We start from the raw sequence: 55757 nt of genomic DNA on the forward strand, positions 1-55757 counted from the left end.
AACTCTCGACCTCAACCTTGGCAAGGTTGCGCTCTACCAACTGAGCTACTCCCGCGTCATCAACAACAGGCCAGCATTATAGAGGGATTACAGAGGCTGTCAATGGGATTTTACCCCTGCACTTCAAGTCCGCTCCTGACAGCGCAAGCATGCCGACAGAACCGATTGAGACCGCCAGCTCCGGCAAAGGCATTCCGGGCCAAGCGGGTTTGAAAAATGTCGAGGGCAAGGCGCAGCGACGCAGGCAGTACGTCAGTACGACAAGGAGTTGCAACGCTGCCATCGGCATTTTCTCAGGCCCGCGCCTGCGGCCCGCCATTCATGCCCTTGACTACGACTACCCGGCTCAATGCAGATTGCCCGCCTTTTCCTTGATCAAAGGCCACGCCAGGCGCAGATAATAAAACATCGACCACACCGTCAGCACGCAGGCGATCCACATCAGCTTTTCGCCCCAGACATGGGTGTCGATCGCGCCAAAGATCACCTCGTGGTACAGCAGCAGTGGAATCGCCGTCATCTGCGCCGCCGTCTTGATCTTGCCGATCGAACTGACGGCCACCGATTTCGACGCGCCGATCTGCGCCATCCATTCGCGCAGGGCCGAAATCGTGATCTCGCGGCCGATAATGATAAACGCCAGCACGGCATTGACGCGGTCGAGCTGCACCAGCACCAGCAGGGCGCCGGCCACCATCAGCTTGTCGGCCACCGGATCGAGAAACGCGCCAAAGGCGGAGGTCTGGTTCCAGCGGCGGGCCAGGAAGCCGTCGAACCAGTCGGTCACGGCCGCAACAATAAAGACCAGTGTGGCAACCAGGTTCTGGTCGCCATGCAGCAGCATCGACGGCGGCAGGTAGAACACGCCGACGACCAGCGGGATCAGGGCCACGCGCAGCCACGTCAGGAGAATGGGAATATTAAAAGGCATAGGGAAGCAATCGGCCGACGGGTAAATTAAACAAAGCGCCACTAGTCTACATGGCACGCGGGTATTAGCCTAGTCCGGTTACGGCGCTGCCGCACCAGGCCGCAAATACTAGTGCAGCTGCTTGTAGATCTCTTCCGCCAGCTGGGTCGAAATCCCCTCCACCGACATCAGGTCTTCCACGCTGGCGTCGACCACGCCGCGCAGGCCGCCAAAGCGCGACAGCAGTTTCTGGCGGCGCTTGGCGCCGATGCCTTCGATCTCTTCCAGCCTCGACGTCTGGCGCGTCTTGGCACGCTTGGCGCGCATGCCGGTGATGGCAAAGCGGTGCGCCTCGTCGCGGATCTGCGCGATCAGCATCAGCGCCGCCGATTCCTTGCCCAACTCCTGCGCCGGACGGCCATCGACGAACAGCAGCGTTTCCAGGCCCACGCGCCTGCCCTCGCCTTTCGCCACGCCGACGATCAGGCTGATATCGAGACCGAGCTCGGCAAACACCTGGCGCGCCATTTCGATCTGCCCCTTGCCGCCGTCGATCAGCACCACGTCCGGCATCACGCCGTCGCCATTGGCCACCTTTTCATAGCGGCGCATCAGCACCTGCCGCATCGCCGCATAATCGTCGCCGGGCGTGATGTCGTTGATGTTGTAGCGGCGGTATTCGCCGTTCTGCATCGCATGGTGATGGAATACCACGCACGAGGCCTGCGTCGCTTCGCCCTGGGTATGGCTGATGTCGAAACATTCGACGCGAATGGTGTCGAGGTCTTCCGCTTCGAGGCGCAGCGCGTCGGCCAGCGCGCGCGTGCGCGACTGCTGCGAGCCCTGCTCGGACAGCAGGCGCGCCAGCGAAATCTCGGCGCCCTTCTGGGCCAGCTCCAGCCACTGGCGGCGCTGCCCCTGCGGCTGGAAGATCAGGTTGATGCGGTGGCCGCACTGTTCCATCAGCGCCACCATCAGCGCCGGCTGGTCGAATTCGACATTCAGGATCAGGGTGCCGGGAATGAATTTTTCCGTGTAGTGCTGGGCCAGGAAAGCAGCCAGCACTTCGACCTCGATCGGTTCCTCGGCGATTGCCGCCGCATCGCTGAGCTGGCTCGGGAAATAGGCGCGGTCGCCCAGGTGGCGCCCGCCGCGCACCATTGCCAGGTTGACGCAGGCGCGGCCGCCCTGCACCAGCACGGCGATGATGTCGACATCGGCGTCGCCCGTGGTTTCCATGCTCTGCTGGTGCAGCACGCGCGACAGCGAGGCGATCTGGTTGCGCACCACCACCGCCTGCTCGAATTTCAGGTCGGCCGCATAGGCGTGCATTTTCTTTTCCAGGTCGGCCATCACTTCGCTTTGCCGGCCGCGCAGGAAGCGCGCCGCGTTCTCGACATCGTGCTTGTAGTCTTCCTTGCTGATCAGGTTCACGCACGGCGCGCTGCAGCGGCCGATCTGGTGCAGCAGGCAAGGCCGCGTGCGGTTGGCGTACACGCTGTCTTCGCAGGTGCGGATCAGGAACACCTTCTGCAGGATCTGCATCGATTCCTTGACCGCCCACGAGCTGGGAAACGGCCCGAAATACTGGTTCTTCTTGTCCACCGAGCCACGGTAATACACCATGCGCGGCGCGTCGCCACCGGTGATCTTCAGGTAGGGATAGGACTTGTCGTCGCGAAACAGGATGTTGTAGCGCGGCTGCAGCGCCTTGATCAGGTTGTTTTCCAGGATCAGCGCTTCCGCTTCGCTGTGCGTGACGGTGGTTTCCAGGCGCGCGATGCGTTCGACCATCATGGCGATGCGCGGGCTGGCCAGGTTTTTCTGGAAATAGCTCGACACGCGCTTTTTCAGGTCGCGCGCCTTGCCCACGTACAGCACCTTGTCATTTGCGTCGAAGTAGCGATATACGCCAGGCAGGTTCGGCAGTTTGGCCACGGTCGCCAGCACTTGCGCGCGCGGATCGGGTGCGGGGACGACGGTGTTCAGATCGGGTATTGCTTCGGTCATTGCTGGCTCGGTTATTCGCTAGCTGGCGATTGTTCCACAATCACGAAAGCGACGGCGTACTCTTCCTCATCGCTGATGGTCACCTGCGCACTGAGGCGATGCTGTTCCATGAACTGCGCCAGCACGCCGCTGCAGACGATCATCGGCTTGCCGCTCGGATGATTGAGCATCTGTGCGGCAGGCCAGGTCATCGGCATGCGCAGTCCCAGGCCGATCGCCTTTGAGAAAGCCTCCTTGGCCGCAAAACGGGTGGCCAGGAAGCGCACGCCGCGCACGGCGTTCTTGGCGCTGCGGGCGCGGAACTTTTCCAGCTCCTGCGGCCCCAGGATCTTTTGCGCAAACCGCTCGCCATGGCGCGCAAGCGCCGCTTCGATGCGCGGGATCTTGCAGATATCGGTGCCGATGCCGTAAATCATCATTTGCCTGCCCGATGACCGACGCGCGTGGCGACCATGATGGCCTTCATTTCGCGCACCGCGTTTTCCCAGCCGACAAATACGGCATGGGCGACGATGGCGTGGCCGATATTGAGTTCGGCAATATCGGGAATCGCGGCGATCGCCTGCACATTGGTGTAATGCAAGCCGTGGCCCGCATTGACCTTCAAGCCACGGCTGGCGCCAAACAGCACGCCGGCCTTGATTCGCTCCAGTTCGGCCAGCTGTTCGGCGCCTTCGGTATCGGCATAGCGGCCCGTGTGCAGTTCGATCACCGGCGCCCCCATCTCGGCAGCGGCGGAGATCTGCTGCTCGTCCGCATCGATGAACAGGCTGACGCGGATGCCCTCGCCCTGCAGTTGTTTCACGGCTGCCGACACTTCCTTGTAGTAGCGCACCACGTCGAGGCCGCCTTCGGTGGTCACTTCGGTGCGTTTTTCCGGCACCAGGCAGACATCGGAAGGCTTGATGCGGCAGGCAAAGTCGATCATTTCCGCGGTGACCGCCGCTTCCAGGTTCATGCGCGTGAGCAGCTGCGGCGCGATGGCGATCACGTCGGCATCCTTGATATGGCGGCGGTCTTCACGCAAATGCAGAGTGATGCAATCGGCGCCGGCCTGTTCGGCCAGCAGGGCCGCGCGGATCGGGTCAGGATACTGGGTGCCGCGCGCATTGCGCAAGGTGGCCACATGGTCGATATTGACGCCCAGGTCGATGACGGGGCCGGCTGGCTGCAAAAAGCTCATGGTAATTTTCCGTAATAACTGTATAGGTTGAACATTACAACTGCATCAAATCGATCAGCATCTGGCGCGTGTTCAGGGTCGCGCCGCCGAGCTGGTGGGCCAGCAGGAAACGCATCAGCAGCTTGCTTTGCGCCTGCGTCGCCACGTCGCCATAGTCTTCGCATTCCATGTCGAGCAGGGTCTTGCCGGTAATGCGCGGCCAGGCGTCGCCGGCCTGCGCCGGACGCGGTCCGCGCTCGGGGTCGACCACATACACCTGCCCTGCCTGCACCGCCTGGCGCGTGCCGGTGCAGCGCGCGAGATCGGCCGCCACGCCCGTTTCCTTCAGCAGCGCGCGCTCGAACTTGCGCAGCACGATGGGCGCCGGCTCATTGTGCGCCAGTTGATTCAAGGTGGCAACGTAGTGGTCGAACAGCACGGGATGGGGATCGTCGCGCGCCAGCAATCTGACCAGCAGCTCGTTCAGGTAGAAGCCGCACAGCAAGGCGGTCTTTTCCAGCGGCAGCATGCCGCCCACCCATTCGGCGCCCGTCAGGATGCGCAGTTCGGACTTGCCGGTCCAGCCCGCCTGCAGGGGCTGGAAAGTCTGCAGCACGCCGCGCAGCTGCGAATGGGGCCGCTTGGCGCCCTTGGCGACAAGCGCGATGCGGCCATAGTCGCGCGTCAGCACGTCGATGATCAGGCTGGTTTCCTTGTGGGGATAGCTGTGCAGCACGAAGGCTGGCTGGCCCGTAACGCGGCCATCGCGCCCGGGCGGGCGGCTGGCGGTGCGCCGCGGCGCGGGCGGGGATGGCACGGCGGCGCTTTGCACCGCGGGTGCCGGGACGACGCTGGCAGCAGGCGCGCCGCCGGGCAGCGCTGGCGTGACGATGCTCATGCGTGTGGCGTCATCCGCTGGCGTGGGCTTACTCGTAGCCGTAGGCGCGCAGGCCGGCTTCGTTGTCGGCCCAGCCCGATTTGACCTTGACCCAGATTTCCAGGTACACGGGGCCGCCGAACAGTTTTTCCATGTCCAGGCGGGCCTGGGTCGACACTTCTTTCAGGCGCGCGCCCTTGTTGCCGATGATCATGGATTTATGCGTATCGCGCTCGACCAAAATGGCGGCAAACACGCGGCGCAAGTCGCCTTCCTGCTCGAATTTTTCGATCAGCACGGTGCTGGTGTACGGCAGTTCGTCGCCGACAAAGCGGAACAGTTTTTCGCGCACGATTTCCGAGGCGAGGAATTTCTCGCTGCGGTCGGTGATGTCGTCCGGTCCGAAGATCGGCTGGTTTTCCGGCAAGAAACGCTTGATCTCGTTCTGCAGGCCTTCGAGCTGGAAATGCAGCTTGGCCGAAACCGGCACGATGGCGGCGAAATCGCGCATGGCCGCCACTTTCTGCGCGAACGGCAGCAGCACGGCCTTGTCCTTGACGCGGTCCGACTTGTTGATCACCAGGATGCACGGCACTTCTTTCGGCAGCAAATCCATCACCTGCTGGTCGGCCGGGCCGAACGTACCCGCCTCGATCACGTACAGGATCACGTCCGACGAAATCAGCGTGTTGGTGACGGTCTTGTTGAGCGTCTTGTTCAGCGCGTTCGAGTGGCGCGTCTGGAAGCCGGGCGTGTCGACATAGATGAACTGCGCGTCGGGCACGGTCTGGATGCCGGTGATGCGATGGCGCGTGGTTTGCGCCTTGCGCGAAGTGATGCTGACCTTCGCGCCGATCAGCACGTTCATCAGGGTCGATTTGCCCACGTTCGGGCGGCCCACGATGGCGATATAGCCGCAGCGGAAGGTGTCGGGCATTTTGGTGGCTGTCATGCGAGTGTCGATTTCTGTTGAGTGTGAGCGGCAACGGCGGCGTCGTCGCTCTGGATGGTGGCAATGCCGGCCAGCTTGAGCTGGGCGGCGCGCGGTTTGGGCTTGCGGCTGGCGGCAGGCGACTTCAGCAGTGCCTGCTCTGCCACTTCCAGCGCCAGTTTGGCGGCGGCTTGCTCACCGGCGCGGCGGCTTCCGCCACGACCGTAGACCTGGATATTCAATTTGGGCACCAGGCATTCGATCTCGAATTCCTGGCTGTGGGCGGCGCCGTGCGTGGCCACCACATTGTATTGTGGCAGCGAGATTTTTTTGCTTTGCAAGAATTCCTGCAGCAGGGTCTTGGCATCCTTGCCCAGCGTTTGCGGATCGACCGAATCGAGGATGGGAATATAAAAGGCGCGGATCACGTCGCGCGCCGCATCAAAGCCCGTGTCGAGGAAGATCGCGCCCAGCAACGCTTCGAGCGTGTCGGCCAGGATCGACGGACGGCGGAAACCGCCCGACTTCAGTTCGCCTTCGCCCAGGCGCAGGAACTGCGACAGCTCCAGCTTCTGTGCGATTTCATACAGCGACTGCTGCTTGACCAGGTTGGCGCGCAGGCGCGACAGGTCGCCCTCGTCGATCGCATTGAAGCGTTCGTACAGGATGGACGCCACCACGCAGTTCAAAATGGAGTCGCCCAGAAATTCCAGCCGCTCATTATGCAAACTGCTGTGGCTACGATGCGTCAAGGCTTGCTGCAACAGGCCAGCATCCTGGAACGTATAGCCTAGACGGGTTTGCAATAGCTGAAGATTCATTGTTGGTTCTGTGTCATCTGATTGAGTCGGCATGCCGGCGCGGGTGTCGGGCGCGCGGCATGCAGGGGTGGTTCCTCGCGGAACGACAGCGGCTTAGTGGATGCCGCCTACGCGTTTCAAGTTACTGAAATTCATCCATACCAGGAAAGCCTTGCCGACGATATTTTCGTTCGGCACGAAACCCCAGTAGCGGCTGTCCGCGCTGTTGTCGCGGTTGTCGCCCATCATGAAATAATTTCCTGCCGGCACCACACAAGTGAAACCGTCTTCGTTGTAGTCGCACGCATCCTTGTGCGGGAAATCGTTGACCTGGCCCAGGTTCAGGGTCGGCGCCGGGTCGTCATTGAGGATGCGGTGGCTCACGCCCGTCAGGTTTTCTTCCAGCTGCTTGTGGTACACGGTGCTTTCGTCGTCGAGATAATCGTCGAGCGGCGTATAGTCGACCGGCTTGCCGTTGACGGTCAGGCGCTTGTTGTCATAGGTGATTTTATCACCGGGCACGCCGATCACGCGCTTGATGTAATCCTGGCTCATGTCCTTCGGATATTTGAACACCATCACGTCGCCGCGCTGCGGGTCATTGACCTCGATGATGCGCTTGTTGACGATTGGCAAACGAATGCCGTAGGTGAACTTGTTTACCAGAATCAGGTCGCCCACCAGCAAGGTCGGCACCATCGAGCTCGATGGGATCTTGAACGGCTCGTACAGGAACGAGCGCAGGCAGAACACCAGCGCGATGACGGGGAAGAAGCTGCCCGAATACTCGACCCAGGTCGGCTGGCGCAGCAGCGCCGCTTCGATCGTGGCGCGGCTGCCGCCATGCTCGGCCTTGATGCCTTCGGTGGCCAGCTTGGCCTGGCGCGCATCGAATTCGGCCAGCGCGCGGTCGGCCGCCTTGCGGCGCTGTTTCGACAGGTAGAACACGTCGAGGCACCAGATAAAGCCCGTGATCACCATCAGCACGAACAGGATCAGCGCGAAATTTCCTAAAATCACTTGCAGGTTCATGTATTAACCGTCCACTTGTAAGATTGCCAGGAAGGCTTCTTGTGGAATCTCCACGGAACCCACTTGTTTCATGCGCTTCTTGCCCGCCTTTTGCTTTTCCAGCAGCTTTTTCTTGCGGCTGATATCGCCGCCATAGCACTTGGCCAGCACGTTCTTGCGCAGCGCTTTCACGTTTTCACGCGAAATGATGTTGGCGCCGATGGTGGCCTGGATCGCCACGTCGAACATCTGGCGCGGGATCAGTTCGCGCATCTTGGCGGCCACCTGGCGGCCACGGTACTGGCTGTTCGAACGGTGCACGATGATGGCCAGCGCATCGACTTTTTCGCTGTTGATCAGCATGTCGACCTTGACCACGTCGGCCGCGCGGTATTCCTTGAACTCGTAATCCATCGAGGCGTAGCCGCGCGACGTCGATTTCAGGCGGTCGAAGAAGTCCAGCACGATCTCGGCCATCGGCATTTCATAGATCAGCTTGACCTGGCGGCCGTGGTAGCTCATGTCCATCTGGATGCCGCGCTTGGCGATGCACAGGGTGATCACCGAGCCGACATATTCCTGCGGCATGTACAGGTTGACCGTGACGATCGGCTCGCGCACTTCCTCGATGCGCGACGGATCGGGCATCTTCGACGGATTGTCGACGTTGATCAGGCTGCCGTCGCGCTGCACCACTTCGTACACCACGGTTGGCGCCGTGGTGATCAGGTCCATGTCGAATTCGCGCTCCAGGCGTTCCTGCACGATTTCCATGTGCAGCAGGCCCAGGAAGCCGCAGCGGAAGCCGAAGCCCAGCGCCTGCGACACTTCCGGCTCGTACATCAGCGCGGCGTCATTGAGTTTCAGTTTTTCCAGCGAGTCGCGCAGCGCATCGTACTGGTTCGCCTCGACCGGGAACAGGCCGGCAAACACCTGCGGCTGCACTTCCTTGAAACCGGGCAAAGGCTCGCTGGCAGGACGGCTGGCCAGGGTGACGGTATCGCCCACCTTGGCGGCCTTCAGTTCCTTGATGCCGGCGATAACGAAGCCCACCTGCCCGGCGGACAGCTGCGGCAGCGATTGCGAACGGGGCGAGAACACGCCGATGTCTTCCACCAGCTGCACGGAATCGGTGGCCATCAGGCGGATCTTGTCTTTCGGTTTCAGGGTGCCGTTGACCACGCGCACCAGCATCACCACGCCGACATAGGCGTCGTACCAGGAATCGACGATCAGCGCCTGCAGCGGTGCGTCCGGGTCGCCCTTCGGTGGCGGCACCTTGACGATCAATTGCTCCAGCACGTCGAGCACGCCGAAACCGGTCTTGGCCGAGCAATGCACGGCGTCGCCGGCGTCGATGCCGATCACGTCTTCGATCTCGGCAATGGCGTTCGGCGGATCGGCATTCGGCAAGTCGATCTTGTTCAGGACCGGCACCACTTCCACGCCCAGGTCCAGCGCCGTGTAGCAGTTGGCGACCGTTTGCGCTTCCACGCCTTGCGAGGCGTCGACTACCAGCAGCGCGCCTTCGCAGGCGGACAGCGAGCGCGATACTTCATAGCTGAAGTCGACGTGGCCCGGTGTATCGATCAGGTTCAGGTTGTAGATCTGGCCGTCGCGCGCCTTGTAGTGCAGGGCCGCCGTTTGTGCCTTGATGGTAATGCCGCGTTCGCGCTCCAGATCCATGGAATCGAGCACCTGCGCCTCCATCTCGCGGTCGGACAAGCCGCCGCATAACTGAATGATGCGGTCCGCCAGGGTTGATTTACCGTGGTCAATATGGGCGATGATGGAGAAGTTGCGTATGTTGTTCATTAACTAATATATGTGCGAGTGACGACACTGCTTAAACAGGAATCAGGGGATCATGTCCGGGCCAGACAGGGCCAAACCCGGCACCCCGCTCATGATGAAAAAAGCGCTCCGAGCAGGACATCTGCATGCCCAGGCGAGCGCTTTTGAAGCGACAGAAGCTGCTGCCTCGGACAGTAGCTTTTTCGACCTCCCCATTTTACCGGATTTCAGGGTAGAAAGCCCGTCTTTCAGAGGATGGCGCCGGGGCGGCGATGTAATTTCGCCTGTTTCCGGCGCGGCAATGGTGCAATGCAGGGCCAATCTTGTTTTTAAATTAAGCCAGTTGCGCCCGGACTGCCGCCGCGTCAAGAAAATAGTGGCACAGCTCGGGCTGCGCCAGGTCGCCGAACAGCACCGGCACCAGCTCGTCGAAGCGCGCCAGCAGCGTGGGATCGGCAGATTCATCGATATCGATCACCTCGACCGTAAACGGTTTTTCAGGGGTGTGCAGCAGCTGCAGGGCGTCGAACATGTCCTGGCAAAGGTGGCAATAACTGCGGGAATAGAGGGTAAAGTGCATGTTTGGACAAACCCAACCGCAAAAGCCGGGGTCGGACCCTCAGGGTCCGACCCCGGTGTTCGGCGGGGTGCGGGTTAAAAATTATTTGGCAGATGGGCGCAGCGACACGAACTGCGTCGTCTCGCCACGGCGCACCAGCACGGCCGAGGTTTTCTTCGGATCGAGCTTGGCCACCAGCCCATTGAACTGCTTGGCGTCGCGCACGGCAACGTTATTCAGTTGCAGGATCACGTCGCCAGGCTGCAGGCCGGCCAGCGCCGCCACGCCGTCGGCGTCATCGACCAGCACGCCGGCCTCGATCTTCAGTTCCTGCTTTTTGGCGGCCGGCACGTCGCTGACCTTCAGGCCCAGCGCATTGCTGGCCTGCGCTTCCGGCTGCCTTGCAGGCGCCTTGCCGGCGCTCTTGTCGCCTTCCAGTTCGACCACGGTGACCGGCACTTCCTGCTGCGCACCCTTGCGCCAGACGGTAATGCTGGCCTTGCCGTTGACGGCCGAGCCGCCCACCAGGCGCGGCAGGTCGGAGGAGCGCTCGATCTGCGCGCCATTGAATTTCAGGATGATGTCGCCCGGCTTGATGCCCGCCTTGTCGGCCGGACCGCCCGGCTCCACCATCGACACCTGCGCGCCCTTGGCGTTCGGCAAGCCCAGCGACTCGGCCACTTCCTTGCTCACTTCGCCGATCTGCACGCCGATGCGGCCCCGCACGACTTTGCCGGACTTTTTCAGCTGCTCGCCGACGCGCATGGCCTCGTCGATGGGCACGGCAAACGAAATGCCGTTATAGGCGCCGGACAGCGTGGCGATTTGCGAGTTGATGCCGATCACTTCGCCGCGCAGGTTGATCAAAGGCCCGCCCGAGTTGCCGGGATTGACGGCCACGTCGCTCTGGATCAGCGGCAGGTAGTCGCCCGTATCGCGCGACTTGGCCGAGATAATGCCGGCCGTGACCGTGTTTTCCAGGTTGAATGGCGAGCCGATGGCGATCACCCATTCGCCGACGCGGATCTTTTCCGAGTCGCCGATGGTCACGCGCGGCAGGCTCGTGCCTTCGATCTTCAGCAGCGCCACGTCGGTGCGCGCATCGGCGCCGATCACCTTGGCCTTGAATTCGCGCTTGTCGGTCAGCGTTACATACACTTCGTCGGCGCCGTCGACCACGTGCGCATTGCTCAGCACATAGCCATCGGCGGAAATGATAAAGCCGGAGCCGACGCCGCGCTGCACTTCCTGCTCCTGCGGCGCACGGCGGCTGCGCGGCGCCTGCTGGCGCGGCGTGGGCATGGCGCCGCCAAAGAAGCGGCGCAGGAATTCCTGCATTTCCTGCTCGTCGGCGCCGCCGGCCGTGCCGCCATCCATCTTCAGGCGTTCGGTAGTGCGGATATTCACCACGGCCGGACCGACGGCATCGACCAGGTCGGCAAAATCAGGCAGCTGCACCGAACGCACGGCCGGCACGGCGGCCTGGGCCGGCGCGAGGCCCAGCATGGCGGGCGCAAAGAAGACACCGGCGGTTCCCAGACATAAAGCGGAAAGCGTCTTCGCTGAAAACGTTTTGCTGGGTGCACAAATATTTTTTTTCATGGAGTTATCTTTTCGAATGTTGAGTCGGATCAAGCTGCTGCCAGCACGCCCTCTGGCCATGACACCTGCGTGAGATCGGATGCGTTCTGCAACGCGTGTGGCAGGAAGGCCGCGCGTGGCAAACCATGCAACAATATATCGCATAAGCAAGATATCGCTTGCTGATAGTGTCAATCGTGCACCAGTCGGGTGTCAAGAGGGAGCGGCCACCGTTAAGCCAGCTGTAAGGCGGCGGAGCGCCATGCCTTGCTGTGCCGGGCCGGCATTACGGCTGCGGTAGCGGTCCGGCCGCCAGCGGCTCGGCCGCGCCGGGCGTGGCAACCGGCGCCAGCGCCACCGGCCGCAAATCGTCGGCCGTGATCGGCGCCTCGGCCGCCAGGCGGCTGGCCAGGGCGGCGCCAAAGCCGGCGCTCAGCGCACCGGCGCCCTGCCCGGCGCGCAGCACCTCGCCGATCAGCCCATAGGCGCGCCAGGCTTGCCGTCCGGTATCCGTATCGAGCGCGGCAAACGCCAGTTCTAGTTCGGCGGCCGGCAGTTCACCGTCGGCCAAAGCCGAAATATGCTCGTGCAATCCTGGAAATGTGTCCATCATGGGTCCTGCAAGTCAAGAAGGTCGGCGCGCCCTGGCGCCAGGTATTACCTATTGCCACAATGCATGGTCGTGGCATTACCAGCGTTTGTCAATCGGCATGTCCAGCAAGGGCTTGAGCTTTTCCGCAATCACTTCGCGCGCACGAAAGATGCGGCTGCGCACAGTGCCTATCGGACACGCCATGATTTCCGAGATTTCTTCATAGCTCAGCCCTTCGATTTCCCGCAGCACGATGGCGGTGCGCAATTCGATCGGCAGCACATCCATGGCGGCATTGACGGTGGCGGCGATCTGTTTGCTGGCCAGTACGGACTCGGGCGTATTGTTGTCGCGCAGCCGGTTGCCGTCATCAAAGGACTCCGCCTGCCCGGCGTCGGTGTCGCTGGACGTCGGCGTACGCCGGCCCTGCGTAAGCAGATAATTCTTGGCCGTATTGATGCCGATGCGGTACAGCCAGGTATAAAAGGCGGCATCGCCGCGGAAATGCCGCAACGCCCGGTATGCCTTGATAAAGGTTTCTTGCACCACATCCTCGGCCTCCGCAGGGTCATGCACGAGCCGCGACACCAGCCGCATCAGGCGCCGCTGGTACTTCGATACCAGCACGTCGAATGCCCGCCTGTCGCCAGCCTGGACCCGCTCGACCAGTAATTGATCACCTTCGCGTTCAGTACTCACGCCGAATGTCCCTGGTAGCATGCAGTGCGGGCACCCGTATGGATATAGAGTTGGCCCGCTGCAAGAAGTTCAGTGTTCGCCGCACTTTTTATGACTCCCCTCCCCGCGCCGCGATGGCGTGGCACGCCACGGCCAGTTCGCGAAATGCAGCGCTGCCGAAGCGTCCGCGCTGCACCAGCACCGCGCTGACCCGCCCCTGCCCGTCCGCCAGCCGCAGCACCAGCAGCGAAGGCCACAGCGTGGAGCCGGGCAGCAGGCGCAGCGGTGCCGTGGGCAGCGGCAGCTCGGCGGGCCGCGCTACACCGCGCCGCTCTCCACCCGCTTCTGCACGCTTTTCTGTATGTTCCGCCAGCCGAATCTGTCCGACCGGTGAAATATCAAGCGTGAGCGGCTTTCTGCGGCAGGACAGCAAGGCGAGCAAAAACACGCCGCCCGACGCACTGGCCAGCGCCGCAGGCCAGCCCAGCGCATGGCCGCCCGCCAGGGGAAATGCCGCCAGCACGGCGCACAGGCCATAGCCAGCTTGCAGCAAACGCAAACCGACAGGCGTGCAGAGGACAGCCGATATCGCAATCGACATGGCACAACTCAATAGGGATAACATCAGGCGCGCCGGCACCATGCCGGGCAAATTCAGGCGCCAACGAGCGTTGGCGCCGAATCAGCGCTCACTACGGTTAGACCGCAGCGAGCGCTTGAAAGTTCCTGCTTATTTCGCTTTACCGAAAATCAGCGTGCCATTCGTGCCGCCGAAGCCGAACGAATTCTTCACTGCATAATCGATCTTCATGTCACGCGCCGTATTGGCACAGAAGTCGAGATCGCAAGCCGGATCCTGGTTGAAGATGTTGATGGTCGGCGGCGACACCTGATGGTGCAGCGCCAGTACCGTAAACACCGCTTCCAGACCGCCCGCGCCGCCCAGCAAATGGCCTGTCATCGATTTGGTCGAATTCACTACCAGGTTCTTTGCATGGTCGCCGAAGGTGCGCTTGATGCCCATCACTTCAGCCACGTCGCCTTGCGGGGTCGACGTGCCGTGCGCGTTCAGGTATTGAATCTGATCCGGATTCAGGCCAGCGTTGTTGAGCGCCGCGATTACCGATTTGCTGCCGCCGCTACCATCTTCCAGCGGCGAGGTCATGTGATAAGCATCTGCGCTCATCCCGAAACCATGCACTTCGGCATAGATCTTGGCGCCGCGGGCGACCGCGTGCTCGTAATCTTCCAGCACCATCACGCCAGCACCCTCGCCCAACACGAAGCCGTCGCGGTCGGTATCCCACGGACGCGACGCCGTTGCCGGATCGTCGTTGCGGGTCGACAGAGCGCGTGCCGAGGCGAAACCGCCCAGTCCCAGCGGCGAGACAGTCGATTCGGCACCGCCTGCAATCATGACGTCGGCGTCGCCGTATTCGATCATGCGTGCTGCTGCGCCGATGCTGTGCAAGCCGGTGGTACACGCCGTGACAATCGCCAGGTTCGGGCCCTTCAGACCATATTTGATCGAAAGGTTGCCAGAGATCATGTTAATGATCGAGGCAGGCACGAAAAATGGCGAGATGCGGCGCGGACCGCGCTTCTCGTACTCGGACTTGGTCTCTTCGATCAGCGGCAGGCCACCGATACCCGAACCGATGATCACGCCGATACGCTCGGCGTTTTCCTCGGTCACTTCCAGACCGGAATCCTGCATCGCCTGGATGCCCGCAGCCATGCCGTAATGGATAAAGGTATCCATGTGGCGGGCTTCCTTACCGGAGATATACTCTTCGATATTGAAGCCTTTGACTTCACCGGCAAAATGCGTGGTGAATGGCTGTGCATCGAACTTGGTAATCGTGGCTATGCCCGATTTGCCTTCGATGATGGCGCCCCACGCATCGGCAATAGTATTGCCGACAGGTGAAACGCAGCCCAGGCCGGTGACAACAACGCGACGGTTTTTAGAACGGCTCAAGCGATTCTCCTGAAGTCGGTCAGACAGGCTTAGGCCTTGACGTTGGCGGTGGCGTAGTCGATCGCCTGTTTCACGGTGGTGATTTTTTCAGCTTGTTCGTCAGGGATTTCCATTTCGAATTCGTCTTCCAGGGCCATCACCAGTTCCACGGTGTCCAGGGAATCGGCGCCGAGATCGTCGACGAAAGAGGATTCGATTTTGATGTCTGCTTCTGCAACGCCCAGTTGCTCAGCGACGATTTTCTTAACGCGTTGTTCGATATCCGACATGTTATGGCTCCAAAGTGTGTGTTACGGAAAGTGCGCGCATTTTATCAGGTTTGCGCGTCCGAATACTAATTTCGGTGTCTGCTGCTAATTCGACCGAAGCTGCTGCTAAAAGATGCGATTATAGCCAAAAACCAGTTGCACATCGTGCCACAAACCGGTGTTTCGTCCAGTGTACGCATCAATTCATGTACATGCCGCCATTCACATGCAGGGTGGTGCCCGTGATATAGGCCGCTTGCGGCGACGCCAGGAACGCCACGGCGGCAGCCACGTCTTCCGGCTTGCCCAGGCGCGACAGCGGGATTTGCGTCAGCAATGCCGCGTGCTGCTCTTCGCTCAATGCCTTGGTCATGTCGGTATCGATAAAACCGGGAGCGATGCAGTTGACCGTGATGTTGCGGCTGCCGATTTCACGCGCCAGCGCGCGGCTCATGCCTTCCACGCCGGCCTTGGCCGCCGCGTAATTCATCTGGCCCGGATTGCCCGACGATGCCACCACCGAGGTGATGTTAATGATACGCCCAGCCTTGGCTTTCATCATGCCGCGCAGTACCGCGCGCGACAGGCGGCCGACGGCCGACAGATTGGTGGTGATGACGTTGTCCCACTCTTCGTCCTTCATGCGCATGGCCAGCTGGTCCTGCGTGATGCCCGCATTGTTGACCAGGATCGACAGGCTGCCGTAGGTTTTCTGCACTTCGTCGACTACCGCGGCGCAGCGCGCCGCATCGGTCACGTTCAGGACCACGCCCTTGCCCGTCACGCCTTCGGCGGCCAGGTAATCGGTGATCGCCTGCGCGCCGGCATCCGAGGTGGCGGTGCCGACCACGGTGGCGCCCTGTTTGCCCAGTTCGGTGGCAATGGCGCGGCCGATGCCGCGCGAAGCGCCCGTGACCAGCACGACTTGATTGGTTAAATTCATGAATATCCTTCAATATGGCTGCCGGCGGCAAGACATGCGTGCCAGCGGCTGGTTTACTTGAGCTGCGTCAAAATGCGTTCGAGCGAGGCCTGGTCGACGATGGCGTCGCCCACCAGCACCGGATCGATGCGCTTGGCCAGACCCATCAGGACCTTGCCCGGACCGCATTCGATTACCTGGGTGATGCCGTCGGCCGCGACCTTCTGCATGGTCTCGACCCAGCGCACCGGGCTGGCCGCCTGGCGCACCAGCGCATCTTTAATACCGGCCACGTCATTGACAATCGCGACATCGACGTTATTGATCAGCGCGATCTGCGGCGCATTGAATTGCAGCTCGGCCATGTAGTCGCGCAGGCGGTCCGACGCCGGTTTCAGCAGCGACGAGTGGAATGGCGCCGATACCGGCAGCTTCATGGCGCGCTTGGCGCCTTTTGCCTTGGCCAGTTCGCAGGCGCGCTCGACCGCAGCCGTATGGCCGGCGATCACCACTTGTGCCGGCGCATTGAAGTTGACGGGTTCGACCACCAGGGCCGGGTTTTCCGCCGCGGCTTCCGCACAGGCGGCGCGCACGTCGTCATCCGACAGGCCCAGCACCACTGCCATGGTGCCCTGCCCGACCGGCACGGCTTCCTGCATCGCCTGCGCGCGGAAACGCACCAGCGGCACGGCGTCCTTGAAATCGATCACGCCGGCGGCGACCAGCGCCGAGTATTCACCGAGGCTGTGACCGGCCACCACGCTCGGCAGCGGGCCGCCGGCCGCCAGCCAGGCGCGGTAAAACGCTACCGCCGCCGTCAGCATCACGGGCTGGGTATTGGTGGTCAGGTCCAGCTCTTCCTTCGGACCTTCGGCAATCAGCTTGCCCAGGTCGAATTGCAGCGCATCGGACGCTTCGGCCACGGTTTGCGCCACCACCGGATTGCCGGCGAAACCATCGAGCATCGCGATCGCTTGCGAGCCCTGGCCTGGAAAAACAAATGCAAATTGTGTCATGTCGACTCCGTTTTTTATAGTGTTGCAGCTTACATTCTGGCCAGCACGGCGCCCCAGGTAAAGCCGCCGCCCACGCCTTCCATCATGACATTGTCGCCCTTCTTGACGCGGCCGTCGCGCACGGCGATGTCGAGCGCCAGCGGGATCGAGGCGGCCGAGGTGTTGCCGTGCTGGTCGACGGTAACGACCATCTTTTCCAGCGGCAAGCCGAGTTTTTTGGCGGTGCTGTTCATGATGCGGATATTGGCCTGGTGCGGAATCAGCCAGTCGATCTGGTCGGACGTCATGCTGGCGTGGGCCAAAGCTTCATGCGCGACTTTTTCCAGCACCGAGACGGCCAGCTTGAACACGGCCGGACCATCCATGTACAAAAAGGCGCTGCCGTCGAGCGCGCCGCCAGCCAGGCTGCCGGGTACGCTGAGGATGTTCGAGTGGCGGCCGTCGGCATGCAGTTTGGTGGCCAGGATGCCGGGTTCTTCGGACGCCGTCATGACGATGGCGCCGGCGCCGTCGCCGAACAGCACGCAGGTGCCGCGGTCGTCGAAATTCAAAATACGCGAAAACACTTCGGCGCCGATCACCAGCACGTTCTTGTGCATGCCCGACTGGATGAAGCTGTCGGCGGTGGCGACCGCGTAGACGAAGCCGCTGCAGACGGCCTGCACGTCGACCGCGGCGCAGTTGTTGGTGATGCCCAGCTTGTTCTGCACGATGCAGGCGGTGCTGGGGAAGCTGCCGAAGAAGTCGGGGGTCGAGCTGGCGACGATGATCAGGTCCAGGTCGTTGCCGTCGAGACCGGCCATCTCCAGCGCCTTTTTGGCCGCTTCGACACCCAGGTCCGAGGAATTTTGCGTCGGAGCCGCATAATGGCGCGCCGAGATGCCGCTGCGCGAGACGATCCACTCATCCGAGGTCTCGATGCCCTTGGCAGCGAGCTGGTCAGTCAGATCCTGGTTGGTGACGCGCTTCTCCGGCAGATAGCTGCCGGTACCGATAATCTTGCTGTAGATCTTGCTTGCGATAGTCATGCTTACCCATCCACTAAATGGTAGAGCTTGTTGATGTAGGTTCTTCCGCCACTGGCGTGCGCGGCATCAGCTCGGCGATCATGCTGGCCAGGTGGGCCTGCACGTCGTTCTTTGCCGCATCATAGGCGCGGCGCAAGGCCCATTCGAACGAATAGGCGTCGGCGCCGCCATGGCTTTTGATTACCAGGCCGCGCAGGCCCAGCAGGCTGGCGCCGTTGTAGCGCGAAGGGTTCAAACGGTTCGTGATGGCTTTCAATGCGCCACGCGCGATCAGCGCACCGAGCATGGTGACCGGATTGCGCTTGAATTCGGAAGTGAGGACGTCCTTCACGAAGCGCGCCAGGCCTTCGATGGCCTTCAGCGTGACGTTGCCGACAAAGCCGTCGCAGACCACGATATCGGTGGTGCCCTTGAAGATGTCATTGCCTTCGACGTTGCCATGGAAGTTCAGCGCGCCACGCTCGTGGTCGGCCTGCAGCAGCTTGGCGGTCAGCTTCACCACCTCGTTGCCCTTGATATCTTCCGTACCGACGTTGAGCAGGCCGATGGTGGGGCGCGCTATGTTTTCCATGGCGGACACCAGCACCGACCCCATGATGGCGAACTGGTGCAAATGATGCGGTTCGCAATCGACGTTGGCGCCCAGGTCCAGCATGTAGGTCGGACCGTTTTTCTGATTCGGCAGGATGCTGCAGATGGCCGGACGGTCGACGCCCGACATGGTTTTCAGGACATAGCGCGAGACAGCCATCAAGGCGCCGGTATTGCCGGCGGAGACGCAGGCTTGCGCCGCGCCGCTCTTGACCTGTTCAATGGCCACGCGCATCGACGAATCCTTCTTGCGGCGCAGGGCCACTTCGAGCGGATCGTCCATGGTAACTTGTTCGGAGGCATGCAAGATCGACAGGCGCGGATGCGTGTCGGCTTTGTGCTTTTTCAGCTCGGCGCGGATCACGTCTTCCAATCCCACCAGGATCAGTTCAGCGTCAGGCTCGTGTTCGATGAAGGAAATTGCTGCAGGAATAGTGACTGAGGGACCGTGATCTCCGCCCATGCAGTCGATAGAAATTTTGATTGTCATTTGGTTTGATTCAGTACCGCTGCGGGCTTGCGGCAAGATGTGAATCGGACTGTAGCTGCAGGGATGCTCGCACCTGGTCAGCGTGATTCAAAATGACGGTGCGCAAGATGAATTGCAGCCGATAAAAAAGAAGAAGCGGCGCCACGCCGAAAAACCAACGCAACACCGCTTTCATCTTACCCAACAAAACGTCGATTACTCGTCGTTTTTGGTCTTCAACACTTTACGGCCACGATAGAAGCCGTTAGGGCTGATATGGTGACGCATGTGTGTTTCGCCGGTAACTGGCTCGACGCTCAATTGCGGCGCGACCAGGAAGTCGTGCGAACGGTGCATGCCGCGCTTGGAAGGGGTTTTCTTGTTCTGTTGAACTGCCATGATGACTCCTAATACATAAGTTCTAAAATTTTAGCACAATCGATTGGCAAATACATGCTAATCGAGTATCCCAGCGGCAAAGACCATCCGAAAACAGCCGGTACCGACATCGTTTATTTCATGCTACGTTTCACTACACATTGCCATACTCGATTACTACACGCGTTTGACACGTTCTTCTAAGCGAAAATCCCGCAAACCTGATGCGCCGAACGCTCGCCATGGTTGTTGAGACCTCCTGTAACTGCTACTGCTTATTCTGGCTTCAAGTCTTTCAGTGCCGCAAACGGCGACTTCTTTTCAGTCTTGAGAGCATCGAGCTGCGCCGTATCGGGGCAGACGTCATGTTTGGGTACCTGCGGCAGGGCCAGCAAGGCTTCATCTTCGATCAGGGCCGCGGCATCCATGCTGCGGCTGCCGACGATCACGTCGATCGACTCATCGTCGATGATTTCTTCGATCTCGTCCGCATGCTCGTCATCCTTGCCAAGCATTAACACTGTCGAAGAATCGATATCGTAAGCAAACGGAGCCAGGCAGCGCTGGCATACCAGCTGAACGGTGCCGTTGACCGACAAGGTCAGCTGCGGGTAGCCCAGCTTGCTGGTGCTGCCGGCGATCTTCCAGGCGATATCGCCGGAATCATCTGCACAGTCCTTGGTCAACCGGGTCATTTCAGCGACAGGAGTGACACCCTCGCGGCTCCCGCTGATACGACAAAAATCAAAGGCGTCGATCACAAAAGCATTCATTGGCAGAAAATTTCCCCGGAAAACCAGCGATCATAACAGGGTTTTCAAGCAGGAGTCAAAGCCTGTTGCATTTTTTTGATGTCAGGCAGGCCATTTCAGAGGCGGACATGGCGGCAATTGCCAGCAGCATTGCCCTGCAACGCTGCGACAGACTACACTGGCGGCCTTGCCAGCCGCTTTCCAGACTCGAATGATACCAACTTCCGCCCCATTGCGCTTGATTCTTGCATCGAGTTCCGCCTATCGCAAGGAACTTCTGTCACGCTTGCGCCTGCCGTTCGAGGTCGCCGTGCCCGACCTCGATGAAAGCCCGCTGCCCGGTGAAAGTCCCAGCGCCACTGCGCTGCGCCTGGCCCAGGCCAAGGCGCAGGCGGTGCTCGACCGCTTTCCCGGCAGCCTGGTGATCGGCTCCGACCAGGTCGCCACACTCGATGGCGCGCAGATCGGCAAGCCGGGCAACCACGACAATGCCCTGCGCCAGCTGCAGACCATGCGCGGGCGCGAAGTGATCTTTCATACGGCGCTGTGCCTGCTGGACGGCCGCCAGGCGCTCGCCACGGCCGAAGTCGAGGATATCCAGACCCTGGTCACCGTGCGCGACCTGCCGGACGCCGAGCTCGATGCCTATCTGCGCATCGAACAGCCGTACGACTGCGCCGGCAGCGCCAAGAACGAAGGACTGGGCATTGCCATTCTCGACAGCATCAACACGAGCGACCCCACCGCCCTGACCGGCCTGCCGCTGATCGCCCTGACCGGCATGCTGCGCCGCGCGGGCGTGGCGTTTTTTACCATTTAACAAGAATTTTCCATGACCGGCACCCTTTACCTGATCCCCAACCACCTCGGCCTGTCCGACGGCCCGGCCGATGCGCTGGCCCACATCATTCCCGAGCAGGTGCGGCAGATGACCTCGCAGCTCGATTATTTCGTGGCCGAAAACGCCAAGACGGCGCGCGCCTTCCTGAAGCTGATAGCCGCGAAGCATCCTCTGGCCAAACCCTTGCAGGAAATCACGATTTCCGAACTGAACGTCAATACGCCGGCGCAGGCGCTGGCCGGCCTGCTGGCGCCGCTGCTGGCCGGACGCGATGCGGGCCTGGTGTCGGAAGCGGGCGTGCCGGCGGTGGCCGACCCGGGCGCCGACCTGGTGCGCCTGGCGCATCAGCATGGCGTCAAGGTGCGCCCGCTGGTGGGGCCGTCGTCGCTCCTGCTGGCCGTGATGGCAAGCGGCCTGAACGGCCAGAGCTTTGCCTTCAACGGCTACCTGCCCACCGATGCCGCGCTGCGCAGCAAGCGCATCAAGGAACTGGAAAGCCGCTCGCGCAACGAAAAGCAGACCCAGCTGTTTATTGAAACGCCGTACCGCAACGCCGCCATGCTCGAAGCGCTGGTGGCGCAATGCCAGCCATCGACCCTGATCTGCGTGGCGACCGACCTCAGCCTGGAGACGGAAAGCATCCAGACCCACAATGGCGGGCAATGGAAGAAGCTGCTGGCGGCCGGCAAGGCACCGGACTTCCACAAGAAGCCGACCGTATTCCTGCTGCTGGGCCAATAGATTTAATGCACCGTCCTGGAGATGCCGTGCACGTAATCGTTGACCCAGGCATAGGCGGCCACCTGGATCGCCGTCAGCTCGCTTTCCGACAGGTGCAGCTGTTCCAGCATGGCCATGGTGGCCGGGCCGCCGTCGGCCTGTTCGACCTGCTCGACCAGCGCCAGCATGCTGCCCAGCTCGCCATGGCGGAACAGCAGCGCGTCGCTGACCTTGCTGTTCACGCGGATGCTGCTGATGACTTCACTCATCTGCATGGAGAACAGCGTGTCCATCAGCGACATGATGCCCACCGTAAAACCGATGTCCGCATATTGATGCTGGCCCGGGCGCAGTTTTTCCGTCATCAGTTCGAGCAGCTTGCCGCGCGTGGTGGCCAGTTGCAGCAGCGGCGAGGTGAACTGTGCCGATGTCCCCGGCTTGACATATAGCAAGATCTGCAGCCAGCGCTGCAACTGGCGCCGCCCCAGCAGCAACAAGGCCTGGCCCAGGGTATCGACGCGCACGCCGCCGCTGACGGCCGGCGTATTAACCAGGCGCAACAGGTTCAGGCTGATCATGGCATCATGCTTGATGCAGCGCTCCAGTTCGCGGTTGTCGGCATTGCCCTGTATCAGTTCGAGCAGGTGCAGGATGGCCAGCTCGGAGGCCGACATGCGCTTGCCGCTCAGAATCACGGGCCGCGCAAAATAATAGCCCTGAAAAAAATCAAAGCCGAGCGCCAGGCACTGCTCGAACTGCTGCACCGTCTCGACTTTTTCGGCCAGCAGTTTTTTGCGCGACACCGCCAGCACCCGCGCCAGCCGCGGCAATTCATCGGGCGCCAGCTGGGCGATATCGACCTTGATCACATCGACCAGCGGCAGCAGCTGCTGCACGTCGGCCGTATCGAGCACCACGTCGTCGAGCGCAAAGCGAAAGCCGGCGTGGCGCAGCTCGCTGATCCGCGCCAGCAGGGCCGGCGTGGGACGCACAGTTTCCAGGATTTCCAGCACCACGCGGTGATGCGGCAGGAAGCCGATGAAGTCGCTCATCAGCGCCACCTCGTCGACATTGATAAAGGCCAGCTGCAGCCCTACCACCTGCTCCATGCCCAGGTCGGACGCGTGCGCGATCACGGTGGCGGTCGCGGCGACGGGATCGCCGACAATCACCGCCTGGTTCTCGGCGGTGCCGCGAAACAGCAGTTCATAGGCGACCAGGCGCTGGTCGCGGTTCAGGATGGGCTGGCGGGCGAGAAAGAAATCGTGCAGCGAAGAATTCGCCGTTGGCAAGGAAGTATTCATGGAACAGCCCGTGTATGAGGGCCGCCTTCAGGCTGCGGCAGGGCCTGGGCCGGCGCTTGCCGACCCGCACCCAGTATAGTCCCGCGCCTGGTAAAACTATGTGCTACAGCGCACGCTGTGCGCCGCGCAGCCTGATCAGACGCGGCGCGTGCCGGTATTCCTGACGCCGCCCTTGCCCGTTTCCAGCACGAATTTGGCGCCGTCATCGCGGCCCAGCACCTTGACCAGATAGGGCATGACTTCGCGCAACATCGGTTCCAGCGTGTACGGCGGGTTGAGGATGAACATGCCGCTGCTGTGCAGGCCGAAGCCATCCGGCGACGGCGTGTTGACGGTCAGGGTCACGTGCAGCCACTCGGTTGCCGGCAGCTGCTTGAGCTTGTCGGCGAACTGGCGCGATTCCATGCGCTGCAGCACCGGATACCAGACCGCATAGATGCCCGATGGAAAGCGCACCAGCGCGTCGGCCAGCGTGTCCTTGACCTTGCGGTAGTCCATCTTGTCTTCATACGGCGGGTCGATCAGCACCAGCGCGCGGCGCGACGGCGGCGGCAGCAGCGCTTTCAGGCTCTGGAAGCCGTCGGCCTTTGTGATGATGACGCGCTTGCCGCGCACGGCCGGACGCTCGCCCTGGGCCAGCGCATGCGCTTCGACCTTGCGGAAATTGTCGGCCAGGATCTTGGCGTCGGCCGGATGCAGCTCGAACAGGCGCAAACGGTCCTGCTCGCGGCTGACCTGGTCGGCGCAGTACGGCGAACCTGGGTAGTAGCGCATCTTGCCGCTCGGATTCATTTCCTTGATCAGCTTGAGATACTCGGCCAGCGAGGCCGGCAGGTCGGTACGGTCCCACAGCGGGGCAATACCGGTCTCGTACTCGGCGTTTTTCGAGGCATAGCCGCCGTCGAGCGCATACACGCCGGCGCCGGAATGGGTATCGATATAACTGTAGGCGGTATCTTTTTGATTCAGGTACTGCAACAACTGAATCTGCACATAATGCTTCAAGACATCGGCGTGATTACCCGCGTGAAAGGCGTGGCGGTAACTCAACATAAGCTGGCAATTCCATAAAATAAAGTAAATGTGGGGCTGCGCTTACACCGGGCAGAGCATGGAAACAGACTGGGAGGGTCAGGCTGCCGGACCAGGAAACAGCATGGACCAGCGTAATCAGCGCGCAATTACCAGCATTATCCACCAGAAACTGCCCTGGTATCAAAAAACCGCTCAAACCAGCCCGGCAGTTGCCAGGACGGCCCGGCCCCGGCACGGTAGAATACGCGCATCGGCGCAAGCGCCATCTGCACACAATGCTACCAAGACATGCATAGCCTGACCTTAACTACCGACAACCGCGCCGAGATCGCGGCACAGCTGGCCGGCCCGCGCTGGATCGTGGCCTGCCTGTGCGCGCAGTGGTGCGGCACCTGTGCCACCTACCGCAATACGTTCGAGGAACTGGCCGCGCGCCATCCGGACAAGCTGTTTGTCTGGGTCGATATCGAAGACCAGTCCGACGTGGTGGGCGAGCTCGATATCGAGAACTTCCCGACCCTGCTGATCCAGCAGGACGATCATGTGGCGTTTTTCGGCACCGTGCTGCCGGACGGCGGCCTGGCGCACCGCATGGTGCAGGCGCAGCAGGCATTGAGCGCGCATGAACTGGCGGCGCTGTCGACCAGCACCGAAGAGCGGCGCAGCTGGCAGCGCGACAACAATCTGCGCAGCATGCTGGCAGCCGCCTGAGCCTTTTAGCCCAGCCGCAAAGGCAGGCTGCGCAGCCGTTTTCCCGTCAAGACAAACAGCGCATTGGCTACCGCCGGCGCAATCGGCGGCGTGCCGGGCTCGCCGACACCTTCGGGATGGGCGGCGCTGGCGATAATGATGGTCTCCACCTGGGGCGCCTGCCCCATGCGCAGCACCGGATAGTCGTGGAAATTGCCCTGCTCCACCCGCCCTTCCTTGTAAGTGATCTCGCCGCCCAGCGCCGCCGACAGGCCGAACAGCACGCTTGACTCCATCTGCTGCGCGATAATGTTCGGATTGACGGCAATCCCGCAATCGATGGCGCATACCACGCGCCGCACGCGGATTTCGCCGTCTTCCAGCGCCACCTGTGCCACTTGCGCGACAATGCTGCCGAACGACTGGTGCAGCGCCACGCCGTGCGCATGGCCGGGCGGCGCAGTGCCGGCGCGCGCCACGGCGGCGTCCAGCACGGCCAGGTGGCGCGGATGGCTGACCAGCATGGCGCGGCGGAAGGCGACGCTGTCCTTGCCGGCAGCATGCGCCAGTTCATCGATAAAACTTTCTTTGAAAAACGCATTGTGCGAGTGGCCCACCGAACGCCAGTAGCCGACCGGAACCAGGCTGTCGGCAATCACATGGGCGATGCGCTGGTTGGCGATCTCGTAGGGCATGTCGAATTCGCCCTCGGCCGTGGTCTTGTCAGGCCCCATGCCGGGCAGGCCGAAATTGCGCTGCAAATACTGGTGCGTGATCGAGGCGCTGACCGATTTGTTGTCCCAGGAGGCGATGCGGCCCTGCGCGTCAAGCCGCGCGGCAAAGCGCGCCCGCGCGGCTGGCCGGTACATATCGTGCATGGTGTCCTGTTCGCGCGTCCAGATCAGCTGCACCGGCGCGCCATCGCACTGCAGCGCAATGGCCACCGCCTGCGCCACCATGTCCACTTCCAGCCGGCGGCCGAAACCGCCGCCAAGCAGCAGCACCTCGATCGTGACATCTGCCGCGTCGACGCCGGCCACCCTGGCCGCCACGTCCACCGCAATGCCCGGCGCCTGGGTCGAGGCCCACAGATGCACCTTGCCGTCCCTGACCTGTGCGGTGCAGTTGACCGGCTCCATTGCGGCATGGGCCAGGAACGGTGCGCTGTATTCGGCCTTTACTTCGCGCAGCGCCTGGGCCTGTTTGCCTTCCACCTCCCCGCTGGCGTGATACACATGGCCGGATTCGGTGTCGAGCAGCGTGGCGAACTGCGCATCAATGTCGGCGCTCGACAGCTTCGATTGCGCACCGGCCCGCCACTGCGTGGGCAGCACGGCAGCGGCCTGTTTGGCGCGCCACCAGGTATCGGCCACCACCGCGGCGCAGGACTCGCTGCGCTGGCCCAGCGCCGGCGTCAGGTCCAGCACTTTTTTCACGCCCGGCATCGCCAGCACCGGCGCGGCATCGAACGAGGACAGCGTATCGCCGAGCCGGCGCGGCAGGTGCAGCGCCGCGTACAGCATGCCCGGCGGGCGGGCATCGATGCCGAAGATGGCGCTGCCATCGGTTTTCGACGGCGTGTCCGTGCGCGGCGTGGTCTTGCCGATCAGTTTGAAGTCTTTCGGCGACTTGAGCACCGGCGCGCCCGGGTCCAACGCGGCCGCCTGCCGCGCCAGGCTGGCGTAGCTGGCGCGCCGTCCGTCCGGATGGACCACCTCGCCTGCTTCGGTGCGGCATCGGGCTGCCGGTACCTGCCACTGCGCCGCCGCGGCCTGCAGCAGCATGGCGCGCGCGCAGGCGCCCGCTTCGCGCATCGGCTGCCAGCCATCCTTGATGCTGGACGAACCGCCGGTAACGATCACGCCCAGTTCGCGCGCCGCCTTGATGACCGTCCAGTGCGCCAGCTTTTTCAGCGTCCCCTGGTCGTCCGGATGGAACGGCAGGCCGTCGGCCAGCATGGCGAGATTGCCGAAGATCTTGTCGATCGGCGCCTGCATCAGGCTGATCGATGCGAGCGGCACGTCGAGTTCCTCGGCCACCAGCATGGCCAGCGCCGTATGCACGCCCTGCCCCATTTCGCTGCGCGGCATGGCCAGCACCACCCTGCCGTCCGGCCGGATCGCCAGCCAGCCATTCAGCGCCACGGCGCCATCCTCGAGCGGCAGCGGCGTGCTGCCATGCAGGCGCTGGCGCGGCGGCAGCACGCCCCAGCCCAGCACCAGCGCGCCGGCGCCGGCCACGCCCAGGCCCAGGCCTTTGAGCAGAAAGCGCCGGCGTGCGGTCGGTGTGGAGTCAGCCATGGATGTCCCGTCTTGTATAAATCAGTTGTCGCGCCAGCGTTCAAACATGTCCTGCGCCAGCACCGGCTTGCTGTAAAAATATCCCTGCGCCAGTTTGCAGCCGTGGCGCAGCAGGAAGGCGGCCTGCTCCTGCGTCTCGACGCCTTCGGCAATTACCGACAGATGCATGCTCTTGCCGAGCTGGATGATGGCGATCGCGATCGCTTCGTCGTTGGCGTCGGTCGAGATATCCTTGATGAAGGAGCGGTCGATTTTCAGCGTCTGCACCGGCAACTGCTTCAGGTAGGCCAGCGAGGAATAGCCGGTGCCGAAGTCGTCGATGGCCAGCCCCACGCCGATCGCGTGCAGGTCGTTGATGAAGCCGAGCGCGTCGCCCGTGTTCATGATCACCGACTCGGTCACTTCCAGCTGCAGGCGCTGCGGCTCGAGTCCGGTTTCCGCCAGAATCGCGGCGACCATGCCGGCGATGCTGCCGCGCTCGAACTGCTTGACCGACAGGTTGACGGCAATCTTCGGCACGCGCAGGCCCTGCTCCTGCCAGCGCATCATCTGGCGGCACGCCTCGTCGAGCACCCATTTGCCCAGCTGGTTGATAAAGCCGCTGTCTTCGGCCAGCGGAATGAAACGCGCCGGCGCAATCAACCCCAGCTCGGGATGGTTCCAGCGCACCAGTGCCTCGACGCCGACCAGGCGGCCCGTGTCGATTTCCACCTGCGGCTGGTAGTTGAGGAAAATCTCGTTCTTCTCGATCGAGCGGCGCAAAAAGGTTTCCAGGCGCAGGCGCTCGATGCCCTCGCCCGTCATCGACGGCGCATAGAAGCGGTAGCCATTGCGTCCGCGCGCCTTGGCCTGGTACATGGCCACGTCGGCATTGCGGATCAACATGTTCAGGTCCTGCGCATCGCCAGGGAACAGGCTCACGCCCACGCTGCAGGTGACGAACAATTCATGGCCGGCCACCAGGAATGGCTGCTCGAACATGGTCACCAGTTTTTCCGCCACCTGGGTCGCACCATACTGGCCATCGACTTTTTCCAGCAGCACGATGAATTCGTCGCCGCCCAGGCGCGCCAGCGTGTCGCCGTCGCGCAGGCGGGCCGACAGCTGGGCGGCCACCTGCTGCAGCAATTCGTCGCCGATATGGTGGCCCAGCGTGTCGTTGACGTTCTTGAAGCGGTCCAGGTCGATGAACAGGATCGCCAGCTGCTCCTCGTCGCGGGTGGCGCGCTGCAAGGCGTGCTGCAGGCGGTCGTGGAACAGCAGCCGGTTCGGCAGCGCAGTGAGCGGATCGTGGTGCGCCAGGTGGTCGAGCTTTTCCTGCGCCTGCTTGATGACGGTGATATCGCTGCACACGCCCACGTAATGGGTGGTCAGCGCGCGCGTATCGCGCACGGCGCTGATGGTCAGCCATTCCAGGTAGATCTCGCCGTTTTTCCTGCGGCGCCAGATCTCGCCGCGCCAGAAACCGGAGGCGATCAGTTCATCCCACATGGTCTGGTAGAACAGCTCATCGTGGCGCCCGGAGCGCGTCAGCGAGGAATGCTGGCCGACCGCTTCGGCCTCGGTATAGCCGGTGATCTGCGTAAAGGCGGGATTTACGGCGACAATCACGCCCTCGATGTCGACCACCATCACGGCGTCGGCGATATGTTCGAGCACGGTGGCCGACAGGCGCAGTTTTTCCTCGGCTTCCTTGCGCGCGGTAATGTCGGCATACACCCAGATGCTGCCTTCGCCGGGACGCAGCGGATCGAGCGCACAGCCGCTGACCAGCGCCCAGAACAGGCTGCCGTCCTGGCGCCGGTAGTGGCGCTCTTCGCTGAAGTCGCCGCCGGCCGCCAGCGCCGGGTACTGGCGCTCGCCCGCTTCCTCGAACTCATACTGGGTCGGGAACACGATGGCGGTCGAGCTGCCCGTCATGCCGCCATGGCCATAGCCGAACAGCTCTTCGCAGCGGCGGTTGACGGAGACGATGCGGCGGTTGCGCACGAACATCACGCCGAACATTACATTGTCGAGAATCGCGCTCTGCTCGGTCAGCAGGGCCTCGATGCGCATTTCATGGTGCTTGCGCTGGCTGATGTCGGCGATGATGCCGTCCACCCACACCAGGCCCTGCGGCCCGGCCTGCGGCTGGCCGTTCTCGGCCACCCAGCGCTCGGTGCCGACCGCGTCGATGATGCGGTACTCGAGTGCATACGGCTGCATCGCGCCCACCGCCTGCTTGACGGCGCGCCGGTGCATGCGGCGGTCTTCCGGACAGATCAGGTCGACCCAGGCGTGCGTGTTGCTGCGCATCAGCTGGCTGGCCGTGTAGCCAACGATCTCTTCGATCGCATCGCTGATGAAATCGATGGGGCCGTCGGGCCGGTAGCGGAACACGGCGCCCGGCACCTGCGTGACGATGGTGCGAAAGCGCTCTTCGCGCTGGCCGATATCTTCGAACAGCTGGCGGATGGCGGCGCGCATCTGTTCGAGCTGCGCGGCCAGCCGGCCCAGCTCGTCGTTGCCGCCCGCTTCCAGGCGCGTGTCGAAGTCCCCATGCGAGAGGCGGTCGGAAAAGCGCATCAGGCGGCGCAGCGGTCCCAGCAGGCGGCGATTCATGAACAGCACGATCAGCGCCATCGATATGGCCAGTTGCGCGCCAAGCACGAAAATATAGGCGATCTGCTTTTCGCGCAGTTCCTGCTGGCTGCGCGCATCGTCCATCTCCACCACCACATGGCCGATGCGCTCGCCGCGCACGGCGATATCGCGTTCGGCCCGGTAGACATTGCCGACCGGGCGCTGCGGCGCCTGCAGGCGCATGAATTCCGTGTCGGCCTGGCCCACCACCTGCACCAGCAGCACGGCGCGGTCGCGCATCACCGACTCGACCAGCGACTGGGCCGATTCGGCGTTCATGTTCCATAACGATTCCTGCATGCCCAGCGCCAGGATGTCGGCATTGCGCTGCAACGCTTCATTCAGGCTGGTGCGCGCCGACTGGCGCTCGTGCACGCCGACCAGCAGATAGCTGCCGATCAGGGCCGGCACCACCAGGCCGCCCAATACCACCAGCAGCAGCGCGCCATAGATCGACGAGCCATACAACGTACGGAGGCTGGACAGCCAGCGGCGAAAGGGGGAATTAGCCATGCAGGCACGGTACTGTAAAGGTCATGCAAGCGGTCATCGGGCTTTACGGGGGATTCAGGCGGCGGGAGGAATTTTCTAACGGCAATTATGCATGCAAAATGCACAGAAAGTCACATCTACCCGCATTGCCGCCCTGAATCTGTACCAGAAACCACACGGCCCAGCAGAAATGGCCGCGCCTTGCTATCATCGCGCCACTTTATATAGAGGAATAACCATGACCTTCTCCATCCACTCCGCATCGATTCCCGTCTTCAAGCAAATCCTGGGCAGCCTGGCCGCTATCCTGGACAAGGCAGAAACGCATGCGCAGGACAAGAAAATCGATCCGAACGCGCTGCTGCAATTCCGCCTGTTCCCGGACATGCTGCCCTTCGTGCGCCAGATCCAGATCGCCACCGATTTCGCCAAGGGCTGCGGCGCGCGCCTGGCCGGCGTGGCCGTGCCGCCGTATGAAGACACCGAACAAAGCTTTGCCGAACTGAAAGCGCGCATCGTGAAAACCATCGCTTTCCTGGAAAGCCTGCCGCAAGCCGACATCGAAGGCAGCGAAACGCGTGCGATCACCACCGGCAGCGGCGAAAAGACCAAGCACTTCACGGGCCAGACCTATCTGTTCCACTACGCGCTGCCGCACTTCTTCTTCCATGCGACGACCGCATACGACATCCTGCGCCATAACGGCGTCGAAGTCGGCAAAAAAGACTTTATCGGCAGTTATTGATAGCAAGGGGTCGGACCCTTCGGGTCTGACCCCGGCAGTTGCCTGTGGGTTGAAAAATCACGTATTCCGGCGCGGATACCCCTGCGCCAGAATACGCACCCACACGACTTCTTTCTGCTCCGCCGTCATCGACACCCAGTGCGCCACCTCGACCACGCTGCGCCCGCAGCCGCGGCAGATTTCATCGAAGGTGGTCGAGCACACGGCCACGCACGGCGTGTCGGGACGCTCGGGCAAATCAGCTGGCACCTCGTCAGCCATCTCAGCCTGCCTTCGCCAGGCCGAGCTTTTCCCAGCCCTCAATCCCCAGCTTTTCCAGGGTGGCGATATTCTTGTCGAAAATTTCCGACGCTTCCGGGAACGCTTCCACGGCGCGCTCGATGCTGTCTTCGCGCAGCAGGTGCAGGGTCGGATACGGCGAGCGGTTGGTAAAGTTGCTGATGTCGTCCTCGAACGTTTCCGCAAACTGATAGTTCGGATGGAAACTGGCCACCTGCAATTCTCCCGCCAGATGCATGTCCTCCACCGCCGCGTCGGCCACGTCGAGAAACTCGTTGTAGTCGAGGAAATCGTTCAGCGTATACGGATGGATCAGCAGGGTCGTGTCGATCTGTTCCGGGCTGGTATCGGCCAGCGTCTGCAGTTCGTCCATCAGCATCGCCAGCAAATCCTCGGGATTGCTCGAATCGCAGACCACGTAGCGGATCTGTTTTTTCACGTGCACGGCCTTGGCGAACGGGCACAGGTTCAGGCCGATCACGGCTTTTTCCAGCCAGTCGACGGTGTTGGCGATAATGACGGCGTGGTCGTCGTCGTGGCGCGGCGGGGTATTCATAAGCAGGACTCTCTATCGATGAAGGTGGCCGGCAAGTAGCCGCCGGCCAAAGCCAAATTGTACGCACTCTTTGCGCAAGCTCATACCCGGTGGCTGCCAAGCTTGCGCCAGGCCCTGCCCTGCCTATGCTATAAAGACGGCCGAATCTGGCTGCGGGCAAATTTTATTGGTCATAATGGCATTACTGACGAATGGAAACTTAGTTTGTTCTGCCAACTTCGACAAGTTTACTGTCATCCAGCTGACATAATTCTTGACTCCGGCATGTGGATATACGTACACTCGCTGCTTGCTCATGGGTCAGTCCGATGTTTCTTCGACGACAACAATGGAACACTATGCACGAAAACTCCTTTAAATCTACCGCCCTGGCGGCAATGGTCCTGGCCCTGGCGCCAGCCCTCAGCCAGGCGTACGAAACCGGTGTTGAGAGCGATAACGCACCAGTCGCCAGCAGCGCACCTGCCTTGATTCCACTGACCGCCCAGGTCACGGCCAAACTCCCCACCCTCGACAACCGCCTGCAAAAGACCGATCGCCTGATGAAAAATCTCAGCGACAGTTCCGATCCGCTGCGCGAAGCCGATGTCTGGGGCCGCATCCGCAGCGGCTATGCGATTCCCGATATTAACAACCAGCTGGTTGCCAACCACGTCAACTGGTATGCCACCCGCCCCGACCATCTGGCCCGCACCACCGCGCGCGCCTCGCGCTATATCTTCCACGTGGTGCAGGAACTGGAAAAACGCGGCATGCCGACCGAACTGGCCCTGCTGCCATTTATCGAATCCGCCTTCAACCCGCAGGCGTTTTCGAGCGCCAGTGCGGCGGGCCTGTGGCAATTCGTGCCGGCCACCGGACGCGATTTCAACCTCAAGCAAACCATGTTCAAGGACGACCGCCGCGGCGTGATCGCCTCGACCGATGCGGCGCTGACCTATCTGCAGCGCCTGTATGACATGTTTGGCGACTGGCAGCTGGCCCTGGCCGCCTACAACTGGGGCGAAGGCTCGGTGCAGCGCGCCATCAAGAAAAACCAGTCGCTGGGCAAGCCGACCGACTTCGAAAGCCTGGCCGATCTGATGCCGGCCGAGACGCGCAACTACGTGCCCAAGCTGCAGGCGGTGAAAAACATCATCGCCAATCCGGCCCAGTATGGCCTGAGCCTGCCGGTGGTCGACAACCAGCCCTACTTCACGGCGATCGACAAGACCAGCGATATCGACATCACTGTCGCGGCCCAGCTGGCCGAGCTGTCGACCGACGAATTCAAGGCGCTGAACCCGCAATTCAACCGCCCGGTCATCATCGGTGGCGAAAAAACCAAGATTTTGCTGCCGCAGGAAAACGCCGCCAAGTTCACCACCAACCTGGCGCAATGGGGCCATGCCTTGTCGAGCTGGACCACGCACAAGATCACCAATGCGCGTGAACGCATCGAAACGCTGGCGTCGAAATTCGGCACCACGGCCGACGTGCTGCGCCAGGCAAACAATATTCCCCAGCGCATGCGCCTGCGTGCCGGTTCGACCATCCTGGTGCCGAAGACTTCGGCCACGATGAACATGAACATCACCCAGGAGATCGCCGACAACGCCACCATGCTGTTCGAAGCGGACCGTCCGGAACGCGTGCTCAAGAACGTGCGCCGCGCCGCCAAGGGTGGCAAGGTAGAGGCACCGATCTCGCTGGTCAAGCCGCGCATCCAGCGTGGCGGCGGCAACAGCCGCGCCAAGGCACGCCACTGATCACTGCCTGACACATCATCGCTGCCCCGCCGGCCGCCACAGCTTAGCTGTCGCGGCCGGTTTTACATTGCCTGGCCAACTTACACAAGTCATCGCGGCGTTTTTGCAAATCATTTTGCAAATCATGGCCGATTATCGCGAAGCAGACTGATGCAGTGATGATCCGCACTCCCCGGTTGTCACTTGACAACCCAAGAAGATCGAACTACATTGGAGATATGCCATGGCTCGCTCCCCGCATCCCAAAAAGGACATCGAAGCGGCGCTGCGCCACGCGGAAAGCCAGGGCTGGCGCGTGGAAATGGGGGGCAGCCATGCGTGGGGCAAGATGTATTGTCCCTGGAACGATGCCGAATGCCGCTGCGGTGAATTCTGCATCGCCTGCATCTGGAGCACGCCGAAAAATGCCACCAATCATGCACGCGCGCTGCGGCGTGTCGTCGATCACTGTACCGCGCAGAAGGTGATCCTCGATATCATGCGCAAGGCCAAGGGGTAAACAAATGGACTATATCTTCACGCTCAAGTATCGCCTGCCCGACGAAGGCGCCGACCTCGACGCCGTGGCCGAACGGCTGGGAGCCGGCGGCTGCGACGACGCCTTGCCGGGCCTGGGCCAGGCAGGGCGGGTGGCGCTGGAATTCACGCGCGACGCCGCCAGCGCGCGGCAAGCCGTTCTCAGCGCCATGGCCGACGTCAAGGCAGCGCTTCCCGAAGCGCAACTGGTCGAAGCCTCGCCCGATTTTGTCGGCCTGACCGACGTGGCGCAGGTGCTGGGGCTGTCGCGGCAGAACATGCACAAGCTGATGAACAAATACCGCCACAGCTTTCCCTCGCCCGTGCATGAAGGCAGCACCACCATCTGGCGCCTGGCGCAGGTGCTGTCCTGGCTGCAGGCCAGGGGCAGCTACGAACTGCAAGACAGCCTGATCGAACTGGCGCAGGCAACCATGCAGGTCAATCTGGCCCGGGATGCGGCCATGGCGGCGCCGCTGCCTGCCGATATCGTTGCCATGCTGCGCTAACAGGTAACTGCGTTGTTTTTTGCTGCTGGAAACGACACGTTGCCATACTTGCCGCACCGAATGCGATTTAGACCGTGCAGAACCGTGGAAAATACGGTATAGTGTCGTTGTGCGCTGCAATATGTTCCCTGCCGCAGCTAATGCACTATAAATTTAGCAGCTTCGCAAGCCTTAGCGCATCCTCACGATGCCGCTTATTAAAGCCCTCCCGCCTTGTGTGTCGCACCTGACACCGTCCCGGCGCAAAGCTTTTGTGCCGAAATTTCTTTTTAGTTGAGTCATTTCGTTTTGGTTGGCGTTGCTATTTTGCGTTCTGCTTTTTGCAAGAACGCTGATTTTCACGAAAGAAAAAGAATGACATTTGAATCCTTAGGCCTGCATCCGTCCATCATCGCCGCTCTGACCGAATCGGGCTACACCGCGCCAACCGCGGTACAGTCGCAAGCGATTCCTGCCGCGATCGAAGGCCGTGACCTGCTGGTCTCGTCGCAGACCGGTTCGGGCAAGACCGCGGCATTCATGCTGCCGTCGCTGCACAAACTGGCCAGCGCCGAACAAAGCGCCGCCGGCAAGACGCCGAACCAGGAAATGCAAGCTTCGCGCGCCCGCGGCGAGCGTCCACGCTTCAAGGCTGCCCAGCCAAAAATGCTGGTGCTGACCCCGACCCGCGAGCTGGCCCTGCAAGTGACCACCAATACCGACAAGTACAGCACCGGCATCCGCCGCATCAAGGCTGTGTCGATCCTGGGCGGCATGCCTTACCCGAAACAGATGCAATTGCTGGCCAAGAACCCGGAAATCCTGGTCGCTACCCCAGGCCGTCTGATCGACCACATGGATTCGGGCAAGATCGACTTCTCGCAACTGGAAATCCTGGTGCTGGACGAAGCTGACCGCATGCTGGACATGGGCTTTATCGACGACATCGAAAAAATCGTTGAAGCAACGCCAGAAGGCCGCCAGACCATGCTGTTCTCGGCAACGCTGGACGGCGTCGTTGGCAACATGGCGCGCCGCATCACGAAAAACCCGCTGGTCATCCAGGTGGCAAGCTCGAGCAACAAGCACGAAAACATCACCCAGCGCGTCCACTTCGTCGACGATCTGTCGCACAAGAATCGCCTGCTGGATCACCTGCTGCGCGACGAGTCGCTGGACCAGGCCGTGGTGTTCACCGCTACCAAGCGTGACGCCGACACCATCGCCGACCGTCTGAACATCGCCGGTTTCTCGGCTGCCGCCTTGCACGGCGACATGCATCAGGGCGCGCGCAACCGCACCCTGGACGGCATGCGCCGCGGCCAGGTCAAAGTGCTGGTTGCCACCGACGTTGCCGCCCGCGGTATCGACGTGCCGACCATCACCCACGTGTTCAACTACGACCTGCCGAAGTTCCCGGAAGACTACGTTCACCGCATCGGCCGTACCGGCCGTGCTGGCCGCAATGGCCTGGCGATCTCGCTGGTGAACCACGCTGAAAGCATGAACGTCAAGCGCATCGAACGCTTCACCAAGCAACTGATCCCGGTCAACGTGATCGAAGGCTTCGAGCCGAAGAAAACCGCTTCGGCACCACGTTCGAGCGCCCGTCCAGGCGGCTGGAAACCAGGCGACAACCGCGGCGGCGCGAAACCGGGCCAGCGCACGTTCAGCAAGCCAGGCGCGCCACGCAAGGAAGGCGCACCGAGCGCCGGCGGCGGCTACAAGGGTTCGAACCCGCGCAGCACCGATGGCGCACGCCGCAGCTACGGCGACCGTTAATCACGGATCGCTCCAGCTTGGCTAGCGAACAATAGAAAACGGCCACCAGATCACTCTGGTGGCCGTTTTTTCATATCTGAATCAGATCTATTTTTTCGACACTTTCTGGCGCGACATCTTGCGCAATTTTGCCTGCTCGAAACGCACCTTCTGTTCCGGCGTTTCCAGCACCAAGGGCGGCACGGCCACCGGCTTGCGGTTGGCGTCCACTGCCACCATCGTGAAATAGCAGCTGTTGGCATGGCGCACCAGGCGCTGCTGGATATTTTCCGTCACCACGCGGATGCCCACTTCCATCGAAGTCGTCCCCGTATAGTTGATCGATGCCAGGAACGTGACCAGTTCGCCCACGTGGATCGGCTGCAAAAACATTACCTGGTCGACCGACAATGTCACCACATAGCTGCCCGAATACCGGCTGGCACAGGCGTAGGCAACACTGTCGAGGTATTTCAGGATGGTGCCGCCGTGCACGTTGCCGGAAAAGTTGGCCATATCGGGCGTCATCAGGACCGTCATCGTCAGTTCGTGGGCCGACCAGTTCATCGCACTGTCCAAAGTGTTCTCCAAAGGGGAAAAGTAAAAAAGTGAGGGGGATGTGAAAACCGGCCCCAGGGGCCGGTGAAGGACCTTACAGGCCCAGCGTGTCGATGTCGGCCAGCGAGTCGCGGCCCTTGTCGGAGATGTCGTGACCCTCGCCGTCTGCGCGCGCCACGATATGGGCTTTCTTGCCCAGGAAGTAAGCCACATCGGTATCGAGTCTGGTCAGCGGATCGGCGGCGACAGCGCGCAAGCCCATGATGCAGCGGCGCAGGAACAGCAGTTGCTGTGCTTTTTCGGTGATGGACAGACGGCCATCCCGGGCATAGCTGAGCAGCTTCAGGCCGGACAGGCGCTTGGCATTGCGGGCCACGCAAGCGCTCGGGCGCTCGGTCTTGATGCCGCGTGCAACTTGCTCCAGCGCGTCATATTCATCGGTTGTTAATTTCTCGTTCTTCATTACTTTTCCATAAAAGGCCAGGTGTTCGGCCCCCATGGTACGCGCCCCGCTGCGCATCGGCAACAGGCAAGCTGATTCAGTGACTGCACGGCATGCGTGCAGCCCCCTGAAATAGCGCGCAGGCGCTGCTTATTTGAAGCCGCGCAGCAGCAACCAGGCCAGGCCGCAGCCGGCCACGGCGCCCGTCAAGGCCAGCGCCAGCAAGCTCTTGCTGTCCAGCGCAGTGCGGCGGCCCAGGTAGATTTTGTTATGCAGTGAATTGCCCATGATGCTCTCCTGTACCAGAATTATTGTGATGTCTCATTATAAGAACAGAATCATGACGACCGCGTGACACACAGCAGTTCACTGCTGCTTTGTGTGTGCCAGCCAACATTTTCCGCCACTGCTGTTGTTTTATTGGCGCACCCTCCCTCCGGCGGCGTTCACTGCATCTTGACGGGTGGCTGCGGCGGCGTCGGTTCTTCGATCGGCACCGGGTCGACGTCGGGCATTTTTTCCGGCGGCGGGGTCAGCGGATCGCCTTCCGGCGGCGGAACGTTGTCGGGTTCCGGGGTGCTGTGTGCATGCAGATCGGGTTTGCGGTTCAGTGTGTTCATGGCTGCCTCCTTTGGCCCCTACTGTAACGCAGGCTAAAAAATCATGGCGCTCAAGAGTGCCAGGGGAACCAATCGGCACCCACACGCTCCAACTTTGTCATGGGACAAACGGAGCACTGATGGGCCGCAAGAAAATTTTATTTATCGCCGAGGCAGTCACGCTGGCCCATGTGGGCCGTCCGCTGACCTTGGCGCAGGGTCTGGACGACAAGCAATACGAGGTGCACTTTGCATGCGCGGACGGCTACGATTTCTGTTTCCAGGATGCGTCGCTGCGGCGCTCGCGCATCACCAGCATCGCGCCGCGGCAGTTTTTGCAGGCGCTGGCGCAGGGCAAGCCCGTATATGACGAAGCAACGCTGCAGGCCTATGTCGACGACGACCTGCGCCTGCTGGACCTGATCAAACCCGACCTCGTGATCGGCGACTTCCGCCTGTCGCTGTCGGTCAGCGCCCGATTGCGCCAGATCCCCTACATCACCATCAGCAACGCTTACTGGAGCCCCCACGTGCGCCAGCACTACACGGTGCCCAGCCTGCCGCTCACGCGCATGCTGCCCATCTGGCTGGCCAATCCCCTGTTTCGCCTGATCCGTCCCCTGGCCTTTGCCAGCCATGCGGTACCGCTGAACCGCGTACGCCGCCGCCATGGCCTGGCGTCCCTGGGCAGCGATTTGCGCCGCACCTACACGGACGCCGACCAGACCCTGTATGCCGACATCCCGCAGTTGTTCCCCCCGCATGACATGCCACCCCACCATGGCTACCTGGGCGCCGTCATCTGGGCGCCGCCGATGGCGCTGCCGCCCTGGTGGCAGCGTCCGGAACTGGATCAGGACAGGCCGCTGATCTACCTGACGCTGGGCAGCTCCGGCCAGGCACAACTGCTGCCACGCGTGCTCGATGCGCTGGCGGCGCTGCCGGTGACCGTAATGGCCGCCACGGCAGGCGCCATCGAACTGGGCAGCGTGCCGTCCAATGCCTTTGTCGCCCCCTACCTGCCCGGCGACGCGGCGGCGCGGCGCGCCAGCTTGGTGATCTGCAACGGCGGCAGCCCCACCAGCCAGCAGGCGCTGGCGGCCGGCGTGCCCGTGATCGGCATCGCCGGCAATCTCGATCAGTTCCTGAACATGCATGGCGTGGCGGCGGCCGGCGCCGGCGTGCTGCTGCGCGCCGACCGTTTTCAGGAGGCAAGCTTGCGTATGGCCGTCACGCGCCTGCTCGCGGACGAGCGGGCCCGGCAAGCTGCGCAGCAACTGGCGACGGCGTTCCACGGCTATGCGCCCGATGCACGCTTGCTCAGCCGCATTCACGCCCTGCTGCCCTGAACCCGACTGGCAGCATGGCCTGCAGCGCGTCGGCATTTTTTACAACTGCGCGCGCAATTGCCGGAAAAAATCAGTCAATCTTCCGCAGGCCCTTGATTTACAAGCAAATCCGCAGCTTGGCATGGAAGTCGCTAGTAACGTGCATGAGCACCTGCCGACAGGACTCTGACCAGACTTCGCAATTCCATCCACTCATGCTGTGAGGTAACCCAAATGAAAATGTCTCAACTGAAACTGCTCCCCGCTGCGGCAGCGCTGGCCATGCTGTGCGCCGCCGGCGGCGCCCAGGCTGGCGCGTATGGCTACTCCTACGACAATATCTTCGGCCTGACCATTTCCAATCCGACCGGCGTCGTCACCGTGGCCAGCACCACCAACATCTCGCGCAGCACCTCGACCCTGAACGGCGTGAGCGTAATCAATGGCGGCTCTGGCATACTTGACTCGCCACAATCGGCGGTCGGCGCCGTCACCAAGGGCCAGAACGACTTCACGCAGCAAGGCCCGACCGGCACCTATGCGCGCGGCGACGCCCAGATCGTCAGCACCCAGTTCCCGCCCTTCCCCGCCGGCGCGACCAGCACCCAGGCCGTCAATGTGGCCGAAGCCCATCTCGATACGGCCGGCACCGCCGACGCATCGGGCCGCAACGGATCGACCACCGGCTTCTCGGTCAACTTCGTGGTCGGCTCGCCGACTGCCACGCTGGCCTTCAATTTCCTGGCCGCGCCCTTCATGCAAGTGTTCCTGAACAGCGACGTGGGACTGGGCTCGTCGTCGACGGCCAACCTGGTGGTGACCTTCAGCATCACCAACGCGCTCGGCGCCACCGTGTTCAACTGGGCGCCGGACGGCCTGGTCGGCTCCGGCATCACGGGCGGCACGGAAACGGCCGATGCGGCCAACCTCAATACCAACCTGTCGACCAACTTCCTCACGCGCGGCACGCTGTTTACCTATGACCCGACCGGTTGCGGCGCGCCGACCGGCACCGGCATCGGCACCGCATGCGGCGGCACCTTTGCGGCACTGACCAATGCACTTGCCGCCGGCAGCTATACGCTGACCCTGAACGCCGTGGAAAGCGTCGACCTGGTCAAAGTGGCTGCCGTGCCGGAACCAGGCACCCTGGCCTTGCTGGGACTGGGCCTGGCCGGACTGGGCTACGCCAGCCGCCGGAAAATCAAGGCTTGAGACGACAGGTGGTACTTGCGGCGAGGGCCATCCCTCGCCTTTTTTCCACTGCCACGGCAACCATCACTGTCGGCATTTTTTACACCAGGCAGCCGCAGCACAGCAAGGATAGACATGAAACGATTTTCGCGACCACTCACGTCCCTCATGCTGGCCGTGGCCTGCGTGTTGACGGCCGGCGCCAGCGGCAGCGTCCACGCCTCGGCGTACGGCTACTCCTACAATAATATCTTTGGCCTGACCATCAGCAACCCGACCGGTTCGATCTCGGTGGCCGGCAATACCGATATCTCGCGCGCGACCGCCACGCTGAATGGCGCCAGCGTTATCCGGGGCGGCAACGGTTTTGTCGATGCACAACAAGCGGCATTGGGCGCGGTGACGCATGGGCAAAACAATTTCACGCGGCAGGGCTTGGGCAGCACCTCCTATTCACGCGGCGATGCGCAGATCATCAGTTCGCAAATTCCGCCATTCCCACCGGGCGCGACCAGCACCCATTCGGTCAATGTGGCCGAGGCTTTCATGTTCGATACGGGCAGTGCCGATGCCTCGGGACGCAATGGCTCCAATACCGGCTTATCGGTCAACCTGGTGGTGGGTGCGCCGGGCGCCACCATCCTGTTCAACTTCCGGGCGGCGCCCTTCATGCAAGTCTATCTCGATACGCTGGCCGGACCCGGTTCCGCGTCCACCGCCAATATGTCGGTGAGCTTTACCATTACGAATGCGCTGGGACAAACTGTTTTCAACTGGTCGCCGGACGGCACCGTCGGTTCGGGCATCTTCCGCGGCACGGAACTTGCCGATGCTGCCGACCTGAACCTGAGCTATTCCGCCAATACGCTGACTGCCGGCAATCTGCTGACCTACGATCCCCTCGGCTGCGGCGCGCCGACCGGCACCGGTACCGGCACCAGTTGTGGCGGCATGTTTACCGCCCTGAGCAATAATCTGGTGGCCGGCAACTATACGTTGACACTCAATACGGTCAACAGTGCGGACCTGAACATCATACCGCGCGTGGTACAGGTCAGCGAGCCGGGCACACTGGCGCTGCTGGGACTGGGGCTGATCGGCCTGTGCCTGCAACGCCGCAGGCACTGACAGACGCCACAACAGCCTGCAATCAGGCAGCTGCCGTCGCGCCCGCCGCCTTTTTCAGCAGGCGCGCGGGTATGCCGCCCCAGACTTCGCCCGCGCCCACCACGCTGTCCTTGGTCACCACGGCCCCGGCCGAAATAATGGCGCCGTCGCCGATGGTCACGCCCGCCATGATCACCGCGTGCGCGCCGATGGTCACGCCGTCACCGATCACGACGCGCTTCAATTCCAGCCGCTCGCCTTCGATCACATGCGCAAACACCACGGCGTCGTGGCCGACGATGGCATTGCTACCGATCGTCGTCAACGGCGGATCGAGCAAGGCGCCAGCGCTGTAGGTGTTCGATCCCAGCCGCGCGCCGAGCGCCAGGTAGACCAGCCGCATCAATGGCAAGGGAATGATGTGCGTGCGGATCAGCGAATTGAACAACAGCAAATAAAACAGGATATTGAGGTTGGCGGCAAATTCGGCGCGCGAACCGGGTGCGGCGCTGCCCTCATGCAGCGGCCACAACCGCAGGCACAGGCGGTACATCGCAAACGCCCACAGATAGCTCAGCACGAGCGTGGCGGCGAGCAGCACCACGCCGCGGAAGTCTCCCAGCGGCACCGCAGCGAGCAGCCAGGCGGTGCTGGCAATGCCCAGCAGCAGTATCGATGCCAGCAGGCACAGGAAGACCACGATTTCGGTTGCGCCGATCTTACGCATGGGTCGACTCCGCCACCAGCAGATCCTTGAGCGGGCGGCGCAGCGACCGGGCGTCAGCCGGCGGCCCGGCGCCGATGCGGCCCAAAAAGACGGCCCGTTCACTGACCGTGTCGCCGAGCAATTCGCGGGTTTGCACGGCCAGTTCCTGCGCAAGCTCCTGCAAGCCGCCGGTCCGCGAAAAAACGCGCCGTTCGCGCACGTAGCGGGCAAAGATCAGCGGCGTCAGTTCCGGCTGCAACTGCAGACCCAGTTCGGTGGCCGTCAGCCAGAAGCGCTGCATGGCGCGTCCGGCAGCCACGTAGTCGTCGATGTGGCGTGGCGGCGCTTCGGCCAGCAGCGCAAAATGCGCGGCGCAATACCAGCCCGGCAGCAGATCCATCTGCAGGCGCGGCGCCAGCGTGCCGGCCAGCCAGGTATTGAAGAAATCCACGCGGCGCCAGCTGCGCATAATCCAGCGCATCAGTTTCGCCGTCATCGGATCGACACCCAGCGCCTGGTCGGGAATCCGGTCGGCGCTGAAGCGCGCGTTCCATTCGATCACGTCGCGGTGCACCTGGTGCGCTTCGGGCATGATCAGGCGCAGGCGGGCGTTATTGAACATCAGCCGTGCGCAGGCGAAGCGCGTGCGCGCGCCTTCGAGCCACAGCACGCCGTAACCGGGCGGCAAGCTGGCGGCCAGCGCCGCCTTTTCGCTGACACGCAGGCTGCGCGTGCTGAGCCGGCGCCGCTGTACGCTGCGCCGTGGCAGCAGCGCCGCCAGCGGATCGGGCGGCATGCCGGGGGCGTCGACAAATACGGCGTCAAACGTGGGCAGGTGATCGGGCATGCCGGTGCGCCGCTGCGCCTCCATGCGCAAGCCATGGCTGCTGGCCGCCAGCGCCATGCTTTCCAGCAACGCCCCCAGCGACAGCTGGCTGGGATGGCCATCGAGGTCATACACGCAGTGCGAGCGCGTATCGAAGCCATGTACCACCACATGGCGCGGTCCGCGCACTGCAAAGCGCCAGGGCTGGGTGTTGTCGCCGCTGGGCGCCCAGCGCGCCTGCTCCAGGATGGCGGTCAAGGTGGCGTCGATCGGATGGTCAGCATGCATTTACGCTCCCTGCGCGGCGCGGCGCCGCTTGATGATATGCATGGCCAGGCGCTGCAGCGGATGGCGGTTGCCGCCCGGACGCCATGTATGCACCAGCTTGTTCCGATAAGCATCGAAATGCATGCCATGCGGCGCGGCCCACACCTTGCCGCGTCCCAGCAGGATCTTCAGCGCTTCGGTGGCTGCGGCGCCGGCGCACAGCTGGCAGCCCATGATGGTCGATGGCCCGCGCCGCTCCTTGAGGTTGATGGCGGACGGATCAACCAGATACGGGCCGTGTAGCCCGGCGGGCGCCAGGCCGACCAGGAAACGCAGGGCTTTTTCCTCTTCCGGCAGATCGCCCCAGCCGAAGTATTCCTCGAACGTCATCTGGCCTGGCAGGAAACTGAGCACGGCCGTGCCCATGCCCAGCGGTGCGGCCGTGATGGCCGGGATGCCCAGTTGCGCGCACATGGCGAACGTGGACTGGCGCGCCGGAAAGGCAAAGAAGTCGAGGCCGTCGACGTACAGGTCGACGCCATCGAAGAAATCGGCCAGGTTGCCGTCATGGATGCCGTCCGGGAACAGCTTGAGGTCGAGTTCGGGATTGATGTCGCGCGCCATCCGCGCCAGGACATCGGCCTTGGGCTGGCCCAGGGTCGATACCATGGCGCCGGCCTGGCGGTTGAAGTTGGCGATATCGAAGGTGTCGAAATCGGCAAGATGAAATGCGCCGATGCCCAGCCGCGCCAGCGTCAGCAGATGCACCCCGCCAACGCCGCCCATGCCGGCGATGGCCACCCGCTTGCCGCGCAAGCTGTCCTGCTCTGCCCGGGTGACCCAGCCCAGGTTGCGGGCAAATGCCGCGTGATACGAAAAACCGTCTGTCATGCTCACCTTTCCTGACGTCCAACAAGGGACCAAAAAAGTGAGACAAACATTCAAATCAAAAGTTCCCGAAAAACATAAAAAAACTTGCTACGGATCCAATCTGACTTGAAAAACAAGATGTTAAAGGCAAGACGGGCGGCGCTGCCGGCTTGTCGTCCGGCAGGCACCGCCCGTCTTTACCTCCTGGCCAGGATTCAGGCCAGCGCTTCCTTGGCCGCCTCTTCAGGCGTCAGGCCATCGTAGAACTGGTCGGTAAACCATTCGACCTGCTCTTCGATATGATCCTGCGCCTGCGCCACCGTGGCGCCGCCGGCCACCAGGAAGCCTTCGACTTCGATACACCAGTTAATCAGTTCCAGGGTTTCCGGATCGAGTTCTTCTTTCTTGGCCATCTTGCGCTTTCTGAGAGTTATGGTGCCGTACATCCAGGCGACAGTTTAGCAGTTTCGCCGCCCTGCCGCCTCGGTTGCCGGCCGGTTGCCGGTCACTGGCTGCTATTGGCCGCCACTTTTTTCTGCTCCGGATACAGCACCACCTGCACATAATTGTCCGTATTCAGGTAGCGCTGCGCGGCCTGCTTCACCGCCTGCGGCGTGATGGCACGCACGCGCTGCGCGAAGCGCAGGATCTGCGTCGGGTCGCGGCCCTGGGTGACCGAACCCATCAGCTGGCTCATCCAGTAGTTGTTTTCACGCATGGCCTTCTGCTGGCGCGTGATCCAGTTCAGCTTGACCTTTTCCAGGTCCGCCGCCGTCGGTCCCTGCGTTTTCATTTTGCCGATCTCGGCAAACGCGGCCGCGATCACCTTGTCGACGTTTTCCGGTCCGGTCGGCAAATTGAGCGCCACCGAATAATGGCCGTACGGATGCTGGCCCATCGCCGTTTCAAAGCCGCCGCCATAGATCATGCTCATCTTTTCGCGCAGCACCTCGATCACCTTCAGGTTCAGCACTTCGCCCAGCGCCTGCAAGGTCAGCTTCTGCTCATCCGAATAGGCCGCGTCGCCCGTGAAGGTGATCGAAATCGTGCTCTTCGGCTCGCTCCCCATGTAGACGTCTTTTTTCACCACGCCCCGCACCGGGCGCATGCCCACGTCGCGGTAGGCATGCGGCACCTCGGCCACCGGCAAGGCGCCCAGGTAGCCGGCAATCAGCGGCTTGATCTTGTCGAGCTCGAAGCTGCCCGTGAAGATGAAGGTCATGTCGCGTGCGCTGGAAAAACGCTGGCGGAAGATATCGAGCGAGCGGTCCAGGCTGACCTTGCTGAAATCGTCGGGGCGCGGCACGCCGTCGACGCGCGGATTGTCACCGAACATGGTGTGCTGGATGGCGTCGTAGAACACCGCTTCCGGCTGCGCCATGCTGTTTTTCGCCAGGTCCTGCTGCTTGCCGATATACGAACGAAACAGGTCGGCATCCTTGCGCACGTCATGCATGTACAGATACACCAGCTGCAGCATCGATTCGATATCGGCGCTGCTCGACGAACCGCCGAAGCCTTCGCTCAGTTCGCCCAGCGAGGCGCCCACATTGACCGTCTTGCCGGCCACAATCTTTTGCAGGTCCAGCGGCGCCATGTCCTTCAGGCCCATGCTGCCGACGATGGCGCTGGCATAGCGGGCGTTATAGATGTCGGCGTCGCCGAACAGCGACTGGCCGCCAAAGCGCGTCGCACCCATCAGCACCTGGTCGTTCTTGAAGTCGGTGGGTTTCAACAGCACCCGCACGCCGTTGCTCAACTTCAATTCCGTCACGCCGATGGCGCTGTTCAGCGTTTCGCTGACGATGCTGCCGCCGCCTGGCGGTCCGTCCATCAGGCTGCCCGCCACCACTTTTTCCGCACGCGGCTCGACCGTCTGCTGTTCGGCGCTGGCCACCGCATCGAGCAGCTGCTGCTGCGTCGGCACATTCGCCGCTCCCTCGGCCTTGGCTTCGGCGCCCATAAAGACCACCAGTTTCTTCTGCCGCTCGGGGATGACTTTCGCCACTGTCTCGTTGATTTCCTGCAGGCTCACTTGCGGCAGCAGTTCGCGCGCATACATCAGCTCGTTGGTAATGCCGGGAATGGCTTCCTGCTCCAGGAAGTTGCGCGAATACTCGGCCACGAAGCCGGCCGAATCGGATTTGTCGCGCTCGTTGTAGGCGCGCTCGTAATTGCGCAGCATGTTCTTGCGCGCACGGTCCAGCTCGTCCTGGCTGAAACCGAAGCGGCGCGCCCGCTCGTCTTCGCGCACCAGCGCATCGACGGCCGGCTGCACGCCGCCCTTGCCCAGCAAGGCATAGGCGCTGAACGACTCATAGCCGCGCACCAGCTTGCCCATGCTGCTGCCGCCCTGGATAAAGGGCGGGTTGGCCTGCTGCGTCAGTTCCTGCATGCGTGCGCTGAGCATCTGGCCGTACAGGTTTTCGATCATCTGGCGGCGGTAGTCGGCGATCGTCACCGGCTCCTGCGCCGGGCGGATCGGGTAGCGGATAAACACCGTGTCGTCGGCCGCTTCCTTGTCGGTAATTACCAGCGCTTCGGTCTGCGCGCGCTGCGGCACTTCCGCATACACGCGCGCACGCGGCCGGGCCGGATTTTTCAGCTTGCCGAAATGCTGCAGGATCAGTTTTTCGGCCTGTTTCGGCTCGACATCGCCGACCACCATCACCGCCATCAGGTCAGGGCGGTACCAGTCCTTGTAGAAACGCTTGATGGCGTCCGGCTTGAAGGTTTTCAGCACCTCTTCCTTGCCGATCGGCATGCGCTCGGCATAGCGCGAGCCGTTCAGCAATTTCGGATACAGCACCTTGTTCATGCGGTCGCTGGCGCCCTTGCCCAGGCGCGCTTCCTCCAGCACGATGCCGCGCTCGCTGTCGATATCGGCCGGGTTGAATTTCAGGCCATGGGCCCAGTCTTCCAGCACCAGGAAACCTTTTTCCAGGTTGCCTTTCTTGTTTGTGGGAATCGGCAGCACGTACACGGTTTCATCGAAACTGGTGTACGCGTTCAGGTCGGCGCCGAACTTCACGCCGATCGACTGCAGGTAGGAAATCAGTTCATTGCGCTTGAAGTGCGTCGAGCCATTGAAGGCCATGTGTTCCGTAAAGTGCGCCAGGCCCTGCTGGTCGTCGTCTTCCAGGATCGAGCCGGCCTTCACCACCAGCCGCAATTCCACCTTTTGCGCGGGACGGGCATTTTTCTTGATGTAATAGGTCAGGCCATTGGGCAGCTTGCCGACCGTCACCTCCGGCGCCACCGGCAAGCGATCGCCCAGACGGATGTCGGCGTGCGCCAGCGACGCACAGGCCAGCAGCACGGCGCCCGAGATCAGGCGTAATTTACTCAGCTTCATGTAGTCTCATAGGTAGATGCAGTAAAGCATTACCTTACACCGAATTGCTGAAGTTCCGATTAAAAACAGCTTAGCGGACACCCCTGCTGGCCCGGGCAAGGCTCGGCCAGCTTCACTGATCTGTGCTACAGTATTGCCGCCGGTCATGTGGATCGGCACAACAATACGTCTTCGGGGCGGGGTGCGATTCCCCACCGGCGGTAAGACCGGCAACGGTCAAGCCCGCGAGCGCTTGCCAGGCTTCGCCTGGGAAGGTCAGCAGATCCGGTGTGATTCCGGGGCCGACGGTATAGTCCGGATGAAAGAAGATGTGCGGTACATGCAATGTCCCATCGCCTGCGCGATGCGGCCAGTTGCGTCTATTCGCTTGCCCTGCAGCGTTTTTCGCCTGTGCGAGGAGCGTTTCACCATGTTAGTCAACAGCTACACCGTTCTGTCCCATGACCTTGAAGGTCGCATCCAGTCCGCCCTGGCCGCCATGCGCGCCGGCGTGCCCGTCATCCTGCTCGACGATTTCGACCGCGAAAACGAAGCCGACCTGATTCTGTCGGCCGAGAAACTGACCAACGAAACCATGGCCCTCCTGATCCGCGAATGCAGCGGCATCGTCTGCCTGTGCCTGCCGGCCGAGACCGTGACCAGGCTGGAGCTGCCGCCCATGTCGCCAGACAATGGCAGCCGCTACGGCACGCCGTTTACGGTGTCGATCGAAGCGCGCGACGGCGTCACCACGGGCGTATCGGCCGCCGACCGCGTCACCACGATTCGCGCCGCCATTGCGCCCGATGCCAAACCGGCCGACCTGGTGCGTCCCGGCCATGTGTTCCCGCTGCGCGCGGCGCCCGGCGGCGTGCTGGAACGCCGTGGCCATACCGAGGGTTCGGTCGACCTGTCGCGCATGGCCGGCCTGAACCCGGCCGCCGTACTGTGCGAGCTGATGAATCCGGACGGCACCATGATGCGCGGCGACGATATCGAACGCTTTTCCGAACTGCATGGCATGCCGATTCTGACCATCGAAGAAATGGTCGCCTGGCGCAAGCTGCACGACTGATTCAGGCCGCCTGCACCCGGGGCAGGCGCACGTGCCGGTACACCAGGCAGGCCGCCAGCCCGTAGGCCAGCGCCATGGTGGCGTAGGCCAGCGGCAGGCGCACTGCCCAGCCCGGGAACATATGCAGGATGGTGCCGACCAGCGCCACGCCCACCAGGGCGCCGACCTGGCGGTTGGCATTGAGCGCCGCCGCCGCGCTGTTCGCATGCTGCTTGCCGGCCACCCGCATCACGGTGGCCGTCATGGCGGGAATCGCAATGCCGATCGCCAGGTTCATGATGCCGGTGCCCAGCGCCAGCAGCGCATACGGCGTAGCGGGCCTCAATCCCATCAATACCAGCGCCATTGCACTGGCCGTCAGCAAGCCGGCCAGCATCGGCAGGCGCGTGCCATGGCGGGCGGCGATGCCGCCTGCCAGGAAGTTCCCCACCGTATAGGCCGCCATCATCGGCAGCAACTGCAATCCCGACTGCAAGGCATCGGCACCGCCGGCCTTCTGCAGGAACAGGCTCAACAGGAACAGCTGGCCGAACACGCTGAAATTGATCAAAAAGCCCACACCATTGGCCGCGCCGAAGCTGCTGCTGTGAAACAGCGCGCGCGGCAGCAGCGGATGGCTGCCCTGGCGTTCGCGGCGCAGCAGCAGCGTACCGGACAGCAGCGCCAGCGCAGCAGCAGCCATCACCAGCGGCGACAGCCAGCCCAGCACGGGCCCTTCGATCAGCACGCAACTGATGCCCGCCAGCGCCGCCACGCCCAGCGCATGACTGAGCAGTGACAGGTCGCGCGGCTGCCGGGGCGGCGCCACCAGCACCAGTTGCGCCATCACGATGGCCAGCAAGCCCAGCGGTACATTGACCCAGAACACGCTGCGCCAGCCGAACTGGTGCACCAGCATGCCGCCGATCAGCGGCCCGGACGCGCCGGCCACGCCCACCAGCGCCGACCACATGCCCAGCATGCGCGTGCGCACCTGCTCGTCTTCGAAACTGTGCGTCAGCAGGCTCAGTGAACTGGGCATGAACAGCGCCGCGCCCGCGCCCTGCAGCAGGCGCGCCGCCGTCAGGAAGCCGCCACCGGGCGTGGCGCCGCACAGCACCGACCCCAGCAGAAAGACGGCCAGTCCGCCCTGGTAGACAGCCTTCGGGCCGTAGCGGTCGGCCAGCGCGCCGCCAGCCAGCAGCAGCGCGGCAAACGTCAGCGTATACCCATCGACCACCCATACCAGGCCGGCCAGCGGAATCGCCAGGTCGCGCGCGATATCGGACAGCGCCACATTGACGGCGGTGACATCGATCATGGCCATCACGAAGCCGCAAGCCAGCGTGGCCAGGATCAGGACATGCGAGGAACGGCCGGAGCGGCCAGAGGAGTGGGACATGACATACTTTCAGGCAGCAGCAAAGCAGTCATTCTAGAAGCGTTGCATGATGCAGTAAATATGCATACACTCGGCACTCTGATGCAAAAATGCATCAGCAATCAGAGGGCAAACACATTGGACGGGGCTGATGGATTGGGATAACGCGCGCATCTTTCTGGCCATCGGCCGCGCCGGCACCCTGCGCGGCGCGGCGGCCCTGCTGCGCATCGACCAGGCCACCTGCGGCCGCCGCCTGGCCGCGCTGGAAACCTCGCTGGGCGCGCGCCTCTTTCTACGCACGCCGTCGGGCTATGTCGCCACGCCGGCGGGCGAACTGGCGCTGGCGGCGGCCGAAGCGATGGAGCGCGCGGCCGACCAGCTGCAGCGCGAGATGCAGGGCGTCGACAATCGCCTGTCCGGCCTGGTGCGGGTGGCCACCACCGACAGCATGGCCAGCCATTTCGTGATGCACGCCATGCAGCGCCTGCACGCGGCGCATCCCGATATCCGCATCGTGCTGCACGTGGCGCCGCAGCTGGCCAGCCTGACGCGGCGCGAAGCCGACCTGGCCGTGCGCGCCGTGCGCCCGCAGGACCCCGACCTGATCTCGCGCCACCTGGTGCGGCGCAGCCTGGGCCTGTATGCGTCGCCGGCCTACCTGGCAGAACGCGGCGAACCGCTGCGCGGCACGGCGCTGGCCGGACACGATATCGTCATCTACCACCAGTCGATTACCGCGCGCCATGCCGACAGGATCGCCGGCGAGCCGGTGGCCAACGCGCGCGTGGCGATGGAAGTGAACAGCGCCATGATGCTGCAGGAGGCGGCGCGCGCGGGCCTGGGCATCGCCGAACTGGGCGTGCACTTGGGCGAGATCGACCCGCAGCTGGTGCGCATCTGGCCGGACCGCGCCGAACCATATGACGTGTGGCTGGTGATGCATGACGACCTGTCGCGCTCGGCCCGCGTACGCGCGGCGGCCGACGCCATCATCGCCAGCGTAGCGGAGCGTGAAGATCATGCCCGCAATGATAAGATGCCGCGATGACCACTTCCGCATCCGCCTCCATCATCATCAGCCTGCGCCGATTGAACCGGCTCGCCATGGGCTGGGTCGTCAGCTGGTGGCGCCTGCTGCAGTTCTCCACCGTGATCTTTTCGCTGGCGCTGTCGCCGTCGAGCTATAACCGCCAGAACCGTCCCATTCTCGCGCACCGGCTGGTGATCAACACCGCGCCCAACTTGGTGTGGTTCAGCGTGGCCTGCCTGCTGGTCAGCCTGGTACTGATCCGCATCGTGGTGGTCAGCGCGCAAAGCTACGGCCTGTCGCGCTATGCGCTGGAAATGGTAGTGCGCGTGCTGGTGCTGGAACTGATCCCGCTGACGGCCGCACTGTTCGTCGCGCTGCGCCTGACCCTGCCCGATGGCATCGCGTTTGCGCAGATGCGTTCCGGCGGCGTGCTCGACAAGCTGCAGCGCCAGGGTACCGACCTGCTGCGCGGCGAATATTTTCCGCGCGTGATGTCGGGCATCTTTGCCGTCTGGATGCTGGCCATTGCCAGCTGCGTCAGTTCGCTGATCCTCGCCTATCTGACCATCTACGGGTTCACGCCGTGGGCGCTGCAGGCCTATACGCGGGTGGTCGGGCAGATATTCAATCCGGCGGTGGTGCTGATCCTGATGCTCAAGGTGGTGTTCTTCAGCTTTGCGGTGGCGCTGATCCCGTTGGCCTCGTCCTATTATCCGCCCGAGCCGCACCGCCGCCAGCGCCTGTTCGCCGCGCACGGCCTGTCCGAAATGCTGCGCCTGTTTTCCGTCATCCTGCTGGTCGAAGTGGCCTCGCTGATGGGAAATTACTACTGATGTCCGCCTTTATCCCTACCCCGAGCCCGAAGCCATGAGCACTCCTTCCAATCCCGACCAGACCGACATCACGGCGCCCGACGCCGTGCTGCCCGCCCCGCCGCCCGTGCGCCACGCCGAACTGAAGGCCGCCATTCTGCTCGTCTCGATGTTCGTGCTGATCGCCGGCTCGGTGCTGTACCTGATGTATGCGCGCGGCGTGTTCGAAGCCACGCAGACGCTGGTGCTGGCCACCGACGATTCGGACGGCGTGGTGGTGGGCGCCGACCTGACCTTTTCCGGTTTCCCCATCGGCCGCGTGCAGCGCATCGAGCTGGCGCCCACAGGCCGCGCGCGCGTGATTATCGACGTGCCGAAAAAAGATGCGCACTGGCTGCGCACCAGCAGCATTTTCACGCTCGAGCGCGGCATCGTCGGCGGCGCCAAGCTGCGCGCCTACAGTGGCATCCTGACCGATCCGCCACTGCCCGACGACGCCACGCGCGACCTGCTGGTGGGCGACATGGCGGCGGAAATTCCGCGCCTGCTGGCCGCCGCCAAGGATTTGCTGGCCAACCTGGGCAACCTGACCGGCAGCGACTCGGCGCTCGACACCACCATGCGCAATGTGCAGACAGTGACCGGCAAATTGAGTGGCCCGGGCGGCGCAATGGGCCTGCTGACCGGCGACGACAAGCAATCCGCGCTGTTGATCGAGCGCGCCAACGCACTGCTGGTCACCGCCGACCAGCTGGCGCGCCGCACCGATGGCCTGGTCAACAATGCGGACCAGCGCGTGTTCGGCGCACAGGGGGTGATGACGGATGCGCAGGCAACCGTCGTGCAGTTGAACGCCCTCCTGGCCGACACGCGCAACAGCCTGAAAAAAGTCGACGCCGTGCTGGTCGAAGCGCAGGCCGTGGGCGCCAATGCCAGGGCCGCCACGGCCGACCTGGGCCCGCTGCGCGCCGACGTGGAAAGCAACCTGCGCAAGGTCGAACAGCTGGTCAATGAAATCAACCGCAAATGGCCGTTCAAGCGCAATCCGGAGATCACCCTGCCATGAGAATAGCCACCCCTGTTGGCACCGCCATGCTGTGCACCTTGCTGGCGGCCTGCTCCAGCGGCCCGCCCGTGCCGGACTGGAAAATGAATGCGCAAAGCGCGATCGAGCGCTTCGAGGCGGCTTACCTGAGCGGCAGGACGCTGGTGGAACAGACGGAATTCCAGCGCGCGCGCAGCCAGGTGGCGGGAACCGGCAAGGTTGACCTGATCGCCCGCGTGGAACTGCTGCGCTGCGCCACGCGCGTGGCCAGCCTGGCGTACGAGCCATGCAGCGGTTTTGACGCATTGAAAGAGGATGCCGGCGCCGCCGACCGCGCGTATGCCGCCTGGCTGGCCGGTACCGCGCAAGCGGACGATATCGCGCTGCTGCCCGAAACCCAGCGCGCGGTGGCGGCCGCTGCCTCGGATACGCAGGCGGCCAGCGCGGCGGTCGCCATCAGGGAACCGCTGGCCAAGCTGGTGGCGGCCGGCGTGCTGCTGCGCGCCAACCGCGCCACGCCGGAACTGCTCGACATGGCCGTGGCCACCGCCTCGGACCAGGGCTGGCGCCGGCCGCTGCTGGCCTGGCTGGGCGTGCAGCGCCTGCGCGCGCAGCAGGCTGGCGATGCGCAGGAGGCGCAGCGCATCGCGCGCCGCATGGCGCTGGTGGGCGAACCGCCAGCGCCGTAAATAGCCGTGCCTGCCGCGCCGGCTTCGGGCATAATCAGCACAGGCCGGAACCCCGGCCGCAGATGCAGCGAGGCGCGACGATGCAGTTCGAGGACTTCGGTTTTTCCGGCGCCAACGCGCCGGCCGACAGCGCGGTGGAGAGCACCAGCGCCGGGCGCCTGCAATACCTGCTCGACAACACGCCGTCCATCATCTACTGCACCGTGCCCAGCGGCGACTTCAAGATGACGTTTGTCAGCAACAATGCCCTGAACGTGCTGGGCTACCATCCGGACGCGATGGTCGCCGACCCCAATTTCTGGTTCGACCATATCCATCCCGACGACGCGCCGGGCATTTTTTCCAGCCTGGCGCAGCTCTTCGTGCAGGGCGCGCGCGCCTATGAATATCGCTTCCGCGTGCGCGACGGCGGCTACCTGTGGATGCACGACAGCCTGCGCCTGGTGCGCGACGAACACGGCGTGCCGTTCGAAGTGATCGGCTCGCTGACCGATATCACCGAGCGCAAACGCATGGAAGCGATGCTGCAGGCGCGCGGCGAGGAACAGCAACTGCTGATCGGCAAGCTGCAACAGGCGCACGACCAGCTGCTGCAGGCCGAAAAGATGGCCTCGATCGGCCAGTTGGCGGCCGGCATCGCGCACGAGATCAACAATCCGATCGGCTTCGTCAACTCCAACATGAGTTCCCTGCAAGCCTATGTCGCCACGCTGTTCGACGTGATCGCCCGCTACGAGGCGGCGCTGCGCGAGCCGCCGGCCGGCGCAGCGCTGGCGGCGTGCGTGGAACAGGTGCGCGCCGGCGCCGACCTGGCCTACCTGCAAACGGACATGGCCGACCTCCTGGCCGAATCGATGGATGGCCTGAAGCGCGTGCGCGACATCGTGCAGTCGCTGAAGGATTTCTCGCACGTGGGCGAGAACGACTGGCAGATCGCCAGCCTGCATGCGGGCCTCGACAGCACCCTCAATATCGTCGGCAACGAACTGAAATACAAGGCGCGCATCGACAAGCAGTACGGCCAGCTGCCATCGGTCACCTGCCTGGCCTCGCAGCTGAACCAGGTCTTCATGAACCTGCTGGTCAACGCCGGCCAGGCCATCAGCGGCGAAGGCGTGATCAGCATCCGTACCGGCCATCTTGACGGCTGGGTATGGGTGGAGATCGGCGACACCGGCGCCGGCATCGCGCCGGCCCACCTGCACCGCATCTTCGAACCGTTCTTCACCACCAAGGCGGTCGGCAGCGGCACGGGACTGGGCCTGTCGCTGTCGTACGGCATCGTCATGAAACACGGCGGACGCATCGAGGTGGCATCGGAGCCGGGACGCGGCACGCGCTTTACGGTGCACCTGCCAGTCGTGCCGCCGGCAGCGCGGCCAGATCAGCCTTCCCTGGGAGGCGGATAGACGCGGATGGCGAGGCGCCCGCCGTTCTTGCCTTCGAAGTCGAGCAGCTGGGCAATCACGCGGGAACTCAGCACATGTTCGCCGGCCAGCAGCATCAGGCCGTCGCGGCTGACCAGGTCGCGCGACAGCACCATGCCCGGCATCAGTTCGCCCGACAGCACCGCCATGTCGCGCGGCGGCGCTTCCGTCTGGTCCATCAGGCTGCGAAACGCGGCCACCACGGCCGGATCGTAGCGCTTGCCGCTGCTGTCATATATCAGGGTGCGCGCCTCGTCGGCCCGCAGGCTGCGCTGCACCATGGCGCCGATCTGCAGGCCGTCGTAGTCCGACGCCAGCGCCAGGATGCGCGCGCCCAGCGGAATGGCCAGCCCCGCCAGGGCGTCGGGAAAGCCGGCGCCGTCGAACCGTTCAAGCTGCGAGCGCAGGATGACGGAGACGGGACGCAGGTCCTCGAGCGCCATCAGCAACTGCCCGGCGCGCAGCGGATGCTTGCGGAAGGCCGCCAGCTGTTCGCCATTCCAGGCGCTGGCAGGCAGCTCCAGCAGGTCGTCGCTCAGGCTGAGCTTGCCGATATCCTTGAGCAGGGCCGCGATGAACACGTCGCGCGCCTCCTGCGCCTCCAGTCCCAGCACCTGCGCCAGCTTGCGCGACAGGTCGGCCACCCGGCGCGCATGGCCGGCCAGCTTGCCGCCGCGCATTTCGATCAGGTTCGA

The 55757-nt window shown here is 62.9% G+C and carries 56 protein-coding genes and 1 riboswitch (1 of these 57 only partly in view); of the genes, 17 read left to right on the forward strand and 39 right to left on the reverse strand.

Annotation, left to right across the window (positions count from 1 at the left end; genetic code table 11):
- Positions 1-346 precede the first annotated feature (346 nt).
- The 22 genes from pgsA to RTQ46_RS01795 form a co-directional block, all read right to left on the reverse strand.
- Positions 347-931, reverse strand: a complete 585-nt coding sequence (gene pgsA, locus RTQ46_RS01690) for a CDP-diacylglycerol--glycerol-3-phosphate 3-phosphatidyltransferase (RefSeq protein ID WP_065306612.1) — start codon at positions 929-931, stop codon at positions 347-349.
- Positions 932-1039: 108 nt separating this feature from the next.
- Positions 1040-2920: an excinuclease ABC subunit UvrC gene (gene uvrC, locus RTQ46_RS01695; RefSeq protein WP_312434196.1), complete on the reverse strand. Its 1881-nt coding sequence runs from the start codon at positions 2918-2920 to the stop codon at positions 1040-1042.
- An 11-nt stretch (positions 2921-2931) separates the two neighbouring features.
- The gene (gene acpS, locus RTQ46_RS01700) at positions 2932-3336 is read right to left on the reverse strand and encodes a holo-ACP synthase (RefSeq protein WP_312434493.1); all 405 of its coding nucleotides are present in this window, start codon (positions 3334-3336) and stop codon (positions 2932-2934) included.
- Positions 3336-4103 carry a pyridoxine 5'-phosphate synthase gene (gene pdxJ / locus RTQ46_RS01705; protein WP_312434198.1) on the reverse strand — a complete coding sequence of 256 codons (768 nt, stop codon included), beginning with the start codon at positions 4101-4103 and terminating at the stop codon, positions 3336-3338. Before pdxJ ends, acpS begins: the two co-directional genes overlap by 1 nt.
- 34 nt (positions 4104-4137) lie before the next feature.
- Complete coding sequence (gene recO, locus RTQ46_RS01710) at positions 4138-4980, reverse strand: DNA repair protein RecO (protein WP_312434199.1); 843 nt, start codon at positions 4978-4980, stop codon at positions 4138-4140.
- A 28-nt stretch (positions 4981-5008) separates the two neighbouring features.
- On the reverse strand, positions 5009-5911 hold the full coding sequence (era, locus tag RTQ46_RS01715; protein ID WP_312434201.1) for a GTPase Era: 903 nt from the start codon (positions 5909-5911) through the stop codon (positions 5009-5011).
- Positions 5908-6744, reverse strand: coding sequence for a ribonuclease III (gene rnc / locus RTQ46_RS01720; protein ID WP_312434202.1), 837 nt, complete (start codon positions 6742-6744; stop codon positions 5908-5910). The genes era and rnc overlap by 4 nt, the downstream gene beginning before the upstream one ends.
- A gap of 60 nt (positions 6745-6804) precedes the next feature.
- A complete protein-coding gene (gene lepB, locus RTQ46_RS01725) occupies positions 6805-7722 on the reverse strand; it encodes a signal peptidase I (protein ID WP_312434204.1) in 918 nt (305 codons plus the stop codon).
- 3 nt (positions 7723-7725) lie between these two features.
- Complete coding sequence (gene lepA / locus RTQ46_RS01730; protein WP_312434205.1) at positions 7726-9516, reverse strand: translation elongation factor 4; 1791 nt, start codon at positions 9514-9516, stop codon at positions 7726-7728.
- 313 nt (positions 9517-9829) lie between these two features.
- Entirely contained in the window at positions 9830-10075 is a 246-nt protein-coding gene (locus RTQ46_RS01735; RefSeq protein ID WP_312434207.1) for a glutaredoxin family protein, read from the reverse strand.
- 81 nt (positions 10076-10156) lie between these two features.
- Positions 10157-11560 carry a DegQ family serine endoprotease gene (locus RTQ46_RS01740; protein ID WP_312434208.1) on the reverse strand — a complete coding sequence of 468 codons (1404 nt, stop codon included), beginning with the start codon at positions 11558-11560 and terminating at the stop codon, positions 10157-10159.
- 361 nt (positions 11561-11921) lie between these two features.
- Positions 11922-12248 carry a sigma-E factor negative regulatory protein gene (locus tag RTQ46_RS01745; protein WP_312434210.1) on the reverse strand — a complete coding sequence of 109 codons (327 nt, stop codon included), beginning with the start codon at positions 12246-12248 and terminating at the stop codon, positions 11922-11924.
- A 75-nt stretch (positions 12249-12323) separates the two neighbouring features.
- Entirely contained in the window at positions 12324-12926 is a 603-nt protein-coding gene (gene rpoE, locus RTQ46_RS01750) for an RNA polymerase sigma factor RpoE (protein WP_312434211.1), read from the reverse strand.
- An 88-nt stretch (positions 12927-13014) separates the two neighbouring features.
- Complete coding sequence (locus RTQ46_RS01755) at positions 13015-13506, reverse strand: hypothetical protein (RefSeq protein ID WP_312434212.1); 492 nt, start codon at positions 13504-13506, stop codon at positions 13015-13017.
- 129 nt (positions 13507-13635) lie between these two features.
- The gene (gene fabF, locus RTQ46_RS01760) at positions 13636-14886 is read right to left on the reverse strand and encodes a beta-ketoacyl-ACP synthase II (protein ID WP_312434213.1); all 1251 of its coding nucleotides are present in this window, start codon (positions 14884-14886) and stop codon (positions 13636-13638) included.
- A gap of 29 nt (positions 14887-14915) precedes the next feature.
- Positions 14916-15155: an acyl carrier protein gene (acpP, locus tag RTQ46_RS01765; RefSeq protein ID WP_152241902.1), complete on the reverse strand. Its 240-nt coding sequence runs from the start codon at positions 15153-15155 to the stop codon at positions 14916-14918.
- A gap of 178 nt (positions 15156-15333) precedes the next feature.
- Complete coding sequence (gene fabG, locus RTQ46_RS01770) at positions 15334-16077, reverse strand: 3-oxoacyl-ACP reductase FabG (RefSeq protein ID WP_312434215.1); 744 nt, start codon at positions 16075-16077, stop codon at positions 15334-15336.
- Positions 16078-16130: 53 nt separating this feature from the next.
- Entirely contained in the window at positions 16131-17072 is a 942-nt protein-coding gene (fabD, locus tag RTQ46_RS01775) for an ACP S-malonyltransferase (RefSeq protein WP_312434216.1), read from the reverse strand.
- Positions 17073-17101: 29 nt separating this feature from the next.
- Positions 17102-18100, reverse strand: coding sequence for a beta-ketoacyl-ACP synthase III (locus tag RTQ46_RS01780; protein ID WP_312434218.1), 999 nt, complete (start codon positions 18098-18100; stop codon positions 17102-17104).
- A gap of 13 nt (positions 18101-18113) precedes the next feature.
- Complete coding sequence (plsX, locus tag RTQ46_RS01785) at positions 18114-19181, reverse strand: phosphate acyltransferase PlsX (RefSeq protein WP_312434219.1); 1068 nt, start codon at positions 19179-19181, stop codon at positions 18114-18116.
- Positions 19182-19376: 195 nt separating this feature from the next.
- Positions 19377-19559, reverse strand: a complete 183-nt coding sequence (gene rpmF, locus RTQ46_RS01790) for a 50S ribosomal protein L32 (RefSeq protein ID WP_034749653.1) — start codon at positions 19557-19559, stop codon at positions 19377-19379.
- Positions 19560-19813: 254 nt separating this feature from the next.
- A complete protein-coding gene (locus RTQ46_RS01795; protein WP_312434221.1) occupies positions 19814-20311 on the reverse strand; it encodes a DUF177 domain-containing protein in 498 nt (165 codons plus the stop codon).
- A gap of 190 nt (positions 20312-20501) precedes the next feature.
- Between RTQ46_RS01795 and RTQ46_RS01800 the strand changes: the two genes are divergently transcribed.
- Positions 20502-21110 (forward strand): Maf-like protein, encoded by a 609-nt coding sequence (locus tag RTQ46_RS01800; RefSeq protein ID WP_312434223.1) that lies wholly within the window; start codon positions 20502-20504, stop codon positions 21108-21110.
- Between the two features lie 12 nt (positions 21111-21122).
- The gene (locus RTQ46_RS01805) at positions 21123-21872 is read left to right on the forward strand and encodes an SAM-dependent methyltransferase (protein WP_312434224.1); all 750 of its coding nucleotides are present in this window, start codon (positions 21123-21125) and stop codon (positions 21870-21872) included.
- A gap of 2 nt (positions 21873-21874) precedes the next feature.
- On the opposite strand, the gene RTQ46_RS01810 is transcribed toward RTQ46_RS01805, so the two are convergent.
- Complete coding sequence (locus tag RTQ46_RS01810) at positions 21875-23155, reverse strand: EAL and HDOD domain-containing protein (RefSeq protein ID WP_312434225.1); 1281 nt, start codon at positions 23153-23155, stop codon at positions 21875-21877.
- A 135-nt stretch (positions 23156-23290) separates the two neighbouring features.
- The gene (locus RTQ46_RS01815; protein WP_308925536.1) at positions 23291-24208 is read right to left on the reverse strand and encodes a 23S rRNA (adenine(2030)-N(6))-methyltransferase RlmJ; all 918 of its coding nucleotides are present in this window, start codon (positions 24206-24208) and stop codon (positions 23291-23293) included.
- A 270-nt stretch (positions 24209-24478) separates the two neighbouring features.
- Between RTQ46_RS01815 and RTQ46_RS01820 the strand changes: the two genes are divergently transcribed.
- Complete coding sequence (locus tag RTQ46_RS01820) at positions 24479-24901, forward strand: thioredoxin family protein (protein ID WP_312434228.1); 423 nt, start codon at positions 24479-24481, stop codon at positions 24899-24901.
- A gap of 5 nt (positions 24902-24906) precedes the next feature.
- Here the strand turns inward: RTQ46_RS01820 and RTQ46_RS01825 are convergent, their stop codons facing one another.
- Both RTQ46_RS01825 and RTQ46_RS01830 read right to left on the reverse strand, forming a co-directional pair.
- A complete protein-coding gene (locus tag RTQ46_RS01825) occupies positions 24907-27180 on the reverse strand; it encodes a xanthine dehydrogenase family protein molybdopterin-binding subunit (protein ID WP_312434229.1) in 2274 nt (757 codons plus the stop codon).
- A gap of 21 nt (positions 27181-27201) precedes the next feature.
- On the reverse strand, positions 27202-30318 hold the full coding sequence (locus RTQ46_RS01830) for an EAL domain-containing protein (protein WP_312434230.1): 3117 nt from the start codon (positions 30316-30318) through the stop codon (positions 27202-27204).
- Between the two features lie 217 nt (positions 30319-30535).
- Between RTQ46_RS01830 and RTQ46_RS01835 the strand changes: the two genes are divergently transcribed.
- Complete coding sequence (locus tag RTQ46_RS01835; RefSeq protein ID WP_312434231.1) at positions 30536-31042, forward strand: DUF1993 domain-containing protein; 507 nt, start codon at positions 30536-30538, stop codon at positions 31040-31042.
- A gap of 57 nt (positions 31043-31099) precedes the next feature.
- Here RTQ46_RS01835 and RTQ46_RS01840 read toward each other — a convergent pair whose 3' ends face one another.
- Together RTQ46_RS01840 and RTQ46_RS01845 are read right to left on the reverse strand one after the other, a co-directional pair.
- Entirely contained in the window at positions 31100-31303 is a 204-nt protein-coding gene (locus RTQ46_RS01840; RefSeq protein WP_312434233.1) for a DUF1289 domain-containing protein, read from the reverse strand.
- A gap of 1 nt (position 31304) precedes the next feature.
- Positions 31305-31877 carry a DUF1415 domain-containing protein gene (locus RTQ46_RS01845; RefSeq protein WP_312434234.1) on the reverse strand — a complete coding sequence of 191 codons (573 nt, stop codon included), beginning with the start codon at positions 31875-31877 and terminating at the stop codon, positions 31305-31307.
- Between the two features lie 338 nt (positions 31878-32215).
- Here RTQ46_RS01845 and RTQ46_RS01850 point away from each other — a divergent pair, with 338 nt between their 5' ends.
- The 4 genes from RTQ46_RS01850 (at position 32216) to RTQ46_RS01865 (ending at position 36411) form a co-directional block, all read left to right on the forward strand.
- Positions 32216-33625: a transglycosylase SLT domain-containing protein gene (locus tag RTQ46_RS01850; RefSeq protein WP_312434236.1), complete on the forward strand. Its 1410-nt coding sequence runs from the start codon at positions 32216-32218 to the stop codon at positions 33623-33625.
- 223 nt (positions 33626-33848) lie between these two features.
- On the forward strand, positions 33849-34124 hold the full coding sequence (locus RTQ46_RS01855) for a hypothetical protein (RefSeq protein WP_312434238.1): 276 nt from the start codon (positions 33849-33851) through the stop codon (positions 34122-34124).
- A gap of 4 nt (positions 34125-34128) precedes the next feature.
- On the forward strand, positions 34129-34650 hold the full coding sequence (locus RTQ46_RS01860) for a DNA-binding protein (RefSeq protein WP_312434239.1): 522 nt from the start codon (positions 34129-34131) through the stop codon (positions 34648-34650).
- 354 nt (positions 34651-35004) lie between these two features.
- The gene (locus RTQ46_RS01865) at positions 35005-36411 is read left to right on the forward strand and encodes a DEAD/DEAH box helicase (protein WP_312434240.1); all 1407 of its coding nucleotides are present in this window, start codon (positions 35005-35007) and stop codon (positions 36409-36411) included.
- Between the two features lie 87 nt (positions 36412-36498).
- On the opposite strand, the gene RTQ46_RS01870 is transcribed toward RTQ46_RS01865, so the two are convergent.
- The 4 genes from RTQ46_RS01870 to RTQ46_RS01885 form a co-directional block, all read right to left on the reverse strand.
- Complete coding sequence (locus tag RTQ46_RS01870; protein WP_312434241.1) at positions 36499-36957, reverse strand: acyl-CoA thioesterase; 459 nt, start codon at positions 36955-36957, stop codon at positions 36499-36501.
- Positions 36958-37042: 85 nt separating this feature from the next.
- A complete protein-coding gene (locus tag RTQ46_RS01875; RefSeq protein ID WP_312434242.1) occupies positions 37043-37411 on the reverse strand; it encodes a hypothetical protein in 369 nt (122 codons plus the stop codon).
- A gap of 129 nt (positions 37412-37540) precedes the next feature.
- On the reverse strand, positions 37541-37678 hold the full coding sequence (locus RTQ46_RS01880) for a hypothetical protein (protein WP_312434243.1): 138 nt from the start codon (positions 37676-37678) through the stop codon (positions 37541-37543).
- A gap of 158 nt (positions 37679-37836) precedes the next feature.
- Positions 37837-38010, reverse strand: a complete 174-nt coding sequence (locus RTQ46_RS01885; protein WP_312434244.1) for a hypothetical protein — start codon at positions 38008-38010, stop codon at positions 37837-37839.
- 119 nt (positions 38011-38129) lie between these two features.
- Here RTQ46_RS01885 and RTQ46_RS01890 point away from each other — a divergent pair, with 119 nt between their 5' ends.
- The 3 genes from RTQ46_RS01890 (at position 38130) to RTQ46_RS01900 (ending at position 41639) form a co-directional block, all read left to right on the forward strand.
- Positions 38130-39338 (forward strand): glycosyltransferase, encoded by a 1209-nt coding sequence (locus tag RTQ46_RS01890; RefSeq protein WP_312434245.1) that lies wholly within the window; start codon positions 38130-38132, stop codon positions 39336-39338.
- Positions 39339-39551: 213 nt separating this feature from the next.
- The gene (locus RTQ46_RS01895; protein ID WP_312434246.1) at positions 39552-40532 is read left to right on the forward strand and encodes an EDSAP-1 family PEP-CTERM protein; all 981 of its coding nucleotides are present in this window, start codon (positions 39552-39554) and stop codon (positions 40530-40532) included.
- Between the two features lie 114 nt (positions 40533-40646).
- Positions 40647-41639 carry an EDSAP-1 family PEP-CTERM protein gene (locus tag RTQ46_RS01900; protein WP_312434247.1) on the forward strand — a complete coding sequence of 331 codons (993 nt, stop codon included), beginning with the start codon at positions 40647-40649 and terminating at the stop codon, positions 41637-41639.
- 22 nt (positions 41640-41661) lie between these two features.
- Here RTQ46_RS01900 and RTQ46_RS01905 read toward each other — a convergent pair whose 3' ends face one another.
- From RTQ46_RS01905 to RTQ46_RS01925, 5 genes are all read right to left on the reverse strand, one after another.
- Positions 41662-42345, reverse strand: coding sequence for an acyltransferase (locus tag RTQ46_RS01905; protein WP_312434249.1), 684 nt, complete (start codon positions 42343-42345; stop codon positions 41662-41664).
- Positions 42338-43438 (reverse strand): nitroreductase family protein, encoded by a 1101-nt coding sequence (locus RTQ46_RS01910; protein ID WP_312434250.1) that lies wholly within the window; start codon positions 43436-43438, stop codon positions 42338-42340. Before RTQ46_RS01910 ends, RTQ46_RS01905 begins: the two co-directional genes overlap by 8 nt.
- A complete protein-coding gene (locus RTQ46_RS01915) occupies positions 43439-44308 on the reverse strand; it encodes a ThiF family adenylyltransferase (RefSeq protein ID WP_312434251.1) in 870 nt (289 codons plus the stop codon).
- A 194-nt stretch (positions 44309-44502) separates the two neighbouring features.
- A complete protein-coding gene (locus tag RTQ46_RS01920) occupies positions 44503-44700 on the reverse strand; it encodes a hypothetical protein (protein WP_010399555.1) in 198 nt (65 codons plus the stop codon).
- Between the two features lie 92 nt (positions 44701-44792).
- The gene (locus RTQ46_RS01925; protein ID WP_312434256.1) at positions 44793-47642 is read right to left on the reverse strand and encodes an insulinase family protein; all 2850 of its coding nucleotides are present in this window, start codon (positions 47640-47642) and stop codon (positions 44793-44795) included.
- 163 nt (positions 47643-47805) lie between these two features.
- Positions 47806-47956: riboswitch (FMN riboswitch) on the forward strand.
- A gap of 95 nt (positions 47957-48051) precedes the next feature.
- Here RTQ46_RS01925 and ribB point away from each other — a divergent pair.
- A complete protein-coding gene (gene ribB / locus RTQ46_RS01930) occupies positions 48052-48696 on the forward strand; it encodes a 3,4-dihydroxy-2-butanone-4-phosphate synthase (protein ID WP_312434257.1) in 645 nt (214 codons plus the stop codon).
- A 1-nt stretch (position 48697) separates the two neighbouring features.
- On the opposite strand, the gene RTQ46_RS01935 is transcribed toward ribB, so the two are convergent.
- Positions 48698-50077, reverse strand: a complete 1380-nt coding sequence (locus RTQ46_RS01935; protein WP_312434258.1) for an MFS transporter — start codon at positions 50075-50077, stop codon at positions 48698-48700.
- Between the two features lie 130 nt (positions 50078-50207).
- Between RTQ46_RS01935 and RTQ46_RS01940 the strand changes: the two genes are divergently transcribed.
- The 5 genes from RTQ46_RS01940 (at position 50208) to RTQ46_RS01960 (ending at position 55044) form a co-directional block, all read left to right on the forward strand.
- Positions 50208-51107 (forward strand): LysR family transcriptional regulator, encoded by a 900-nt coding sequence (locus tag RTQ46_RS01940; protein ID WP_312434259.1) that lies wholly within the window; start codon positions 50208-50210, stop codon positions 51105-51107.
- Positions 51104-51922 (forward strand): ABC transporter permease, encoded by an 819-nt coding sequence (locus RTQ46_RS01945; RefSeq protein ID WP_312434260.1) that lies wholly within the window; start codon positions 51104-51106, stop codon positions 51920-51922. Before RTQ46_RS01940 ends, RTQ46_RS01945 begins: the two co-directional genes overlap by 4 nt.
- A 34-nt stretch (positions 51923-51956) precedes the next feature.
- On the forward strand, positions 51957-52967 hold the full coding sequence (locus RTQ46_RS01950; protein ID WP_312434261.1) for an MlaD family protein: 1011 nt from the start codon (positions 51957-51959) through the stop codon (positions 52965-52967).
- Entirely contained in the window at positions 52964-53635 is a 672-nt protein-coding gene (locus tag RTQ46_RS01955) for a hypothetical protein (RefSeq protein WP_312434262.1), read from the forward strand. Before RTQ46_RS01950 ends, RTQ46_RS01955 begins: the two co-directional genes overlap by 4 nt.
- A gap of 80 nt (positions 53636-53715) precedes the next feature.
- On the forward strand, positions 53716-55044 hold the full coding sequence (locus RTQ46_RS01960) for an ATP-binding protein (RefSeq protein ID WP_312434263.1): 1329 nt from the start codon (positions 53716-53718) through the stop codon (positions 55042-55044).
- Here the strand turns inward: RTQ46_RS01960 and RTQ46_RS01965 are convergent.
- On the reverse strand, positions 55020-55757 hold the 3' portion of the coding sequence (locus RTQ46_RS01965; protein ID WP_312434265.1) for an HD domain-containing phosphohydrolase. 576 nt of this gene lie beyond the right edge of the window; only the last 738 of its 1314 coding nucleotides appear in the window; its start codon lies off the right edge, out of view; the stop codon is at positions 55020-55022. The genes RTQ46_RS01960 and RTQ46_RS01965 overlap by 25 nt on opposite strands.

This window comes from Janthinobacterium sp. (genome assembly GCF_031995485.1).
GTDB lineage: Bacteria > Pseudomonadota > Gammaproteobacteria > Burkholderiales > Burkholderiaceae_D > Janthinobacterium.

Bases quoted from the DNA above. Each gene is read 5' to 3' on its own strand.
- RTQ46_RS01735 (WP_312434207.1), bottom strand. From the start codon at position 10,075: ATGCACTTTACCCTCTATTCCCGCAGTTATTGCCACCTTTGCCAGGAC.
- plsX (WP_312434219.1), bottom strand. From the start codon at position 19,181: ATGACAATCAAAATTTCTATCGACTGCATGGGCGGAGATCACGGTCCC.
- lepA (WP_312434205.1), bottom strand. From the start codon at position 9,516: ATGAACAACATACGCAACTTCTCCATCATCGCCCATATTGACCACGGT.
- RTQ46_RS01960 (WP_312434263.1), top strand. From the start codon at position 53,716: ATGCAGTTCGAGGACTTCGGTTTTTCCGGCGCCAACGCGCCGGCCGAC.
- RTQ46_RS01820 (WP_312434228.1), top strand. From the start codon at position 24,479: ATGCATAGCCTGACCTTAACTACCGACAACCGCGCCGAGATCGCGGCA.
- pdxJ (WP_312434198.1), bottom strand. From the start codon at position 4,103: ATGAGCTTTTTGCAGCCAGCCGGCCCCGTCATCGACCTGGGCGTCAAT.
- rnc (WP_312434202.1), bottom strand. From the start codon at position 6,744: ATGCCGACTCAATCAGATGACACAGAACCAACAATGAATCTTCAGCTA.
- ribB (WP_312434257.1), top strand. From the start codon at position 48,052: ATGTTAGTCAACAGCTACACCGTTCTGTCCCATGACCTTGAAGGTCGC.
- RTQ46_RS01755 (WP_312434212.1), bottom strand. From the start codon at position 13,506: ATGTCGATTGCGATATCGGCTGTCCTCTGCACGCCTGTCGGTTTGCGT.
- RTQ46_RS01740 (WP_312434208.1), bottom strand. From the start codon at position 11,560: ATGCTGGGCCTCGCGCCGGCCCAGGCCGCCGTGCCGGCCGTGCGTTCG.
- RTQ46_RS01850 (WP_312434236.1), top strand. From the start codon at position 32,216: ATGCACGAAAACTCCTTTAAATCTACCGCCCTGGCGGCAATGGTCCTG.
- RTQ46_RS01925 (WP_312434256.1), bottom strand. From the start codon at position 47,642: ATGAAGCTGAGTAAATTACGCCTGATCTCGGGCGCCGTGCTGCTGGCC.
- RTQ46_RS01945 (WP_312434260.1), top strand. From the start codon at position 51,104: ATGACCACTTCCGCATCCGCCTCCATCATCATCAGCCTGCGCCGATTG.
- RTQ46_RS01825 (WP_312434229.1), bottom strand. From the start codon at position 27,180: ATGGCTGACTCCACACCGACCGCACGCCGGCGCTTTCTGCTCAAAGGC.
- RTQ46_RS01815 (WP_308925536.1), bottom strand. From the start codon at position 24,208: ATGTTGAGTTACCGCCACGCCTTTCACGCGGGTAATCACGCCGATGTC.
- RTQ46_RS01885 (WP_312434244.1), bottom strand. From the start codon at position 38,010: ATGAACACACTGAACCGCAAACCCGATCTGCATGCACACAGCACCCCG.
- recO (WP_312434199.1), bottom strand. From the start codon at position 4,980: ATGAGCATCGTCACGCCAGCGCTGCCCGGCGGCGCGCCTGCTGCCAGC.
- RTQ46_RS01955 (WP_312434262.1), top strand. From the start codon at position 52,964: ATGAGAATAGCCACCCCTGTTGGCACCGCCATGCTGTGCACCTTGCTG.
- RTQ46_RS01795 (WP_312434221.1), bottom strand. From the start codon at position 20,311: ATGAATGCTTTTGTGATCGACGCCTTTGATTTTTGTCGTATCAGCGGG.
- uvrC (WP_312434196.1), bottom strand. From the start codon at position 2,920: ATGACCGAAGCAATACCCGATCTGAACACCGTCGTCCCCGCACCCGAT.
- era (WP_312434201.1), bottom strand. From the start codon at position 5,911: ATGACAGCCACCAAAATGCCCGACACCTTCCGCTGCGGCTATATCGCC.
- RTQ46_RS01860 (WP_312434239.1), top strand. From the start codon at position 34,129: ATGGACTATATCTTCACGCTCAAGTATCGCCTGCCCGACGAAGGCGCC.
- fabD (WP_312434216.1), bottom strand. From the start codon at position 17,072: ATGACACAATTTGCATTTGTTTTTCCAGGCCAGGGCTCGCAAGCGATC.
- RTQ46_RS01915 (WP_312434251.1), bottom strand. From the start codon at position 44,308: ATGACAGACGGTTTTTCGTATCACGCGGCATTTGCCCGCAACCTGGGC.
- RTQ46_RS01905 (WP_312434249.1), bottom strand. From the start codon at position 42,345: ATGCGTAAGATCGGCGCAACCGAAATCGTGGTCTTCCTGTGCCTGCTG.
- lepB (WP_312434204.1), bottom strand. From the start codon at position 7,722: ATGAACCTGCAAGTGATTTTAGGAAATTTCGCGCTGATCCTGTTCGTG.
- RTQ46_RS01870 (WP_312434241.1), bottom strand. From the start codon at position 36,957: ATGAACTGGTCGGCCCACGAACTGACGATGACGGTCCTGATGACGCCC.
- RTQ46_RS01835 (WP_312434231.1), top strand. From the start codon at position 30,536: ATGACCTTCTCCATCCACTCCGCATCGATTCCCGTCTTCAAGCAAATC.
- acpS (WP_312434493.1), bottom strand. From the start codon at position 3,336: ATGATTTACGGCATCGGCACCGATATCTGCAAGATCCCGCGCATCGAA.
- RTQ46_RS01745 (WP_312434210.1), bottom strand. From the start codon at position 12,248: ATGATGGACACATTTCCAGGATTGCACGAGCATATTTCGGCTTTGGCC.
- RTQ46_RS01780 (WP_312434218.1), bottom strand. From the start codon at position 18,100: ATGACTATCGCAAGCAAGATCTACAGCAAGATTATCGGTACCGGCAGC.
- rpmF (WP_034749653.1), bottom strand. From the start codon at position 19,559: ATGGCAGTTCAACAGAACAAGAAAACCCCTTCCAAGCGCGGCATGCAC.
- RTQ46_RS01950 (WP_312434261.1), top strand. From the start codon at position 51,957: ATGAGCACTCCTTCCAATCCCGACCAGACCGACATCACGGCGCCCGAC.
- RTQ46_RS01855 (WP_312434238.1), top strand. From the start codon at position 33,849: ATGGCTCGCTCCCCGCATCCCAAAAAGGACATCGAAGCGGCGCTGCGC.
- RTQ46_RS01840 (WP_312434233.1), bottom strand. From the start codon at position 31,303: ATGGCTGACGAGGTGCCAGCTGATTTGCCCGAGCGTCCCGACACGCCG.
- RTQ46_RS01875 (WP_312434242.1), bottom strand. From the start codon at position 37,411: ATGAAGAACGAGAAATTAACAACCGATGAATATGACGCGCTGGAGCAA.
- acpP (WP_152241902.1), bottom strand. From the start codon at position 15,155: ATGTCGGATATCGAACAACGCGTTAAGAAAATCGTCGCTGAGCAACTG.
- RTQ46_RS01935 (WP_312434258.1), bottom strand. From the start codon at position 50,077: ATGTCCCACTCCTCTGGCCGCTCCGGCCGTTCCTCGCATGTCCTGATC.
- RTQ46_RS01940 (WP_312434259.1), top strand. From the start codon at position 50,208: ATGGATTGGGATAACGCGCGCATCTTTCTGGCCATCGGCCGCGCCGGC.
- RTQ46_RS01830 (WP_312434230.1), bottom strand. From the start codon at position 30,318: ATGGCTAATTCCCCCTTTCGCCGCTGGCTGTCCAGCCTCCGTACGTTG.
- RTQ46_RS01805 (WP_312434224.1), top strand. From the start codon at position 21,123: ATGACCGGCACCCTTTACCTGATCCCCAACCACCTCGGCCTGTCCGAC.
- RTQ46_RS01865 (WP_312434240.1), top strand. From the start codon at position 35,005: ATGACATTTGAATCCTTAGGCCTGCATCCGTCCATCATCGCCGCTCTG.
- RTQ46_RS01910 (WP_312434250.1), bottom strand. From the start codon at position 43,438: ATGCATGCTGACCATCCGATCGACGCCACCTTGACCGCCATCCTGGAG.
- RTQ46_RS01800 (WP_312434223.1), top strand. From the start codon at position 20,502: ATGATACCAACTTCCGCCCCATTGCGCTTGATTCTTGCATCGAGTTCC.
- pgsA (WP_065306612.1), bottom strand. From the start codon at position 931: ATGCCTTTTAATATTCCCATTCTCCTGACGTGGCTGCGCGTGGCCCTG.
- RTQ46_RS01895 (WP_312434246.1), top strand. From the start codon at position 39,552: ATGAAAATGTCTCAACTGAAACTGCTCCCCGCTGCGGCAGCGCTGGCC.
- RTQ46_RS01880 (WP_312434243.1), bottom strand. From the start codon at position 37,678: ATGGGCAATTCACTGCATAACAAAATCTACCTGGGCCGCCGCACTGCG.
- RTQ46_RS01890 (WP_312434245.1), top strand. From the start codon at position 38,130: ATGGGCCGCAAGAAAATTTTATTTATCGCCGAGGCAGTCACGCTGGCC.
- fabG (WP_312434215.1), bottom strand. From the start codon at position 16,077: ATGAATTTAACCAATCAAGTCGTGCTGGTCACGGGCGCTTCGCGCGGC.
- RTQ46_RS01845 (WP_312434234.1), bottom strand. From the start codon at position 31,877: ATGAATACCCCGCCGCGCCACGACGACGACCACGCCGTCATTATCGCC.
- RTQ46_RS01810 (WP_312434225.1), bottom strand. From the start codon at position 23,155: ATGAATACTTCCTTGCCAACGGCGAATTCTTCGCTGCACGATTTCTTT.
- RTQ46_RS01920 (WP_010399555.1), bottom strand. From the start codon at position 44,700: ATGGCCAAGAAAGAAGAACTCGATCCGGAAACCCTGGAACTGATTAAC.
- RTQ46_RS01900 (WP_312434247.1), top strand. From the start codon at position 40,647: ATGAAACGATTTTCGCGACCACTCACGTCCCTCATGCTGGCCGTGGCC.